The organism is Streptococcus sp. HMSC10E12, assembly GCF_001807855.1.
Classification (GTDB): Bacteria; Bacillota; Bacilli; order Lactobacillales; family Streptococcaceae; genus Streptococcus; species Streptococcus salivarius.
On sequence record NZ_KV791104.1, the window covers coordinates 6209 to 63690 of the forward strand.

At 39.2% G+C, this 57482-nt stretch carries 59 protein-coding genes and 1 pseudogene (1 of these 60 cut by a window edge); 39 read left to right on the forward strand and 21 right to left on the reverse strand.

Features of this window, described 5'->3' with window-relative positions:
- Nucleotides 1-139: 139 nt before the first annotated feature.
- From HMPREF3112_RS06815 to HMPREF3112_RS11755, 3 genes are read right to left on the reverse strand one after another with little or no spacing between them, the layout of a single operon-like run.
- Nucleotides 140-955, reverse strand: a complete 816-nt coding sequence (locus HMPREF3112_RS06815; RefSeq protein WP_003093491.1) for a TIGR03943 family putative permease subunit — start codon at nt 953-955, stop codon at nt 140-142.
- A complete protein-coding gene (locus tag HMPREF3112_RS06820) occupies nt 955-1857 on the reverse strand; it encodes a permease (RefSeq protein WP_048674380.1) in 903 nt (300 codons plus the stop codon). The genes HMPREF3112_RS06815 and HMPREF3112_RS06820 overlap by 1 nt, the downstream gene beginning before the upstream one ends.
- A 5-nt stretch (nt 1858-1862) precedes the next feature.
- On the reverse strand, nt 1863-1994 hold the full coding sequence (locus HMPREF3112_RS11755; RefSeq protein ID WP_002885949.1) for an SPJ_0845 family protein: 132 nt from the start codon (nt 1992-1994) through the stop codon (nt 1863-1865).
- A 277-nt stretch (nt 1995-2271) separates the two neighbouring features.
- Here HMPREF3112_RS11755 and HMPREF3112_RS06825 point away from each other — a divergent pair, with 277 nt between their 5' ends.
- The 7 genes from HMPREF3112_RS06825 to HMPREF3112_RS06855 all read left to right on the forward strand — a co-directional run bounded on the left by HMPREF3112_RS06825 (nt 2272) and on the right by HMPREF3112_RS06855 (nt 7979).
- A complete protein-coding gene (locus HMPREF3112_RS06825) occupies nt 2272-4404 on the forward strand; it encodes a Tex family protein (protein WP_048674381.1) in 2133 nt (710 codons plus the stop codon).
- Nucleotides 4391-4831, forward strand: coding sequence for a SprT family protein (locus HMPREF3112_RS06830; RefSeq protein ID WP_048674383.1), 441 nt, complete (start codon nt 4391-4393; stop codon nt 4829-4831). Before HMPREF3112_RS06825 ends, HMPREF3112_RS06830 begins: the two co-directional genes overlap by 14 nt.
- A gap of 65 nt (nt 4832-4896) precedes the next feature.
- Nucleotides 4897-5160: a PspC domain-containing protein gene (locus tag HMPREF3112_RS06835; protein ID WP_002885986.1), complete on the forward strand. Its 264-nt coding sequence runs from the start codon at nt 4897-4899 to the stop codon at nt 5158-5160.
- Nucleotides 5161-5282: 122 nt separating this feature from the next.
- Entirely contained in the window at nt 5283-6212 is a 930-nt protein-coding gene (gene hprK, locus HMPREF3112_RS06840; RefSeq protein ID WP_037603912.1) for an HPr(Ser) kinase/phosphatase, read from the forward strand.
- A complete protein-coding gene (gene lgt, locus HMPREF3112_RS06845) occupies nt 6212-7003 on the forward strand; it encodes a prolipoprotein diacylglyceryl transferase (protein ID WP_037603910.1) in 792 nt (263 codons plus the stop codon). The genes hprK and lgt overlap by 1 nt, the downstream gene beginning before the upstream one ends.
- 124 nt (nt 7004-7127) lie before the next feature.
- Nucleotides 7128-7526: a DUF948 domain-containing protein gene (locus HMPREF3112_RS06850; protein WP_002885965.1), complete on the forward strand. Its 399-nt coding sequence runs from the start codon at nt 7128-7130 to the stop codon at nt 7524-7526.
- A gap of 12 nt (nt 7527-7538) precedes the next feature.
- Nucleotides 7539-7979 (forward strand): YtxH domain-containing protein, encoded by a 441-nt coding sequence (locus HMPREF3112_RS06855; protein ID WP_070438829.1) that lies wholly within the window; start codon nt 7539-7541, stop codon nt 7977-7979.
- Between the two features lie 52 nt (nt 7980-8031).
- On the opposite strand, the gene HMPREF3112_RS06860 is transcribed toward HMPREF3112_RS06855, so the two are convergent.
- Nucleotides 8032-8328 (reverse strand): DUF3270 domain-containing protein, encoded by a 297-nt coding sequence (locus HMPREF3112_RS06860; protein WP_037603906.1) that lies wholly within the window; start codon nt 8326-8328, stop codon nt 8032-8034.
- Between the two features lie 238 nt (nt 8329-8566).
- On the opposite strand from HMPREF3112_RS06860, the gene HMPREF3112_RS06865 reads away from it, so the two are divergent.
- The 3 genes from HMPREF3112_RS06865 (at nt 8567) to HMPREF3112_RS11055 (ending at nt 11195) form a co-directional block, all read left to right on the forward strand.
- Nucleotides 8567-9496 carry a peptidase U32 family protein gene (locus HMPREF3112_RS06865; RefSeq protein WP_037603903.1) on the forward strand — a complete coding sequence of 310 codons (930 nt, stop codon included), beginning with the start codon at nt 8567-8569 and terminating at the stop codon, nt 9494-9496.
- Between the two features lie 95 nt (nt 9497-9591).
- Nucleotides 9592-10878: a peptidase U32 family protein gene (locus HMPREF3112_RS06870; protein ID WP_002885971.1), complete on the forward strand. Its 1287-nt coding sequence runs from the start codon at nt 9592-9594 to the stop codon at nt 10876-10878.
- Nucleotides 10878-11195 (forward strand): CHY zinc finger protein, encoded by a 318-nt coding sequence (locus HMPREF3112_RS11055; protein ID WP_083278157.1) that lies wholly within the window; start codon nt 10878-10880, stop codon nt 11193-11195. The genes HMPREF3112_RS06870 and HMPREF3112_RS11055 overlap by 1 nt, the downstream gene beginning before the upstream one ends.
- A gap of 45 nt (nt 11196-11240) precedes the next feature.
- Here the strand turns inward: HMPREF3112_RS11055 and HMPREF3112_RS06875 are convergent, their stop codons facing one another.
- Complete coding sequence (locus tag HMPREF3112_RS06875; RefSeq protein WP_070438836.1) at nt 11241-11780, reverse strand: biotin transporter BioY; 540 nt, start codon at nt 11778-11780, stop codon at nt 11241-11243.
- Between the two features lie 95 nt (nt 11781-11875).
- Nucleotides 11876-12160 (reverse strand): hypothetical protein, encoded by a 285-nt coding sequence (locus HMPREF3112_RS06880; RefSeq protein WP_004182773.1) that lies wholly within the window; start codon nt 12158-12160, stop codon nt 11876-11878.
- Between the two features lie 124 nt (nt 12161-12284).
- Between HMPREF3112_RS06880 and HMPREF3112_RS06885 the strand changes: the two genes are divergently transcribed.
- Nucleotides 12285-12497, forward strand: coding sequence for a YdbC family protein (locus HMPREF3112_RS06885; protein WP_002886106.1), 213 nt, complete (start codon nt 12285-12287; stop codon nt 12495-12497).
- 36 nt (nt 12498-12533) lie between these two features.
- Here HMPREF3112_RS06885 and HMPREF3112_RS06890 read toward each other — a convergent pair whose 3' ends face one another.
- Nucleotides 12534-13868: an Nramp family divalent metal transporter gene (locus tag HMPREF3112_RS06890; protein WP_070438838.1), complete on the reverse strand. Its 1335-nt coding sequence runs from the start codon at nt 13866-13868 to the stop codon at nt 12534-12536.
- Nucleotides 13869-14229: 361 nt separating this feature from the next.
- On the opposite strand from HMPREF3112_RS06890, the gene HMPREF3112_RS06895 reads away from it, so the two are divergent.
- Nucleotides 14230-15264 (forward strand): restriction endonuclease PLD domain-containing protein, encoded by a 1035-nt coding sequence (locus tag HMPREF3112_RS06895; RefSeq protein WP_070438841.1) that lies wholly within the window; start codon nt 14230-14232, stop codon nt 15262-15264.
- 62 nt (nt 15265-15326) lie between these two features.
- Here HMPREF3112_RS06895 and HMPREF3112_RS06900 read toward each other — a convergent pair whose 3' ends face one another.
- The 5 genes from HMPREF3112_RS06900 to lysS form a co-directional block, all read right to left on the reverse strand.
- Nucleotides 15327-16541: a DNA cytosine methyltransferase gene (locus HMPREF3112_RS06900; RefSeq protein ID WP_256262680.1), complete on the reverse strand. Its 1215-nt coding sequence runs from the start codon at nt 16539-16541 to the stop codon at nt 15327-15329.
- Entirely contained in the window at nt 16531-17625 is a 1095-nt protein-coding gene (locus HMPREF3112_RS06905) for a DNA cytosine methyltransferase (protein WP_070438847.1), read from the reverse strand. Before HMPREF3112_RS06905 ends, HMPREF3112_RS06900 begins: the two co-directional genes overlap by 11 nt.
- Nucleotides 17612-17836 (reverse strand): helix-turn-helix domain-containing protein, encoded by a 225-nt coding sequence (locus HMPREF3112_RS06910; protein WP_070438849.1) that lies wholly within the window; start codon nt 17834-17836, stop codon nt 17612-17614. Before HMPREF3112_RS06910 ends, HMPREF3112_RS06905 begins: the two co-directional genes overlap by 14 nt.
- A 277-nt stretch (nt 17837-18113) precedes the next feature.
- Complete coding sequence (locus HMPREF3112_RS06915; RefSeq protein WP_070438852.1) at nt 18114-18650, reverse strand: DUF7832 domain-containing protein; 537 nt, start codon at nt 18648-18650, stop codon at nt 18114-18116.
- Between the two features lie 52 nt (nt 18651-18702).
- Nucleotides 18703-20193 carry a lysine--tRNA ligase gene (gene lysS / locus HMPREF3112_RS06920; RefSeq protein WP_070438854.1) on the reverse strand — a complete coding sequence of 497 codons (1491 nt, stop codon included), beginning with the start codon at nt 20191-20193 and terminating at the stop codon, nt 18703-18705.
- Nucleotides 20194-20420: 227 nt separating this feature from the next.
- Between lysS and HMPREF3112_RS06925 the strand changes: the two genes are divergently transcribed.
- The 4 genes from HMPREF3112_RS06925 (at nt 20421) to HMPREF3112_RS06940 (ending at nt 23919) form a co-directional block, all read left to right on the forward strand.
- Complete coding sequence (locus HMPREF3112_RS06925) at nt 20421-21731, forward strand: LysM peptidoglycan-binding domain-containing protein (protein WP_070438856.1); 1311 nt, start codon at nt 20421-20423, stop codon at nt 21729-21731.
- Between the two features lie 13 nt (nt 21732-21744).
- The gene (locus HMPREF3112_RS06930; RefSeq protein WP_002885961.1) at nt 21745-22224 is read left to right on the forward strand and encodes a hypothetical protein; all 480 of its coding nucleotides are present in this window, start codon (nt 21745-21747) and stop codon (nt 22222-22224) included.
- Nucleotides 22225-22538: 314 nt separating this feature from the next.
- Nucleotides 22539-23441, forward strand: coding sequence for an HAD family hydrolase (locus tag HMPREF3112_RS06935; RefSeq protein WP_002890593.1), 903 nt, complete (start codon nt 22539-22541; stop codon nt 23439-23441).
- A 58-nt stretch (nt 23442-23499) separates the two neighbouring features.
- Nucleotides 23500-23919 (forward strand): hypothetical protein, encoded by a 420-nt coding sequence (locus tag HMPREF3112_RS06940; RefSeq protein ID WP_002885925.1) that lies wholly within the window; start codon nt 23500-23502, stop codon nt 23917-23919.
- Between the two features lie 99 nt (nt 23920-24018).
- Here the strand turns inward: HMPREF3112_RS06940 and HMPREF3112_RS06945 are convergent, their stop codons facing one another.
- From HMPREF3112_RS06945 to HMPREF3112_RS06960, 4 genes are all read right to left on the reverse strand, one after another.
- Nucleotides 24019-24657 carry a histidine phosphatase family protein gene (locus HMPREF3112_RS06945; protein ID WP_002886177.1) on the reverse strand — a complete coding sequence of 213 codons (639 nt, stop codon included), beginning with the start codon at nt 24655-24657 and terminating at the stop codon, nt 24019-24021.
- 2 nt (nt 24658-24659) lie between these two features.
- Nucleotides 24660-25133, reverse strand: a complete 474-nt coding sequence (locus tag HMPREF3112_RS06950) for an aminoacyl-tRNA deacylase (RefSeq protein WP_070438859.1) — start codon at nt 25131-25133, stop codon at nt 24660-24662.
- Nucleotides 25134-25244: 111 nt separating this feature from the next.
- Entirely contained in the window at nt 25245-26147 is a 903-nt protein-coding gene (locus tag HMPREF3112_RS06955; RefSeq protein WP_070438862.1) for a glycoside hydrolase family 25 protein, read from the reverse strand.
- Nucleotides 26148-26337: 190 nt separating this feature from the next.
- Complete coding sequence (locus HMPREF3112_RS06960; protein WP_070438865.1) at nt 26338-26727, reverse strand: sodium transporter; 390 nt, start codon at nt 26725-26727, stop codon at nt 26338-26340.
- 151 nt (nt 26728-26878) lie between these two features.
- Between HMPREF3112_RS06960 and HMPREF3112_RS06965 the strand changes: the two genes are divergently transcribed.
- On the forward strand, nt 26879-27721 hold the full coding sequence (locus HMPREF3112_RS06965; RefSeq protein ID WP_070438868.1) for a Cof-type HAD-IIB family hydrolase: 843 nt from the start codon (nt 26879-26881) through the stop codon (nt 27719-27721).
- A 37-nt stretch (nt 27722-27758) separates the two neighbouring features.
- On the opposite strand, the gene HMPREF3112_RS06970 is transcribed toward HMPREF3112_RS06965, so the two are convergent.
- Nucleotides 27759-28385, reverse strand: a complete 627-nt coding sequence (locus tag HMPREF3112_RS06970) for a Pr6Pr family membrane protein (protein ID WP_002890606.1) — start codon at nt 28383-28385, stop codon at nt 27759-27761.
- Between the two features lie 109 nt (nt 28386-28494).
- Between HMPREF3112_RS06970 and HMPREF3112_RS06975 the strand changes: the two genes are divergently transcribed.
- The 19 genes and pseudogenes from HMPREF3112_RS06975 (at nt 28495) to htpX (ending at nt 50695) form a co-directional block, all read left to right on the forward strand.
- The gene (locus HMPREF3112_RS06975; RefSeq protein WP_070438871.1) at nt 28495-29652 is read left to right on the forward strand and encodes an Mbeg1-like protein; all 1158 of its coding nucleotides are present in this window, start codon (nt 28495-28497) and stop codon (nt 29650-29652) included.
- A 31-nt stretch (nt 29653-29683) separates the two neighbouring features.
- Nucleotides 29684-30448: an SDR family NAD(P)-dependent oxidoreductase gene (locus HMPREF3112_RS06980; RefSeq protein WP_070438874.1), complete on the forward strand. Its 765-nt coding sequence runs from the start codon at nt 29684-29686 to the stop codon at nt 30446-30448.
- 236 nt (nt 30449-30684) lie between these two features.
- Nucleotides 30685-31038 (forward strand): type II toxin-antitoxin system RelE/ParE family toxin, encoded by a 354-nt coding sequence (locus HMPREF3112_RS06985; RefSeq protein WP_070438877.1) that lies wholly within the window; start codon nt 30685-30687, stop codon nt 31036-31038.
- A gap of 1 nt (nt 31039) precedes the next feature.
- On the forward strand, nt 31040-31342 hold the full coding sequence (locus HMPREF3112_RS06990) for a helix-turn-helix domain-containing protein (RefSeq protein WP_002887679.1): 303 nt from the start codon (nt 31040-31042) through the stop codon (nt 31340-31342).
- Nucleotides 31343-31505: 163 nt separating this feature from the next.
- Nucleotides 31506-34496, forward strand: coding sequence for a type I restriction endonuclease subunit R (locus tag HMPREF3112_RS06995; RefSeq protein ID WP_070438880.1), 2991 nt, complete (start codon nt 31506-31508; stop codon nt 34494-34496).
- A 66-nt stretch (nt 34497-34562) separates the two neighbouring features.
- Nucleotides 34563-34985, forward strand: coding sequence for a Pycsar system effector family protein (locus HMPREF3112_RS07000; RefSeq protein WP_070438883.1), 423 nt, complete (start codon nt 34563-34565; stop codon nt 34983-34985).
- Nucleotides 34986-34995: 10 nt separating this feature from the next.
- On the forward strand, nt 34996-35484 hold the full coding sequence (locus HMPREF3112_RS07005) for an ImmA/IrrE family metallo-endopeptidase (RefSeq protein ID WP_070438886.1): 489 nt from the start codon (nt 34996-34998) through the stop codon (nt 35482-35484).
- Entirely contained in the window at nt 35475-36821 is a 1347-nt protein-coding gene (locus HMPREF3112_RS07010) for a hypothetical protein (RefSeq protein ID WP_070438889.1), read from the forward strand. Before HMPREF3112_RS07005 ends, HMPREF3112_RS07010 begins: the two co-directional genes overlap by 10 nt.
- A gap of 60 nt (nt 36822-36881) precedes the next feature.
- Nucleotides 36882-38096 carry a restriction endonuclease subunit S gene (locus tag HMPREF3112_RS07015; RefSeq protein WP_070438893.1) on the forward strand — a complete coding sequence of 405 codons (1215 nt, stop codon included), beginning with the start codon at nt 36882-36884 and terminating at the stop codon, nt 38094-38096.
- A 14-nt stretch (nt 38097-38110) separates the two neighbouring features.
- The gene (locus tag HMPREF3112_RS07020; protein WP_070438896.1) at nt 38111-39979 is read left to right on the forward strand and encodes a P-loop NTPase fold protein; all 1869 of its coding nucleotides are present in this window, start codon (nt 38111-38113) and stop codon (nt 39977-39979) included.
- Between the two features lie 34 nt (nt 39980-40013).
- Nucleotides 40014-40766, forward strand: a complete 753-nt coding sequence (locus HMPREF3112_RS07025) for a hypothetical protein (protein WP_070438899.1) — start codon at nt 40014-40016, stop codon at nt 40764-40766.
- Nucleotides 40767-40808: 42 nt separating this feature from the next.
- Entirely contained in the window at nt 40809-42413 is a 1605-nt protein-coding gene (locus tag HMPREF3112_RS07030) for a type I restriction-modification system subunit M (RefSeq protein WP_070438902.1), read from the forward strand.
- 120 nt (nt 42414-42533) lie between these two features.
- Complete coding sequence (locus HMPREF3112_RS07035; protein WP_049528707.1) at nt 42534-42872, forward strand: type II toxin-antitoxin system RelE/ParE family toxin; 339 nt, start codon at nt 42534-42536, stop codon at nt 42870-42872.
- Complete coding sequence (locus tag HMPREF3112_RS07040; protein WP_070438905.1) at nt 42865-43950, forward strand: HigA family addiction module antitoxin; 1086 nt, start codon at nt 42865-42867, stop codon at nt 43948-43950. The genes HMPREF3112_RS07035 and HMPREF3112_RS07040 overlap by 8 nt, the downstream gene beginning before the upstream one ends.
- Nucleotides 43951-44035: 85 nt before the next feature.
- The gene (locus tag HMPREF3112_RS07045) at nt 44036-44971 is read left to right on the forward strand and encodes an Rpn family recombination-promoting nuclease/putative transposase (protein ID WP_070438908.1); all 936 of its coding nucleotides are present in this window, start codon (nt 44036-44038) and stop codon (nt 44969-44971) included.
- 532 nt (nt 44972-45503) lie between these two features.
- Complete coding sequence (locus HMPREF3112_RS07050) at nt 45504-48956, forward strand: YSIRK-type signal peptide-containing protein (protein WP_070439322.1); 3453 nt, start codon at nt 45504-45506, stop codon at nt 48954-48956.
- 36 nt (nt 48957-48992) lie between these two features.
- Nucleotides 48993-49085, forward strand: a pseudogene (locus HMPREF3112_RS11940) (deoxyribonuclease); the annotation flags it as partial.
- 148 nt (nt 49086-49233) lie between these two features.
- Entirely contained in the window at nt 49234-49794 is a 561-nt protein-coding gene (locus HMPREF3112_RS07055) for a LemA family protein (protein WP_070438911.1), read from the forward strand.
- 1 nt (nt 49795) lies between these two features.
- The gene (gene htpX / locus HMPREF3112_RS07060) at nt 49796-50695 is read left to right on the forward strand and encodes a zinc metalloprotease HtpX (RefSeq protein WP_048790736.1); all 900 of its coding nucleotides are present in this window, start codon (nt 49796-49798) and stop codon (nt 50693-50695) included.
- Between the two features lie 50 nt (nt 50696-50745).
- On the opposite strand, the gene HMPREF3112_RS07065 is transcribed toward htpX, so the two are convergent.
- From HMPREF3112_RS07065 to HMPREF3112_RS07080, 4 genes are all read right to left on the reverse strand, one after another.
- Nucleotides 50746-51393 carry a metal-dependent transcriptional regulator gene (locus tag HMPREF3112_RS07065; protein WP_048790737.1) on the reverse strand — a complete coding sequence of 216 codons (648 nt, stop codon included), beginning with the start codon at nt 51391-51393 and terminating at the stop codon, nt 50746-50748.
- Between the two features lie 79 nt (nt 51394-51472).
- Nucleotides 51473-52399: a metal ABC transporter substrate-binding protein gene (locus HMPREF3112_RS07070; RefSeq protein ID WP_048790738.1), complete on the reverse strand. Its 927-nt coding sequence runs from the start codon at nt 52397-52399 to the stop codon at nt 51473-51475.
- A gap of 19 nt (nt 52400-52418) precedes the next feature.
- A complete protein-coding gene (locus tag HMPREF3112_RS07075; RefSeq protein ID WP_021147014.1) occupies nt 52419-53258 on the reverse strand; it encodes a metal ABC transporter permease in 840 nt (279 codons plus the stop codon).
- Nucleotides 53248-53976, reverse strand: a complete 729-nt coding sequence (locus HMPREF3112_RS07080; protein ID WP_002890643.1) for a metal ABC transporter ATP-binding protein — start codon at nt 53974-53976, stop codon at nt 53248-53250. Before HMPREF3112_RS07080 ends, HMPREF3112_RS07075 begins: the two co-directional genes overlap by 11 nt.
- 289 nt (nt 53977-54265) lie before the next feature.
- Between HMPREF3112_RS07080 and HMPREF3112_RS07085 the strand changes: the two genes are divergently transcribed.
- The 3 genes from HMPREF3112_RS07085 to ppc all read left to right on the forward strand — a co-directional run.
- On the forward strand, nt 54266-54739 hold the full coding sequence (locus tag HMPREF3112_RS07085; protein WP_021147012.1) for a substrate-specific component CbrT of cobalamin ECF transporter: 474 nt from the start codon (nt 54266-54268) through the stop codon (nt 54737-54739).
- On the forward strand, nt 54736-55131 hold the full coding sequence (locus HMPREF3112_RS07090) for a DUF4430 domain-containing protein (RefSeq protein WP_070438914.1): 396 nt from the start codon (nt 54736-54738) through the stop codon (nt 55129-55131). Before HMPREF3112_RS07085 ends, HMPREF3112_RS07090 begins: the two co-directional genes overlap by 4 nt.
- Before the next feature lie 173 nt (nt 55132-55304).
- Nucleotides 55305-57482, forward strand: partial view of a phosphoenolpyruvate carboxylase gene (gene ppc, locus HMPREF3112_RS07095; RefSeq protein WP_070438916.1) — the 5' portion only. Its footprint extends 645 nt past the window's final position; 2178 of the gene's 2823 nt are visible here — the first part of the coding sequence; the start codon lies at nt 55305-55307; the stop codon falls past the right edge of the window.

Here is a 57482-nt window from a genome sequence, read left to right on the forward strand (position 1 = left end):
TTGTACTCTCAAGATTTAAGTAACTGTACAACAACTGCCGTTAACATGCTATCGAATTGATTGTTTTTGTACTCTCAAGATTTAAGTAACTGTACAGTTTGATTCAACTTAAAAAGCCAGTTCAACTGAACTTGGCTTTTTAAAATACGCGATAAACATAAGGGTTGTCAGGCTGACCAACCTCTTTGACCTCAGTCAAATTGAGGATAGGAAGGCTCTGTTTAAGATTTTGATAGTAATCCACAGTGATGGTACCAGTGACTTTTACCCAGGTATTGTCCTTAAAGGTTTGGTCACTTCCTGTCGTCGCCAGTCCGTAAACACCTGAATCGGCGATACAGTGGATAATACCGAAACGGAAGATGAACTGATAACCCTTGGTTTGTGGGTCATTGTAGACAAAACCGGTATAGGTGACCTTCTTGCCCACAAAATCGTTAGGATAGAGGTATATGAGCTCCATGACTTCCATGTAATTTTCCGTGGTAATCTGGATGGTCTCACGTCCCTTGTACTTAGCGAGCTCTCTGGTCATTTCCTTCTCATAAGCTGAGGAGGTGAAGTAGGAGCTGGTGTCTGGCTTCAAGTACTGAATAGTCGTTCCCTCTTGGTCGGCCTGATTAGGATCGCTCCCTGCCGCAAGTGGAAAATGGTAGCCCTTAGCTGACACGGTATTGGCATCCAAGGTTACTGTTGGCACCAAGAGCCCCGTGAGGACTGGAAAGGCCAAGAGAACGATGCTGGCTACCTTGGCTACTCGACCTGACAGATGCGAGTGGACCTTCATCTGCTTCATCCAAACGATGAGTTGAACCACAGCAAGGATAAAGGAAAGCACCATGGAAATGTAGGCCAAGTAGGAGTAGTGGATGTTAATGTACTGGTTGAGCTTGCCAGAAACTTGCAAGTACATGACGAGCTCAAAATACCCAGATAAGATGAGAAAACGTAACATTAAATCACCCCCAATAGCAGACAGTAAATGATTGTCACCAGACTTGCGGTTCCTACAAAGAGACCAACAAAGCGTGTCTTAAACTGGTGTTTCATCATAATCAAGTTCTTGATATCAACCATAGGACCAATGATGAGAAAGGCAACCGTTGGTGCCACTCCGAAACTAGAGAGCAGCGAAGCCCCGATAAAGGCATCGGCCTCTGAACAAAGGGAGAGGATGAAGGCCAAGAGCATCATGATCAGGATGGCTGTCACTGAATTATGACCGATGGTCGTGAGGATACGGGTCGGTAGGTAGGTCTGCATACTTGCTGCCACCAAGCTCCCGAAAATCAAGTAACGCCCAGTGTCAAAGAACTCGTCAACCGCATGAACCAGAGCTTGAAAGACTTTCTTACCAGCTGACAAACCACTATAGTCGTGAACATGACTAGCCTTACGATTGTCCTTGAGAATCTGGTCATCCACCACAAAGCCCAGTAAAATTCCCAAAATCATGGCAATCAAGAAAGCCCCAAGGAAACGTAAAATTACGTAGTACCAAGAGTTCCCAAAGGCTGTGTATGTCGCAAAGAGAACAACTGGATTAATGATAGGAGCAGTTGCCATGAAAGGAATAGCCGTGTAGCTAGGCACTTTTTTCTCTAAAAAGCGCGTGATAATTGGAACAATCCCACACTCACAAGAAGGGAAAATAAAACCAATCAGGGTTCCAAAGAGAATAGCCAGGACCTTGTTTTTAGGAAGGAAGTTTTGGACCTTTTCAGGAGTCACAAAGACCTCGATAAAGCCAGATAGGATACTTCCCAGTAAAACGAAGGGCAGGGCTTCGATAATAATCGATAGAAAAACTGCCAGAAGCTGCAAAACGCTATCTGGTAGTTGATGAAAAATAGCCATAAAAATTATTTCTTCTTATCTTCTTGAAGACGTTTGTCCTTCTTAGGATCAGTTCCCGCCTTTTCAAAATCAGGGATAGCCGCAAAAGATGCCATCATGCTTTCAAGTTCATTTGTTTTTTTCTGAATAACTGCCATAAAAAGCCTCCGAGTTAATTAAGATACTAAGGGCGTCATTTCTGACAGAAAAGAGGGCATCAGACGAAGAAGCTCTGCTTCTAGGAAGATGCATCTATTTTCCGAAAGAAATAGCCCGAGTTCAGTTACAAAAGATACTAAGGGCGTCATTTCCGAAAGAAATAGCCCCTAACAATAGGTTTACTTTTCTATTATACTACCTCTTGCTTAAAAATTCTCGCTTCAGCTACAAGGTTTTCTGCCCAAGCAAATCTCCTCTCGTGGTATAATAGAGCTTATGGAAAATCGTAATTTAGAGACATTGGCTCAGGAATTGGGCCTAAAAAAACAACAAGTTGAAACTGTTTTGGAATTGACCGCAGAAGGCAATACCATTCCCTTTATCGCCCGTTACCGTAAGGAAAAAACAGGCAATCTGGATGAAACGCAAATCAAGGCCATCATTGATATGGACAAGTCCTTGACTGCTCTTCAAGACCGTAAGGAAACAGTTCTTGCCAAGATTGAGGCTCAGGGCAAATTGACTGATCAACTCAAGGCAGCCATTGAAGCCGCTGAAAAACTGGCAGATGTGGAAGAGCTCTATCTTCCCTATAAGGAAAAACGCCGCACCAAGGCGACGGTTGCCCGTGAAGCAGGTCTATTCCCCTTGGCTCGTCTTATCTTGCAAAATAGTCCAAACCTCAAGGCTGAAGCTGAAAAGCTGACATCTGAAGCCTTTCCAACAGCTGACAAGGCTCTCGCAGGTGCTGTGGATATTTTGGTTGAGGCCTTTTCTGAGGACAATAGCTTGCGCTCTTGGACCTACAACGAGATCTGGAACAACAGTGATATCACCTCAACCCTCAAGGATCAATCACTGGATGAAAAAGAAACTTTCAAAATCTACTATGATTTTGAGGATAAGGTTTCTAAACTTCAAGGTTACCGTACCTTAGCCCTTAACCGTGGGGAAAAACTAGGCGTTATTAAAGTAGCCTTTAAACACAATCTTGAGAAAATGCACCGTTTCTACAGTGCCCGTTTCAAACAAAAAAATGACTATATTGAGGAAGTCATCAACCAATCTCTCAAGAAGAAAATCATTCCAGCTATGGAGCGACGTATCCGTAGCGAGTTGACTGAAGCGGCAGAAGATGGTGCAATTCAACTTTTCTCTCAAAACCTTCGAAGCCTTCTTTTAGTTTCACCACTTAAAGGTAAGATGGTACTCGGTTTTGACCCAGCCTTTCGTACAGGGGCTAAGTTGGCCGTAGTTGACCAAACTGGTAAGCTCATTACAACGCAAGTTATCTATCCAGTGGCTCCAGCCAGTCAGGCTAAGATTGCCCAAGCTAAGAAAGACTTGGCTGACCTCATTAAAAAGCATGCCATTGAGATTATCGCTATTGGTAATGGAACAGCCAGTCGTGAAAGTGAAGCTTTTGTGGCAGAAGTCCTCAAGGATTTTCCAGAGACTTCTTATGTTATTGTCAATGAAAGTGGTGCCTCTGTCTACTCTGCATCAGAGTTGGCTCGACATGAGTTCCCAGACTTGACGGTCGAAAAACGCTCTGCCATTTCCATTGCCCGTCGTCTTCAAGACCCATTGGCTGAGTTGGTTAAGATTGACCCTAAATCAATCGGAGTAGGCCAATACCAGCATGATGTTAGTCAGAAGAAACTCTCTGAAAATCTTGATTTCGTCGTCGATACCGTGGTTAACCAAGTTGGTGTTAATGTCAATACGGCAAGTAGTACCCTCTTGTCACACGTGTCAGGACTCAACAAGACTATCTCTGAAAATATCGTCGCCTACCGTGAGGAGAATGGTGAGATTGCATCACGTGCTGAAATCAAAAAAGTCCCACGTCTTGGTGCTAAAGCCTTCGAACAAGCTGCAGGTTTCCTTCGTATTCCAAATGCCAAGAATATCTTGGATAATACAGGGGTCCACCCAGAGTCTTACCCAGCGGTAAAAGCCCTCTTCAAGAAGTTGGCTATCACAGACTTGGACGACTCTGCCAAGGCAAAATTGAAGGCCCTTAATCTTAAAGAAACAGCAGAAGAGCTGGGACTTGGACAGGAAACCCTCAAAGATATCATTGCTGACCTTTTGAAACCAGGCCGTGACCTCCGTGATGATTTTGAAGCACCTGTGCTTCGCCAGGATGTTCTTGAACTCAAAGATTTGTCAGTAGGACAAAAACTTGAAGGAACGGTCCGTAACGTTGTGGACTTTGGTGCCTTTGTGGATATCGGTGTCCATGAGGATGGTCTTATCCACATCTCAGAGATGAGTAAGAGCTTCGTTAACCACCCAAGTCAGGTTGTCTCTGTTGGGGACTTGGTTACCGTGTGGGTATCAAAAGTTGACTTAGAGCATGAAAAACTTAATCTCTCCTTGGTGAATCCGCGTGAATCTAACTGATTATGTTAAGACTGTTTCTATAGAAGATTTTGGTTGGGAATTTAAGCATCAAGCCTTGTGGAACAAGCGTCTCCGAACCACTGGAGGTCGGTTCTTTCCCAAGGATGGTCATTTAGATTTTAACCCAAAACTCTATGAGGAACATGGTCTTGAAACCTTTCGAAAAATCGTCCGCCACGAACTCTGTCATTATCACCTCTATTTTCAGGGCAAGGGCTACAAGCATGCGGATAGAGATTTCAAGGACTTACTAGCTAAGGTCGATGGCCTTAGATACGCTCCAAAGATGCAAGGTCAAGAGGAGAACTACTACCTCTATCAATGCCAATCCTGTGGTCGTATTTACCGTCGCAAACGCCGTGTCAATACACGGAAATTTGGCTGCGGTTTGTGTCGAGGAAAGCTCATTTTTCTAAATCAGTCCTAGGGCTGATTTTTTTAGTTTAAAAAAATCATATAATTAAATCAAAGAAATGATGGGAGAAGAAGACCATGTCAAATCGTTTTTATAAGACACGAAAAAATAGACTCGTCGCCGGTGTTGTTGCAGGTTTGGCAGATAAGTTTGGCTGGGACCTAGCTCTAGCTCGTATCTTGGCTATTATTCTCATGGTTTCAACGCAGTTTGGAATTTTTCTATACTTGGTTTTAGCCTTTCTCCTTCCTTACAAAGAAGATATTTATCCCGAAATCAAACTCAAGGATGGACGCAAACGTAAAAACGCTGAACCTGTAGAAGACGAGTGGAACTGGTAAGTAACTGTTAATATGACCTGTGATTGGCCCTGGTGCTTGTCACAGGTCTTTTTTGTTTTGAGAACCGCATTGAAAACCTTTTTATGATACAATAAAACTAGTAAATAATCGGAGGAAATAACATGACAGTAACCGTTAAAATGTTGGTTGACAGGCTTAAACTCAAGGTTGTCTATGGGAATAAGGAGCTTTTGGCAAAACCGATAACAACTGCTGATATCTCTCGTCCTGGTTTAGAAATGACAGGTTATTTTGACTATTATTCACCGGAACGACTGCAGTTGGTTGGGATGAAGGAGTGGTCCTACCTTAAAACCATGACTGAAAATAACCGTTATTCTGTTTTTACTAATATGTTTAAAGAAGAAACTCCAGCTGTTATCGTGGCGCGTGGTCTTAATATTCCGGAAGAGATGCTTCGAGCTGCTAAGGAAAATGGCGTAGCAGTTCTTCAAGGACGAAACGGCACATCGTCACTTTCAGGGGACATGTCTTGGTATCTTAACTCACAATTAGCTGAACGAACTAGTGTCCATGGTGTTTTGGTAGATATCTACGGGATGGGTGTTCTTATCCAAGGAGACTCTGGAATCGGTAAGAGTGAGACAGCGCTCGAGTTGGTGAAACGTGGGCACCGTCTAGTCGCTGATGACCGTGTGGATATCTATGCTAAAGATGAGGAAACTCTCTGGGGAGAACCTGCAGAAATTCTTCGCCATCTTCTTGAAATCCGTGGGGTTGGTATCATTGACGTTATGAGTCTTTATGGAGCCAGTGCTGTCCGTAATTCATCTCAAGTTCAGTTGGCCATCTATCTAGAAAATTTTGAAGACGGTAAGGTCTTTGATCGTCTTGGAAATGGGAACGAAGAAGTTGAATTGCAAGGCGTTAAGATTCCACGTGTCCGCATTCCTGTTAAGACAGGCCGTAACGTATCAGTCGTTATCGAAGCTGCAGCAATGAACTACCGTGCTAAGCAAATGGGATTTGATGCAACCAAAACCTTTGAGGAACGTTTGACTAACCTCATTAGTAAGAATGGTGAAGACTAATGTTAGCTACTATTGACCCTATTGCTCTAAGACTTGGCCCCATTAGTATTCATTGGTATGCCATCTGTATCGTATCTGGTCTCTTACTTGCCGTTTACCTGGCTCAGCGTTGGGCTCCCGAAAAGGGAATCGACCCTGAAAACATCCTAGATTTTATTCTTCTTGCCTTTCCTATAGCCATTGTTGGTGCTAGGCTCTATTATGTGATTTTCCAGTGGGCTTACTACAGTCAAAATCCTTCTGAAATTTTTGCAATTTGGAATGGTGGGATTGCCATTTATGGTGGCTTGATTGCTGGAGCAGCTGTCCTCTATTGGTTTTCTAAACGTCATGCCATTGCTGTCTTGGATTTTCTAGATATCGCAGCACCGGGCGTAATGATTGCTCAAAGTATCGGTCGCTGGGGAAACTTTATTAACCAGGAGGCCTACGGAAGAGCAGTTAGTCATCTGAATTATGTTCCAGAATTTATTCGCCAGCAGATGTATATTGATGGTAGTTATCGTGTACCGACCTTTCTTTACGAAAGTCTCTGGAACTTGGTCGGATTTATCATTATCCTAGGACTAAGACGCTTTAATAAGAAACTGCGTCAAGGAGATGTGACCTCATTTTACCTTATCTGGTATGGTCTTGGACGTTTTGTCATTGAAGGCATGCGTACAGATAGCCTCATGTTTGCTGGCTTGCGTGTTTCTCAATGGGTCAGCATCGTCATTATCATCTTAGGTGCTACCTTGCTCTATTTACGAAAGCAACGCCCAGAGGCAGATTATAAAATGAAAAACTAGTCATATAGCTCAGACTTTGTTATAATATAATGAAAATTATCATAACAAAGGTCACTGGAAACTGGAGGTTCTACTTCAGTTTTCTTGTAGCGACCTTTTAAAAAGGTCAAAGGAGTCCTAAACTATGGCAGAAATTGCATTTCTTATTATCGCAATCGCACTTGCTGCGTTCCTGATTGCGTTGATCCCAACCCTACTTCGTACCCGTCATGTGGTTAAAGAAGTTGAAGAAACAGTTGCTGTGCTTCGTACAGATATTAATGTCACCCTTCATCAAACGAATGAAATCTTGGCTAAGGCAAATGTCTTGGTTGAAGATGTTAATGAAAAAGTTCAAACCATCGATCCTCTCTTTGTAGCAGTAGCTGAGCTTTCAGAAAGTGTCTCTGACTTGAATACTGAAGCCCGTTACCTCGGTGCTAAAGCAAGCGCTGCAGGAGCAAGTGTTGGTAAAGCAGGTTCAGCCTTTGCTATCGGTAAGGTTGCCTCAAAACTTTTTGGTAAAAAAGACAAGAAAAAATAAGGAGGTCTTTTCATGAGTAAATTTTTAAACACCCTAATCATTGGTGCAGCTTCTGGAGCTGCAGCAGCTTACTTCTTTACAACTGAAAAAGGTAAAGCTGTTAAAACACGTATTGATGAAGAAATCGCTTCATTCAAAGAAGATCCAAAAGCTTATCAAAATCTAGTGGTGGAAAAAGCCAGCGACTACAAAGATTTGGCAGTCGATACTTTCCAAGACTATAAAACAAAATTTGAAAATGGCGACATCACTGCAGATGATTTGACAAAAGCCGTTCAAGAAAAAACAGCTCAGGTTGCTGACTTCGCAAAAGAGAGCTTTGAGCTCATCAAAGAGAAAACTGCTCAAGTAACTCCTGAGCAAGCAGATGTTGAAGCAGAAACAAAAGCTATCGTTGATGATATCGTCATTGATATCAAAGATATCTCTGAAGAAGCAGCAGAAGCAAAATAAAAAGAAAGCCCATGAGGCTTTTTTTAGTACGAAAAAAACGTTGACCAAACAGTCAACGTTTTTGTGCTTTATAATACTCGATTAGGACATAAATGCCTATCTGACCAATGACGCTGATGGTAATTGCCCAGAAGAAAGCCCAGAAGGTAGCCACCTGTGCTACCAAGAAAAGGAAGGCAACTAGGACTGTTGAAACACAGAAGCTTGAGATACGTCCAAAGAAAATCATATCTTGTAGCTTAATACTATTACTATTTAAAGTTTGATAATCTTGGTAATTCGTCGTTTGAAGACGCTCAGTCTCGAAATCTTCGATGTGATCAAATTGACGGTGTAAGTTGTCAGCCATGTCTGCCTCCTTTCTATATAAAATATCTAAATCACTTTTTCGTGTAGGTTAAAATACTTAGTCAGTATTTCACTATTTAGAATCTCATTAATAATACCATAAAAAATTTATATTGCAAAGTTTTTTTTGATTTTTGTGAAAATTATAGTATTTAAAAACTAATTTAAAATATTGAGATACATAGTTTTGAACCTAAAAATTCTAAAAAAATCAAATCATTTGTGCTATAATGTGAGTTATGGAAAAAATTGTAATTACAGCGACTGCTGAGAGCTACGAGCAAGCACGTGAGCTCCTAGAACTTGGCGTAGATCGTATTTATATCGGCGAAAAAGCCTTTGGCCTTCGTTTGCCTAAGCCTTTTTCATTCGCAGAAATGCGAAAGATTGCAGAGCTGGTACATGAGTCAGGCAAGGAATTGACTGTTGCCGTTAATGCCCTCATGCACCAAGGTATGATGGATGCTCTTCCAGACTATCTTGATTTTCTTGAAGAAATCAAGGCAGATTATATCACGGTTGGTGATGCAGGAGTTTTCTACATCTGTAACCGTGACAAACGTCCCTTCAAAATGATTTATGATGCTTCAACTATGGTAACCTCTAGCCGTCAGATTAATTTCTGGGGCAAACAGGCAGGAGCATCTGAAGCGGTTTTGGCTCGTGAGATTCCATCTGCGGAACTATTCATCATGGCTGAAAATCTTCAGATTCCAGCTGAGGTTTTGGTTTATGGTGCAAGTATCATTCACCACTCAAAACGTCCACTTCTTCAAAACTATTACAACTTTATCAAAACGGATGAAGCTGTTACCAAAGAACGTGACCTCTTCCTTTCTGAGCCAGGAGATCCAGATTCTCACTACTCAGTTTATGAAGATATGCACGGGACACATATCTTTGCCAACAATGACTTGGATATGATGACTAAACTTTCAGAACTCGTTGAACATGGTTTTGACCACTGGAAGTTGGACGGCGTTTATTGCCCAGGTGAAAACTTTGTAAAAATCACTGAGTATTTTGTGAAGGCTCGTGACCTCATCGAGGCTGGCGAATTTTCACAAGACCAAGCCTTCCTCTTTGATGAGGCTATTCATAAATTACACCCAGCCAACCGTGGTTTGGACACAGGTTTCTACGACTATGAACCTGACCGTGTAAAATAAAAATACTTCCTCCTTCGTTTGAGAGTTTTCCATTTTCAGGGAACGAAGGAGTTGTTCAAAACTTAAAATCGACAATCTTGCAAATTGGAGAAATTATGACTACAACTAAAAAACGCCCAGAGGTACTTGTACCTGCTGGAACTTTGGAAAAATTGAAAGTCGCTGTAAATTACGGCGCAGATGCTGTTTTCGTTGGTGGACAAGCCTATGGTTTGCGTAGCCGTGCCGGAAACTTTACCATGGATGAGCTTCGAGAAGGTATCGAATATGCTCACGCTCGTGGTGTTGATGTGCACGTTGCTTCAAACATGGTTACCCATGAAGGAAATGAAAAAGGTGCTGGTGAGTGGTTCCGTGAATTGCGTGACATGGGACTCGATGCTGTTATCGTATCTGACCCAGCCTTGATTGAAATCTGTTCAACCTACGCACCAGGACTTAACATCCACTTGTCTACACAAGCATCTGCGACAAACGTTGAAACCTTCCATTTTTGGAAAGAGTATGGTTTGACCCGTGTCGTTTTGGCACGTGAGGTTACCATGGAAGAGTTGGCTGAAATCCGTAAGCGTACGGATCTTGAAATTGAGGCCTTTGTCCATGGCGCTATGTGTATCTCATACTCAGGTCGCTGTACCCTTTCTAACCACATGTCAGACCGTGATGCCAACCGTGGTGGTTGTTCACAGTCTTGTCGTTGGAAATATGACCTTTACGACATGCCATTCGGCCAAGAACGTAAGAGTATCAAAGGTGAAGTTCCTGAAGAATACTCTATGTCAGCCGTTGACATGTGTATGATTGAAAATATCCCTGACCTTATCGATAATGGCGTTGATAGCCTTAAAATCGAAGGTCGTATGAAATCTGTCCACTATGTCTCAACAGTTGCTAACTGTTACAAGGCTGCCTGTGATGCCTACATGGAAAGTGCAGAAGCTTTTTATGCTATCAAAGATGATTTGATTAACGAACTCTGGAAAGTTGCCCAACGCGAATTGGCAACAGGTTTCTACTACAAGACACCAACAGAAAACGAACAACTCTTTGGAGCTCGTCGTAAGATTCCACAATACAAATTCGTTGGTGAAGTAGTTGACTTTGATCCAGCAACTATGACAGCTACAATCCGTCAACGTAACGTTATCCTTGAAGGCGACCATGTTGAATTCTACGGACCAGGCTTCCGTCATTTCGAGTGTGATATCAAAGACCTTCACGATGCCAATGGTAACAAAATTGACCGTGCGCCGAACCCAATGGAACTTCTTACAATTACTGTGCCACAAGAAGTTAAACCTGGTGACATGATTCGTTCAACTAAAGAAGGTTTAATTAACCTCTACCAAAAAGACGGTTCAAGCAAAACTGTTCGTGCCTAATGACAAGTCAAATCAATGGGCTCCTGGTAGATGATCAGAGTAGATGTCAGCACTACCATTCCCCACTAGATATTGTTGCCCTAAAATGCTTCGAGTGCCAGAAGTATTATGCCTGTTATCAGTGCCATGATCGCTTGGAGAAACATAGCTTTCGAGCTTATCCTTGTCAATTGAAGCAGGACAAGGTCCTTATCTGTGGCGTTTGTAGGCATGAGATGACAATTGAGGAGTATCAAGAGGCAGTAGCCTGTCCCAATTGTCACAGTGCCTTCAACCCAGCTTGTTCAAAGCACTATGATATTTATTTTGAAAAATAAAAAGATTGAAGATTCTGTTCACACGAACAAAGTCTTCAATCTTTTTTAGTTAAAGTAGCTATGATTTTTAAGAGCTTTTAAGACTGGCTTAGTCACCAAAGCGACGATGAGACCTTTTAAGAGGTCAGGGATAATAAAGGGTGTCAAACCAACAGCCACAGCTGCAGACCATCCCATCTTTCCGAGAAAGTGCAGGCTGAGGATACCACCGACAAATACAAGTGCATCACCCAAAACAAAAGCCACAAAGATCTTCCAAATAGGAGTCTCAGCATGCGTCAGTTTTGAAGTGATAAAGGCGAAAAATGGATAAGCCAACAAATAGCCAGCTGAAGGACCAAAGAATGCTTGGAGCCCACCGCCTCCACCTGCAAAAACTGGAAGACCAATGGCACCTAGAATCAGGTAGAGGGTAGCAGCAAGTGTCGCCTCTCTTGGTTTAAGAATGGCAGCAACAAGTCCGACAGCAAAAGTTTGCAACGTAATGGGAACTGCTCCAATTGGAATGATGATTTGAGCTAGGGCAGCAATGATGGCAGCACCGAAAGCAGGGAGTATGAGTGACAATGTACGATTTTGCGTCATTTTTAGTTAACCTTTCCTAAATAAATAGTTAACTTATTATAGCAAGTGATTTTAAAATAGTCAACCTAATAATAAAACGAGGTTAACTGATAAACTTAACCTCGTTGTGATATGATTTTTAGACGTTTGATTTCTTTAAGTTCAATCATGCTGATAATCTTATCTTGCTCGATAAAGATGGCTTGTCGCTCCCTGTCATAACGGTTGATGTAGCCCTTATAGGTCTTCTGATTGGATGTCAGCATGACCATTTGGTTATGATCGATAGCATGATAGATATCATTGATAAGCTGATTCTGCATTAGGTGGACAGGCTTGCTGTGACCTGTTTCCACAAACTGATGAAGCTGATGCTTTACGGCTTCTAAAAAGTTTATCATGGTCATTTCCCTCGTTTCTTGATAAAATAATTATAGCATGAAAGGTGAATTTTTGTGGATAACTTCATTCTAAAACAGACAATTTTCACAGAAAAAAACGAATAAAGCTAGTGGAGGTAAGCAAATGGCAGAATTTTCATTTGAAATTGAAGAAAAACTCTTGGTCTTGTCTGAAAATGACAAGGGTTGGACTAAAGAACTCAATCGTGTGAGCTTTAATGGCGCACCGGCTAAATATGACATCCGTACATGGAGTCCAGACCATACCAAGATGGGCAAGGGGATTACCCTCAGCAACGAAGAATTCCAAGTTCTCGTTGACGCCTTCAAAAACTAAAACAAGGTCAGCATGGCGCTGGCCTTATTTTTTTGTTTAAAACGTATCAAAGATAAGTTTGAGATTGAGAATGGTTAGGACAATAGCGATGGCATAACCAAGGAAGGTATTCCACTTGGCATTGACGTGTTTTCCCATGAGTGATTTCTTAGAAGTGTAGTAAATCAAAGGGAAGATAGAGAATGGCAAGGCAATTGAGAGGAATACTTGTGAATAAACCAAGAGTTGATCCAGTATCTTTTCTTGATCGCCATAGAGAATGGCTACAATGATAACAGGTAGCAAGGCGAAGAGACGTGTGAACAAACGAATTACCCACTGTGGTAACCTCATGTGGAGGAAGCCTTCCATGACAATTTGACCAGTTAGGGTACCAGTAATGGTAGAGTTTTGACCACTAGCCAAGAGTGCCAAGGCAAAGAGAGTTGAAAGTGTTGAACTAGCAACCGCACCAGCAATCTTAGAGTCCTGAAGGGCATTGTACATTTGTGAGAAAGCTGAAATATCAGAAGCGTGGCCAAAGAAGAGAGCTGCACCCAAAATCAAGAGGAGGGAGTTAACCACAAAGGCCAAAGTCAACTGAATGTTGGAGTCCCAGGTCATGAAACGGACAGCCTTTGTCACATCTTTACCATCAGAATAGTCAACCTTACGAGTCTGTGACAAGGATGAGTGCAAGTAGAGGTTATGTGGCATAACGGTTGCACCCACAATCCCAAGTGCCAAAGTCAACTGGTTGGTGTGCCCAGCAGCATGTGGCTCAAAGAGCGCTGGCGTAGGGAGATAACCCTCGAGGATTCCCGTAATACTAGGCTCAGACAAGGCTACCAGGTAGACAAAGATAACCAAGATGGTCAAAATCAAGGTTGAAACAATAGCCTCGATTTTCTTGAATCCCAGTTTCATGATGAGTAGGAGTAGGAAGACATCTAGGACTGTCACCAGAATGGCAACCATAATTGGAATACCAAAGAGCAGGTTAAGTGCGATGGCAGAACCAAGCACCTCAGCCAAATCTGTCGCCATTAAGGCAAGCTCCAGAATCACCCAAAGCGTGTATCGCAACCATTTGGGCGAGTGGTAGGCCGTCGCTTGAGCCAGGTCCATTTGAGTCACAATACCTAACTTTCCAGCCATTTGTTGCAACTGCATAGCGATTAAAGATGAAATTAAGATGACAAAAAGAAGACTATACTTGTAGGTCGCCCCACCGACGACACTGGTAATCCAGTTCCCTGGATCCATGTAACCCACGGCCACGAGAGCCCCAGGTCCCAAGAAAGCCTTAAGATTTTGCCAAAAGCGAGTATTATTTGGTGTATCTATGGATTGGTTAACCTCAGAAAGGGAAACCTTTTTTGAAGATGTCATAAACACCTCTTTCTAAGTCATTCTGCCTAAAAGTTGCATTATTTCTAGACAGACCGACAATTTTATTATAACACTATGAGGATGATTTGCAAGGTGAGGAGTACTGTGTTGTAATAAGAAATTGAGGTATTGAGATATAAAGTTGCTTACATATTATAATAATTTTTGATATCTGAAACTTTTAAGCGAAAAAATAAATACTTGATCATAGGAAGAGACTGTGTTCTATATCGAAATTATAGAATGATGATTCATCAAATACTTGGGGATTTAAGAATATAGATATAAATGATATGAAATTATTTATTAATCTAGTCCATAAAAAGTTATGATATAATTTTGTAATAGGAAGGTGATAACAATGTTATATATAAGTGGACTAGAAGATGTTATCTTCTCAAAACATGAAATTTTAGCAGATGAACCTGACGAATTGATTATCATAAGTGGTTTTCTTGGTCCAGCACCGGTTCAACGACTGAGTGAATTTGATAATATTAAAATTACAGTCATTGGTGGGATGTACCGATCGGGGATAGATGCAAGATTATGGGATTCCTTAGAAAAAATTGATGAAAAAAATAGTAATCTAAAATTACTATTTACTACTACGGAAATACACTCTAAAATTTATATCTGGAAAAGGAAGGGCAAAATATTAGCAGCTTTGATTGGTTCAGCAAATTTTTCATCGAATGGTTTACGAACTGATTATAGAGAATCTTTAGCAGATGCTACAAGAGATACTTTTTCACCGCTTGAGGAATACTATAAATTTATTTTCGATAATTCTGTTGAAAAACCTCATTTACGAAAAGATCAGGAAATACTAGATTTTCAAGTGACGGATACTAAAATAGACGAAGTTGCAAAGAGTAATTTACGTTATTCAATAGAGATTCCTTTATATGATACAAAAACTAATGAAGTCCCACCGAAAAGTGGATTAAATTGGGGACTTAGTGCTGGTCATGTTGCTTTAGGGGATGCATATATACGGATTCCTAAAGAAATAATAAAAGAGAATAATCAATTATTTAAACCATTTGATCCTGATTTTATGACGCCTGAGGGAAAAAGAAAGAGAAATTCCGATCCAATTGAGTTAATTTGGGATGACGGTGTTATAATGGAAGCCTCTTTAGAGGGAGTTCAGTTCTATAACAATGAGAAATATCCTAAACAATTGGCTTCTTATTCTTCAAAAAAAGTATTTGTTGACGGGGAGAAAATTTCCAAAAAAAGTATTTTAGGTCGATATCTGAGAAATCGTTTAGGAATAGGTATTAATGAGTTGATAACAATGGAAACATTATCTACATATGGAAGAAATACGATTTCATTATCGTTAATTGGAGATGGTGTCTATTATGCAGAATTTTCGGTTGAAAAGTAGCAACTTAAGAATCATTTTAATCTTGAAAAGGCAAACAAAAAATAAATTGTTTGCCTTTTATTCTATTCGTTTTCTTTTATATATTTAAATAAATCAGGTAATAATTCTCCTAATTTTTTTGCAAAGAGAGGGGGTACTGCATTACCAATCATTTCAAAATTAGCTAATTGTGATTCATTGAACTCGAAATCGTCATCGAAAGTTTGCAATCTAGCAGCCTCTCTTACTGTAATACTACGCATCTGTTTTGGATCTGGATGAATATGTCGTAGCCCATCTTTTTTTAGGTGAGCGGGAATTGTATTACTAGGTTCATCCCACCGTAGCACATGATACTTATGAACATTTGAGTTTTTTCCGGTTACTTCATAGTACAATTTTTTTAAGGAATCAGCAGAAGTGTATTTATTGGTTCCATTTTCAATATCAGATGCTAGTAAATTAAAAATTTTTTGATCTCTTATACTATGGAAACGTGAAGTATGCCCATTAATATTACTTGAATTATCGTATGCTTGTCTTCCTATTGCTTGTTTAAGTGGGTAGATAGGAGGCAAATCAGAAATAGCATCTCTAACAGTTTTTTGTTCTGAAAATTTGGAAGGAATTAGAACCTTATAAAAGTAATTAAGAATATTTTGGTAATTAGTAGAAGGTGAATCTCTTCTTACGCCAACTATAATAACACGTTTTCTTTTTTGTGGAACTCCAAATTTAGTTAGGTCTAATAAAGCATATTTCCTAAGATCATTTATGATTTCATATCCAATATCATCGAATCCTTTTCGTATAAGTTCCGTAATTTTTTCGCCAGTGGGGATAGCACTTAGCATTCCTTCTACGTTCTCAAAGAGGACTATTTTGGGCTTATAGTAATCTACTAGTCGGATATAAGATTCAAACAAGAAGTTTCTATAATCATCTTTCATTCCATTTTTGTCTCTAATTCTGCCAGCTAATGAGTAAGCTTGACAAGGGGGACCGCCAGAAATCATATCAACTGAATGTTCATTAATAATTTTATTTAGGCCTTTTGAACTTCCAAAATCTGAATCGTTAGACCACCCATGGATGAGTTCTTCAGTACGCTGAATATCAAAATTTAAAACTCGCTCAGATGCGTCGGTAATATTATATTTACTTTCTAAACGGTTTCTAAGTGTTCTTACTTGAGGTTTTAGCCATTCAACAGAAGCTAATAAATGGATATTTCCTGATTGTTCTAGACCATCTGCTAATCCTCCTGCTCCGGCAAATAATTCGATATTATTTATCATCTTCTTTTCCTTCATTAAGATGTTTAGCCATTTTTTCTCCTATTACTTGCGCTAATAATGGTGGAACAGCATTCCCAACCTGCTTATTTTGCTGCGTTTTTGTCCCTAAAAATTCAAAGTAATCTGGAAAAGATTGTAGTCGAGCATTTTCTCTAACTGTTGGTACGCGATTCCATTTATAATGAAAATGATTCCGATGACCGGTGTCAATCGTTTTAGATGGTTTTTTACTGTGATAACGGGTCCAAGCTTCGTTAAATTTTCTAGATTCTCCAACTCCTTCAGGTAAGTCCTTATGATTTCCTCCTTCTGGTACTTGACTAATAACCCACTTTACTTCGTCTGTATGATTAGTTCCAATATGGTTGTGAATTCGATGAGATCCTATTCTCATCATCTTTTGATAATCACTTTTAGCTTCATTTGTATATGGTATGTTTTCTTCACCTAGATCATCAATAAGAGGAGGGAGATCTGAAATGGCATCGGCAGTACCAATGTAAGTTTCAGGTGTTAGTTTAGGTGTAGGGAAAGTAAAGTAGTCGTAACCTAGGTCTTTTCGAAAGCCTACAAAGAACATCCTCTTTCTCATTTGTGGAACACCATAATCAGCTGCTAACAATGGTTTATCAGTTACACTGACGTTGTAGCCTAGGTCTTCAAATGTATTAATAATTTGTTCTTTTACTTTTCCTTTATAAAGAGTTGCCATTCCAGGAACATTCTCAATTAAAAATGCTTTTGGTTGAAAATGCTTTACAGTGTCTACTACAGCAACATAAAGTTTATTTCTAGAGTCATTAATGTCTCTAGAGCCTGTTAGACTAAATCCTTGACATGGAGGGCCAGCGATTACAACATCAACAGTATTTCCTTTTAATAATTTCTCTATCTGCTTGATTGAAGCCTCTTCATCAAAAAGATCTGCTTTTAGAGCAATAGAATCCTTGAGATTATGGGCATAAGTTTTTAAGGCAGCATCATCAAAATCGACTCCCATTAAGACCTTATATCCAGCTTGCTTAAATCCTTGACTAAGTCCACCAGCACCACAAAAAAGGTCTATTACATTAATATTTTCCATTATTACCTCCTGTTAATTTAATTATATCTTTTATATCACAATTCAGGGCAACACATAGTTTAAGTATAGTCTCAGTAGTGACACATTCATTATTACGAAGTTTTGTAAATGTACTTGAACCTAAACCAGTTAGTATTTGTAACTCTTTTTGTGTCATTTTTGAAGAGGTTAATTGTTCCCACAAAGGTGAGAAAGATATTTTTTGCTCCATATTCTTCCTTTCGATTTAGGTATTATACCACAAAACAACCGTTTACGGTTGTTTTGTGAATTAATAGTTAATCATTTATGATATATCTTATTTATCTATTCGTATTTTTAAATTATAAAATTGTGATAATCAAAAAAATAGTAGTTATTTGATTCATGGATAACCTTTATAAAAAACAAGAATACTACACAATTTACTGACTTAAAAAAGTTATGTAGAAAAAAATTTTTACTTAGATTGTAGTTTAAATTAGAATATTTTTTTCTATTTATACTAATTATTCTTTGTAACTAGTAAACATCTCGTCAATGTCATCTTCAACCAAGTGATAGATTTTCCAATCAAATTCAGTTCTAGCAACATCATCAACCAAGACTGTATAACAGAAATCCATATAATCTTCATAAAAATCAGAGATGAAGGGGAGGAGTGTGTCACTAATATCAGATGAATAGAGTTTTTCATCAAGATGTTTAAAGAGATAGTCTGTACCCGTAATCGTTTCATTCTTGAGTTTTTGTGCATCCTCAAGGTTAAATCCATCGCTTTTAGGATTCAGAAAATCATGTTTTGCTAGCCAGGCGACGAAGATACTGAGATGAAAAGCAGCTCTTTTACTAATCTCTAGCATATCTGATTTGCTTAGTTTTTCTGACGGGATATTATTTTCTTCACAATAGAATACAAGTGCATGATCGAAAAAATAATCTGCGCGGTCTATGGGAAAGTCTAATTGACTTTCTTCGATCTTTGTCTCAGGCTGTTCAACTACAGTTGATTTTTTCTTAAAAAGGGACTTCAGTTTTCTAAACACGTTTATACCTCATATAAAAATATCCCATTATTCAAATAATGGGATATGATTATTATTTCATCGTTGGGAACAACAAGACATCACGGATGGTTGTTGTGTCAGTAAGAAGCATGCAGAGACGATCGATACCGATTCCGAGTCCACCTGTTGGTGGCATACCGTATTCAAGGGCTTCAACGTAGTCGTAGTCGATGCCTGTTGCTTCGTCATCACCGAGTTCTTTAGCAGCAGCTTGTGCTTCGAAACGTGACATTTGATCGATTGGGTCGTTCAATTCGGTGAAGGCATTACCGTACTCTTTAGTCATGATGAAGAGCTCGAAACGGTCAGTGAAGCGTGGGTCTTCTGGGTTTTTCTTAGCCAATGGAGACACAGCAACTGGGTGACCGTAAACGAATGTTGGTTGAATCAATGTTTCTTCAACGAATTCTTCGAAGAAGGCGTTGATGATGTGACCAACTTCAGTGTAGTGTTTTTCAACTGGAACATTCTTTTCAGCAGCGATAGCTTTGGCTTCATCCAAAGTCATGTCTTGCCAGAAGTCAACGCCAGTGATTTCCTTGATAGCGTCAACCATGTGGATGCGTTTGAATGGTTCGTTAATCTTGATTTCAGTTCCTTGATAGTTGATAGGTCCGTCACCTTTAACAGCTTTAGCAGCGTGTTGGATGATACCTTCAGTCAAGTTCATGATATCGTGGAAGTCAGCGTAAGCTTGGTAAACTTCGATAGATGTGAACTCAGGGTTGTGAGTGGCATCCATACCTTCGTTACGGAAGATACGTCCGATTTCGTAAACGCGTTCCATACCACCAACGATGAGACGTTTGAGGTGGAGCTCAGTCGCGATACGAAGCACCATGTCGATGTTTTGAGCATTGTGGTGAGTGATGAAAGGTTTAGCAGCAGCACCACCAGCTTCATTGTGAAGAACAGGTGTTTCTACTTCAAGGAAACCTTGAGCATCGAGGTAGCGACGGATTTCAGAAATGATTTTTGAACGTGTGACAAAGCGGTCAAAGCTTTCACGGTTAGAAATCAAATCGAGGTAACGTTTACGGTAGATTGTTTCAACGTCTGAAAGTCCGTGGAATTTCTCAGGCAATGGACGAAGGGCTTTAGACAAGTGTGTGATATGAGTAGCTTTAATAGAAAGTTCTCCCATATCTGTACGCATAACTTCACCTTCGATACCGAGGAAGTCACCAAGGTCAGCTTTCTTGAAGATTTCGTAGTTTTCTTCACCGACAGCATCTTTACGCACGTAGATTTGGATTTGACCATCGCGGTCTTGGATGTGGGCGAAGCCAACTTTACCTTTTCCACGTTTAGTCATCAAACGACCTGCGATAGTAGCAGTTTCGTTGATTTCGTGCAATTCTTCTTTTGTTTTGTCAGCGTATTTTTCTTTTAATTGACCAGATGTAGCTGTGCGTTCGAATCGCTTACCAAAAGGATCGATTCCTTGTTCAGCCAAAGCCGCCATTTTTTCACGACGGAAAATCTGTTGATCGTTCAATTCTTCCATGTGTTGATTTGACATGTTAGTCCTCCATAAAATAGTCGTAATTATTGTATCATAAATCACCTTCTAAAGATAGGACAAATGATTAAATGTCAGATAAATAAAGCTAGGATTTGTCTATTTTTAGGACAAATTGTAAACTAGCATTAACCTTTGATTAGAAAGTTATAGAATTTATTGACAAATATAATAAAAAGGGTGTACAATAGCAAAGTAAGTTTCGTATGATATAAGGAGGAAATACGATGAAAAAGAAAAATTATGTTAGTAAAGCCGTGATGCTTGGCGCTTTACTAGCACCTATTGGGATGCCTACGGTATCTGTGTTAGCAGATAGCTTTTATCAAAATCAAACGAGTGCTCACGCTGCTGATATTACAAACTGGATTGCCAGCACACCTGAACAAATTACAAATAATTTGACAACTCAGAACATCAATCCACAGCAGTTGGATGGCCAACAGTACGTGATTCAATGGGGAGATACCTTATGGGGAATCTCTCAAGCAACTGGAATTTCTATTGAAAAATTAGCCTACGATAACAATATTCAGAATATTGACCTTATCTTCGCAGGTGATGTCCTCATCTTGAAACGTGATGGTGATGTCCCAGCAGGTTACCATGTGACTGGTAATGGTTACCGTTGTGCACATTCTAAGATTGTTATCAACAACTACTACGGTGATAACAACCGAGTGATTATCAATAACAGCACTTTTGTCTCTGATGACCATTCTAAGAATACAGTGATTTACGCTCCAGATAATTCTGACAATAGCGTTTCATTCTCAAATAATACAACTAACAATAATAACGATAAAGACAAAGATACTAAAGATTCTAAAGATGGCAAGGACTCATCTTCATCATCATCTGAATCTAAAGATGCTTCATCAAGTTCAACAAGTGGATCATCATCATCTTCTGCATCAAGCTCAACAGCAAGCAGTAGTGAAAGCAAAGCAAGTACAGAAAGTTCTAAGGAAAAAGAATTGACTGATGATGCTTTCCAAGACAAGGTTCAAAGTGAATTCAAACAAGTATATCAACAAAACCACTCAGGTAGTCCTGCATGGACTTTCTTCTTACATGCAGATGATAAGACTGGTGTAAATGCTACAGCTAAGAAGGACACTGAAAGCACAGCTCTCTACCTTCAAGGTGAAACGCCAAAGGCTAAAGATATTGTTGATGGACCTAAAGATGGTGCCAAAACTGAAGCAAATGCCAAGGCTCTTGCTGAAAAGATTTATGACGCTCTTAACAGGGATAGTAAGATCTCAGATCTTATCAAGGCAAAATATGCTCAAATTCAGGTAAGTTATAAGGGTGATAAGTGGGCTTTCAACGTTGATGTTTACAAAGAAAAAGAAAGTTCATCATCAAGCACTGAAAAATCATCAGAATCTAAGGCGTCATCAAGTGATGATTCTCAAACAGAAACACGCATGAGTTCAAGCTCACCAAGCGTTGAACGCTCTTCATCAAGTTCTTCAAGCCACACTGAAACAGACTCAGAGGCAACTTTCTCTGACCTAACTGGTGACGAATAGAGAGGGGCAAGACATGTCAAAGAGAAATATCATTATTAGTGTTGTTCTTGCTTGTCTCTTGGTTACAGGAGCTGGATTTGGTGCTTTCTATTACTGGGGAACACACCATTTGGATAGTGTTGTACCTGGTAAGGTTTACCAATATTCAAGTACTCTAAACGGTGAGGTCAATAATCGTGTCATGTATGTAGCCTTCCAAGAAGGTGGGAACAAGGCGCTTGTGAGTCAGGATCGTACGACAGTGGTTAATGCTGCTAAGAGTCAGACTGATTTTGACAAGGCCTATAATGACCAAACAGCTAAGTGGGAATACAGTGTGACAAAAACAACATTGACTCTTGGTAAAAAAGAGGACGATCAATTGTCACAATGGCAGTACAACAAGGTCTTTGCTTATGGTGACCACTTCACATCAAAAGATTTCTACTACCAGATTGCCAAAGGTGGTCAGGGTGAAGTCAAACAAAAAATGACCTTCAAAGAAATTAAATAAGTGTCTGAATATGACAAGATGCATTAGGTTTGGGACAAATTGTTCCAAACCTTTTTCTATCTTCAAAACACGAATAATCTTTTCTTAAGTGGGGTCGAAAATTGAAATAAGAGGGCAAAAACGGTATAATAAGACTGTTTGGGCAATTGCATTCTGATAAAAAACAGACGAGTAAGATTGCCCTAAGACAGTTGACTTAAAGCTTACTTTTACCGGGCTTAGACCTAGAAGCTGACTAATATCATATTAGTCGCTAGTTAATCAGACGTGTCTAAGACTTTGGTCAAGAGAATGATATAAGAAAGAACGGACAGATGATTACTTCTATTGTTTTTGACGTTGACGATACTATTTACGACCAACAAGCACCTTATCGTATTGCCATGGAAAAATGTTTCCCTGACTTTGATATGAGTCACATGAATCAAGCCTACATTCGTTTCCGCCACTATTCTGATGTTGGTTTTCCACGTGTAATGGCAGGTGAGTGGACAACCGAGTATTTCCGTTTTTGGCGCTGTAAAGAGACCCTTTTGGAGTTTGGCTACCGTGAAATTGATGAAGAAACGGGTAACCATTTCCAAGAGGTTTACGAGCATGAGTTGGAAAACATCACCATGCTTGATGAAATGCGCATGACCCTTGATTTCCTCAAGGAAAAAAATGTGCCTATGGGGATTATTACCAATGGACCAACAGAGCACCAACTTAAAAAGGTTAAGAAGTTGGGACTTTATGATTACGTTGATCCTAAGCGTGTCATCGTCAGTCAGGCGACAGGTTTCCAAAAGCCTGAGAAGGAAATCTTCAACCTCGCAGCTGAGCAATTTGACATGAATCCATCGACGACGCTCTACGTTGGAGATTCTTATGACAATGATGTCATGGGTGCCTTCAATGGTGGCTGGCATTCTATGTGGTTTAACCACCGTGGACGTAGCCTCAAACCAGGTACCAAGCCAGTCTTCGACTTGGAAATCGACAGTTTTGAGCAACTCTTTGGAGCGGTGAAAGTCCTTTTCGACCTTCCAAATAACAAATATATCTTTGATATCAATGATAATGAAAATCCAGTCCTTCAACTAGGTATCAATAATGGTCTTATGATGGCGGCTGAACGTCTTCTTGAGAGCAATATGAGTATTGATAAAGTGGTTATCCTTCTTCGTTTGAATGCGAACCAGGAAAAAATCCTTCGTATGAAATATGGAAGATAAGTAGAGCGGCCTCGTGTGGCCGTTTTATTGTCTAGAACGTGAGATAAGGAGTTTGAAAATGGTAGAAATCAACAACTTAAAACATGATATTGAAGCACTAAGTGCTGAACGTGATGCATTGAGAAAAGAGGTAGAAGCACTCGAAGCTAAACGTGACGATCTCTTTGAAGGTGTTAGAGACGCCGAGCAGATGAAGGGCGTTGCTTGGGATTCCTATTATGCATTAGTGGACCACCTTAATACTGAAGAAAAGCAACGAGAGTTTGCTAACAACTATTGGGAACATGTTCATAGAACTGTCAAAATAGATATGGAATTTGTTTTGAGTCGTGGTCTTCGTTTTAAGCGTTTACTTTCTGAGGGACAGTATGATCTTGTCTTACAGGAACTAGACGTTTTCGAAAAGGAATTAGATGATTTGGCTCGAGGATTTGGTGTTGAATTAGACCGTTTGCCAGAGGAACCGAGTTGGAAATAATGGAAGTGAAGCTCTTAAAGTAATAACTTTAAGAGCTTTTTGAGTGCTAAAAAGCGACCCTTGTTCAGAATCGCTTGTCTTATGAAGTCAGTCGATGATTTAGCTAATCTTGTTTTGTTCATCCATATAAGATGTATCATTCCAACATTTGAGAGCGAAGTGCTCGAAATCATTGGTTTCGAGAATAGTGACAGAAGCATTGTCCAGACCGCCTGCCTTACGAAGAAGACCGGGTTCAAAACCAAGGAGGGTACGGATAGAAGCCGTTAGGTTAGCTCCGTGACCGACGATGAGGACATTTTTAGCATCACTATCTTTAAGTGTTTTGACAAATTCGGCCACACGTTTGGTTGTCTGGTAGACAGACTCAGCTTGGAAGTCATTAGCACGGAAGTTGGCAAGGTTATGACGGAAGGCATCCATTTCTTTTGGATAGATGGCTTGAACGAGTGAAATTTTTTGTCCTTCCAGTTTACCAAGCTGCCATTCACGCAAAGCTTTAGTATAGGTAACTTTAGCTTTAGGTTTTTGAGACTCCATGATGAGCTCTGTAGTTTTTTTAGCACGTGGTAGGTCACTTGAGAAGATCAAGTCAAAATGAGTGTCACTGAGGTAGTGACCTAGCTCACGTACTTGTTCAATTGATTCTTTAAGCAAAGGCGAGTCTCCCTTGGCGCCTTGAAGTCGGCCTTCCAAGTTCCACTCAGTTTTACCGTGACGTACAAAATACAGTTTCATGATTACTCCTTAATATCAGCAAATTCAGCATTAACAAAATCAGCAAGTTCTTGACTATTGATACGGATAGAGCGCCCAATTTCTCCCGCTGAGACAATAAGGAAACCAGCTTCTTGGGCAGACTGATCGATGTAAATAGGGAAATTGTGTTTTTGGCGAATTCCCACTGGGTTGTTGGCTCCGTGAACATAGCCAGTCGTTTTTTGGAGATCCTTTTGTGGAATCATTTGAACCTTCTTGTTCCCTGAAATTTTAGCTAATTTCTTTTCAGATAGATGCTCAGTGATGGGAACGATACCGATGACTGGTCCTGTCTTATCCCCTTTGAGAGCAAGGGTTTTATAAATACTCTCACGTGCCACACCTTCTGGAAGTTCACCTTCTAATCCATTGAAGTTTAAACTGTCATGGTCAATTTTAGCTTTATCAAGAATTTGGTCAATCAAGGTCTTCTTGACTTTGCTTTTCTTTGCCATTGTCATATCTCCTTTAACCTTATGCATTTCTACATCCATTATAACACAATCGTCTTAACACGCCTAAGCCAATTTTGATAAGAAAAAAACCAGTGTTCTAAGCACCGGTTTCTATTGACTACTAGATGAACTTGTCGAAGTAGTCTTCTTATTTTTAGTTGGTTTTTGCTTGATCTTACCAAAGAGTTTTTCAAAGGTTTTACGTTTGTTTTTCTCAGGATTGATTTGGTTAAGATCTAGTATATTGTCGAAACCAGGTAGGCTTCCTTGTGACGTATACTGGTGAAGGTCATAGTCGATTTCAGTATTTGGTAAAGCCTCATAATAACCAGAATCGGTACCATAGGCTGGAATCCAAACAGCGTCGAAGTTTTTAGTTGAAACTTCTTGCTCAAGCATGAAATAAGCACCAATATAGAGACCAACTTTTTCAGCTCCAAGACGTTTGAGCTCAGCAAGAAAGGCTTGGACACCTTCTTCCATGTTAGACATGGTTTCCTCTTCAACGTCAATCCAGTAATAGGTAGGTTTATATGGAGAAGCATTTTTGTAGAAAATACGAGCTTCTTCCTTCATCTCCTTTACAGAAGTACCTTGAGCGTAAGAGTAAACGGCAACTGGAACGTCACGTTTTTTGAGTTCTTTGATATGTGTTTTAAAAGATTTGTCGATCCCATTTGAACTTGCGGCATTACTATCCTTACTAATCTGTGATCCACCAAAGACGCGGACGATAGCACCAGAAATATGATTTGACAAGACATCGTAATCGATATCCTGAGGTAGTTGCCACCCCGAAAGGTCGATAATGGGATTGAGTATCAGCTCCTCGTCGGAACTGCTAGATGTACTACTGGTTGTTGTTTTTGGTGTAGTAGCAGAAGGAATAGCAGATTTCACGTTTTGAAGATGCGCCTGCTGTTTGGACGTATTGTGAATATTTGCAATAACTAATGCTAATCCTAAAAGAGCTAGAACCACGTAAACAACGATCGGTTTTATTCTTTTTCTCATTACTCCCATTCTACCTTAAATAGCGCAAAAATGCAAAATAGAGTGTTTATAAATTCTGTGAAAGATATTAAAGTGACTGATTTCCAAAAAGCCTTTGTAGTGCTGACTTAGGCACGTTTTATGAATAGGGGTGTTTTGAGCTAGTCTTGAATTAAGTGAATTTTTCATTTATTAAAGCAAGAAATTTAGCTTAAAAGTCAGTTTCTTCCTTGAAACTAGCGCCACTAGTGGCATCAGACCAGGCGACAAGAGCTTGAGCAGAGTTATCCAGATAGGTCTTGAGAGGTTGCTTCAAATCATAAATAGTCTCCCAAAATCCTAGGACCTTTCCTTCGTTGTCGATAGCAGCTTGGTAGGTCTGGATGAGGACTTGATCAAAACTGTCTGTTGGAATCTGATAACTTCTTTCTTTGGTAGGAGATGCTAGAACTTCAGACATGACCCAATCGGGCAGATTTTCAGGCTCACGGGGGAAGAAACTACCGTCAGCGCCACCGTTGTCGTAGAGAAACTTTCCTTGGGCATCATAGGCTGCTAATTTATAGGGCAGGTGATTCAGTAGTGTTTTTAAATCATTCATACCTTCATCATAGCTTCTTTCAGGAGAAATGGCAATGCTTTGGATTGGAGACAATATTATCGTAGGATAGTATCAGTTTGTCTGAGGAAAGTAGTATCACTTGGAGCAGTATCAGGGTATAATAAGGTAAAAGAAGACTCGAGGTGAGAACATGTCAAAACTTATTTTTCTAGATGTTGATGGGACGTTGGTGGATTATCATAACCGCATTCCAGAGTCAGCAATCAAGGCTATTCGTCAGGCACGTGAAAATGGACATCTGGTCTATGTTTGTACCGGACGTAGCAAGGCAGAAATGCAACCTGAATTATGGGAAATTGGCTTGGATGGTATGATTGGTGGCAATGGCTCTTATGTGGAGCATCATGGCCAAGTCCTCATGCATCAGCTGATTTCCAAGGAAGATACAGCAAAGATTGTGGATTGGCTGACAGAGCGACATCTTGCCTTTTATCTGGAGAGTAATAATGGCCTCTTTGCCAGTCCTGATTTTCGGGAGAGGGCGCGTGAGACGCTAAAGACTTACGCTATTCAAAAGGGGCAATCTGCAGAGTCTGTTGAGGGTAAGGAACCAGAAGATTTCATTCATGGCCTCCAGTATGGTGGGGAACTCTACCGTGACGACCTAAATAAGGTCAGTTTCGTTTTGGAGTCTTATCAGGATCACTTGGATTCCAAAGAAGCTTTTCCACAGCTCGAAGCTCATACTTGGGGAGGTCGAGGTGAGACAGACTTGTTTGGTGATTTGGGTGTTAAGGATATTAACAAGGCTCATGCCATTGATGTCCTTTTGGAGCATTTGGGGGCTAAGCGTTCGGATACCATTGCTTTTGGTGATGCCAAGATTGATATCCCTATGTTGGATTACTGTGAGATTGGTGTTGCCATGGGAAATGGAGGACCAGAAATATTGGCTATGGCAGACCTAGTTACAGACGATGTTGAAGCTGATGGCCTCTATAAGGCATTTGATAAATTAGGCTTGTTGCAATAGAAAAAACTGAGTTCCATTTGGTAGCTCAGTTTGTGTTTTATGCCGGTTTACGACCGATAAATTTTTTCAAGAGATATAAGAGATAGCCAACAGCGATATACCCAGCACTGATGACCAGGACGTTTACCAAGACCTTGTTCCAACCAAATTTATTAACATTGATAAAGAAGTAGGCGAAGGGGCTATCTTTGGCACCTGGAATAGGGAGTTTTAGAACCAAGCCATTTAAAAGGGCAAAGGCAAAGTAAGACAGAGGGACCACGGACCAGTAAATTGGCTCACGTAGACGGTAGGCTTTCTTAGCATCGAAAATGAGGGTATCAAGCACCAATCCCCAAGGCACAATATAGTGGACCAAGAAGTTACGGAGGGTCCAGAATTTCTCAGGTTCTGTAATAGGTGCCAAGAGGATATGATAGATGACTCCAGTGATGAGGATGGCCATAGTTACACCACCCTTGTAACGCAAGAGTTTGGTGTTAGTCGTCGCATCCCCTTTTTTGAAGTCATAGATGATAAAGAAAATCAAACTAGAGAAGACGAGGATATTGGACAAAACAGTGTAATAGAGCAACATACCCCAACCATCATCATGGATTTGGATAGAGACTCCTACCAAACCACAGAGAGCTAGTAAGATACGGTAAAATCGTGAAATAGTCATAAGCTTCCTTTTCCTAATAAATAATCTCTCTTATCATATCACATTTTTCACTAACAATTTATTGAAAATTCTAGTAAAATCAAGGTAAGAAAGACTTTAAGGAGTAATGATGTCCAATTTAATCGATTATCTTGATAAGGTTAAGGATTTGCCTTTCGACCAAGAGCCTCTAAATATCTTGGATAAGGTTTGCATCAATGAGATTGGCTACCTGACTTATGAAAAATGGTTCTCAGCAAGTGATTTGAAGGAAACCATCAATTTACATGACTATGCTGAAGGGAAGGACTTAAATCCAGACTATACCTTCATGGTGACTAAGGAACGGGTAGATTTGGCTGAAACCATGGTCAGGTCGAGACGTTTCACTGGACTTAATCTAAGTGACTACTGTAGTGTCTTGGACAAGGAAGTGGAAAAACAGTTTGCGGCTATGATTTTCAGTCTGCCTGAATTGGACTACCAGCAGATTGTCTTTCGTGGGACAGATGATAGCGTCATTGGTTGGAAGGAGGATTTTCAGCTGACCTACAGTCGGGAAATTCCAGCCCATCGCTCAGCCATGGCCTTTCTGGAGAAGCACTTGCCAAACCTCAGTGGCCATATCGCTGTTTCTGGACATTCCAAGGGTGGCAATCTTGCCCTCTATTCGGCTGTTCAGAGTTCGACTGTCCTGCGTGAGCAAATAGCAGAGCTTTTGCTTCTGGATTCTCCGGGCTTGATGAAGTCTCTCTTGGAGAAGCCTTCTTACCAAGAGTTAAAACCCAAGATGACGGTTATCAGACCTCAAGAATCTGTTGTGGGAGTCATGCTCTACTGGGACAAGGTCGCAAAGCTCGTAGCAGCAGATGGCATAGGCATCGCTCAACACAATGTCTTGCTTTGGCAGGTTGACCTGGAAACAAATGATTTTGTTTATGTGGACCAGCCGACAGACTTGAGTCAACGCTTAAAAGAAACCTTCCAAGAATGGATTGAGACCTTGCCAAATCAAGAACTCAAGCAGGTTTGTGACTTGTTCTTTGATACCATACTTGATTCTGGAATTGAAAGTCTGGATGATATTGGTATCAAAACCCTTCCTAAGCTAGGCCAGATGTTACAAGAATTTGGCAATCTCTCGGACCAACAAAAGAAAGTTCTGCAGGACGGTTTCAACCAGTTGCTCTGGATATTTTGGAAGTCAGGGAACAGAAAAACAAGCTTGCCCAAACTAGAACTTCCTGATTTTATCAAGAAGTTGAGTGAATTAACCAACAACGATTAGGGGCAGCGGAATCATAGAAGTGGAGAATTTTATGTCTAAAAACGTATTGATTACAGGAGCAACATCAGGAATTGGGGAAGCAACGGCGCGTGCCTTTGCCAAAGAGGGAGAAAATCTCATCCTAACAGGTCGTCGTGTAGAGCGTCTTCAAGCTCTAAAAGAAGAGCTCCAAGCAACCTATCCAAATCAAAAAGTTTGGACCTTTGCCCTGGATGTCACAGATATGGCCATGGTCAAGGATGTTTGCCAAGCCATTCTCAAAAGCGTGGGTCAAGTCCACGTCTTGGTTAACAATGCAGGTCTGGCACTAGGTCTAACAGCCTACCAAGACTATGAGGAGTGGGACATGCTGACCATGCTCGATACCAATGTCAAGGGCTTGATGATGGTGACACGTCAGATTTTGCCAAGCATGGTTGCTGCCAATGAAGGCCATATCATCAATATGGGATCTACGGCGGGCATCTATGCCTACGCAGGTGCTGCCGTTTACTCAGCCACCAAGGCCGCAGTGAAAACTTTCAGCGATGGCTTGCGTATCGATACCATTGCCACAGATATCAAAGTGACGACCATTCAACCTGGTATCGTTGAGACCGACTTTTCACAAGTTCGCTTTCATGGTGACAAGGACAAGGCGGCGAAAGTCTATCAAGGTTTGGAAGCCTTGCAAGCCCAAGATATTGCGGATGTAGTTCTCTACGTCACCAAGCAACCTCGACGCGTCCAAATTTCAGACATAACCATCATGGCTAACCAACAAGCTACAGGGTTTACCATTTATAGGGAGGAATAAAAAGTCTCCGATAAACCTTTTCCAGATGGAAAGGGCTACAAAATTTGGTCGCTTACTCGTATTTTTGCCATGTCTAGATCATAAATAATATACATTCTGAGCCACTATAGGTGGCTTTTTATCATTTTTCCTAACCTTTTACGAATATAAATTTAAATAGTGATATTTTAAAATAATAACTTATAAGTATTTACATTTAAGTACTTATAAGTTATAATAAAGGAAGAGAGATTTGTATGTATCCTATTCATTTTTATAAAGATAGAAATGGACATGAACCTGTTAGAGAGTATATTGAAACATTATCTATGAATTCAAGTAAAGATTCTAGAATTAAATTACATAAAATTCAAGACTACCTGACTATGTTAAAAAATAGAGGAACCATGATTGGTGAACCATTCATTAAACATTTAGAAGGAGATATTTGGGAACTAAGACCCTTAAGAGATAGAATTTTATTTGCAGCATGGCTAGATGATGGTTTTATTTTGCTTCATCATTTTGTGAAAAAGACACAAAAGACTCCAAGACGTGAGCTGATGAAGGCTCAAAAAGTTTTAGATGATATTAGAAAGCGAGGATTGTAAGATGACCCTAGAAAAGAATCCAGCAATTGGAAGTAGTTGGGATGATTTACAGAAAACTATTTTCACTAAAGAGGAAATTGCGGCGAGTGAACTCCGTGTTGCACTGATGCTTGAGATTATTGATGCTCGTAAAAAACAAGGTATCTCCCAAAAGAAACTTGAAGAGCTAAGTGGTGTCAAACAACCTGTTATCGCACGTATGGAGACAGGAAAAACTGCACCTCAGTTAGATACGGTTCTTAAAATACTGGCAAGTCTAGGAAAGACATTGGCAGTGGTTCCGCTTGATTCACATGTGAAGTAAGTTTAGGAAAGATAACGTACTTTCATAACAATTATCATTTGCTATTCTAAAAAGATTAACACGGACTTCCCGTGTTTTTTTGTTTGAATTTTCCCAAAACTATGAAAGAACCCGTGAAAATGCTATAATGTAAGGGATTACGACAATATTGAAAGGATAAGTCATGCCACCTGTTACTCCAGAACTTGAGATAGAACGTCAATTAATTGAGCAATTAACTTCTGGTGAGAGCCAGTGGACCTATCGCCCAGATTTAAAAAACGAAGGTCAATTATGGGACAACTTTTTTGAGAAGTTAGCGCAAAATAACGTTGCCCTACTCGCTGACCATCCCTTGACTGAGCAGGAGAAGCGCCAAATCAAGAACCAGCTTAACTTCATTAACTATTATGAAGCTGCTAAGTGGTTGGCGGGTGAAAATGGTATTGCTAAAGTCGAGGTACAGCGTGAAGATGCTAGCCTTGGGACTATCAGACTTTCTGTTATCTGGCGTGACAATATCGCTGCTGGAAAATCCAGTTACGAAGTGGTCAATCAGGTGGAACGTGACAAGGCTTATCCACAAGATCAGGACCGCCGTTTAGATACGACGCTGATGATTAATGGCCTTCCTCTTATCCATATCGAGCTCAAGAGTCCTCGTGTGGCTTTTTTGGATGCCTTTCATCAAATCAAAAAATATGACCGTGAAGGTAAGTTACGTGGTATCTATTCTGCCCTTCAGATGTTTGTTGTGACTAATAAGGTTGACACACGTTATATCGCAGCTGCACGAGAAGATAAGCTCAATAAACAATTCTTGACATCTTGGGTGGATAAAGATAATAAACCCATGACCAGTCTCATGGACTTTGCCCATGAGGTCCTGTCTATTCCACGTGCCCATCAGATGGTGATGCAGTACTCCGTTATTGATGATAGTAAGAAAGCCCTCATCCTCTTACGTCCCTATCAAATCCATGCCATCGAGTCTGTCCAGGATGCCTCTCGCCGTCAGGAATCAGGATATATCTGGCATACCACAGGTTCTGGTAAGACCCTAACGTCCTACAAGGTGGCTCGCAACCTCTTGCAGATTCCAGCTATTCAGAAGACGATTTTCGTCGTGGACCGCAGGGATCTTGACCAGCAGACGACGTCATCCTTCCTTTCCTACGCCGCTAATGATGTCATCGATATTGACGAAACGGACAATACCCATGATTTGGTTAAGCGTTTGGCAGGAAATGATAAGCGTGTGATTGTGACGACTATCCAGAAAATCACAACCATGATGCGCAAGTTCCAAGAAGGTAAATATCAAAAGGATTCGGAAAAAATCAAGGACCTTCGTGTGGCTTTCGTTGTGGATGAATGTCACCGTGCGGTCACGCCTCAGACTCAAAAAGACATCAAGGGCTTTTTCCACAATTCGCTCTGGTATGGCTTTACAGGCACACCGATTTTCAAGGAAAATAAACGCAAGCAATTAGGTGATTTGGCACAAACCACCCACCAACAATATGGCGAACGCCTCCATGAGTATACGGTCAAAGAAGCCATCCATGACGGGGCAGTTCTGGGATTCAAGGTGGACTATCGAAATACCATTATTTCGCCAATTCCTGAAGAAGACCTTCCTGACTCTGTCTATGAAGATAAAGAGCACATGCTAGAAGTTTTGGATGCTATCTTAAACAAAAGTTATCAACAGTTGGGCTTTCCAAATGGTGTGGGTAAGACCTACGAGGCTATCTTAACCGTTAAGTCTATTCCACAGGCTCAGGCCTATTACAATTTGCTCAAGAGTATCAAGGCCGGACAGGAACGTGTCAAGGTGTCAGAGCGGGTTAAGCGCGTGTTACCTGATTTTCCAAAGGTGACGGTCACTTACTCCGTGTCGGAAAATGAAGAAGAATCTATCGGCTACCAAGAGCACATGAAGCAGGTCATGGACGACTACAATCAAGAGTATGGCACCCATTTTAATATGGCTGATTTGCGTGGCTTTAACACGGATATCAATAATCGTTTGGCTAGAAAGTTAGACAAATACATTCCTCGTAAAGAGCAGTTGGATTTGGTCATCGTTGTAGACCGTCTTTTGACCGGTTTTGATGCCCCATGTCTATCCACTCTCTTCATCGACCGTAAGCCCATGCGTCCACAGGATTTGATTCAAGCCTTTAGCCGCACCAACCGCATCTTTGACAGTAAAAAGCGTTATGGTCATATCATCACCTTCCAAAGACCAGAGGCCTTTAAAGAGGCTGTGGATAACGCCCTTAGACTCTACTCAAACGGTGGTGAAAATGACGTCACAGCCCCAGACTGGGCAGAAGAAAAAGCTAACTTTATCCAAGCCTGGATAGATTTTCAAGTGAAAGTGGAAGATGTGGAAAACTATGTCATCATGATTGAGCAGGCCACTAGCCCACAACTCCGTCGTATTGCCAAGGCTTACCAAACCTTTGACAAGTATCTGGCATCTATCCGTGTCTATAGCGAATACGATGAAGCGGCTATCTACGCGGAGACAGGACTATCAGATGAAAAGCTCGAAACCTATCTCGGAATCTATCAAAATATCCTAGCAGAGCTTAAAAGCCGAGCTGAAGACGATAGTGATGATAATCTCTTTGACATCCACTACGAACTGGAATCCGTCCAAGTCGACGAGATTAACTATGCTTACATCCTGACCTTGATTCAAAGTATGATTCAGCAGGAAGAGGATAGTCCACAGACCCTTAGTGACAAGGATATCGAAACTGTTGATAACTATATCCAGAGCCTGGAAAGGACAAATCCTAAACTAGCCGAAATCATCCGTAATCTGTGGAAAGAAGTCCAAGCCAATCCTAAAGATTACCAAGGACAATCTATCACTGGTGTCTTGGACAGCATGATTGAAGCCATCATCGACGACCATCTTAAACGATTTGCCAGAGAATGGTATGTCGGACTCGATGAACTTCGTTACTATGTCCAACACTATCGTAAGGGTGCTAAGAAGCAATCTGGAGAAAGCCAGCTCACCAAGAGCCAGTGTTACAAAGACTACAAAGCAGAAACAGCTGATGCCCTCAACCCGCTCAGCTACAAAAAACACATCAAAGAAGCCTACACCAAACTCATCGAAGAGGTGATTGAACCACTGAGAGTGGGGAGGTAGTCTGAATTAAATATTTTCAAATTTAACAATTTTAAATAAAAAATGATATAATAGGGGTTAATAGATTTGAAAAAAGAACAATTTGAATTTTTGTATAAAGATGTTTGTGATTGGTTGAAATTTATCGAGACAAAAATCACTGTATTATTGACTTTTGAAACAGGGTTATTTTATTTTGTTTTAAAAGAGTTTGTTAGTAGTAGAAAGAATTGTTTATATTATTTAGGTATTTTTGGAACTGTAATTTCGTTAGCCTTCCTTATATATACTTTAATTCCAAGAATTAATAAATCTAATACTAACCCATTTTACTTTATGAACTGGGCAGATAAAAACTTTAATCCGACTAATAAGATTGATATTTCGAAATGTTATGAAAATCAAATAAGAGATTTAGCAATTGTTGCGAAACGAAAATCTGATATGATGACTAAATCTATTGTCATATTTATTTTATCAATAATTGTTACTATAATTAGTATTTTATAGAGGGGAAATTATGGAACGTGATAAAATAGAGGCAATTGTAAGTAATTTACAACATAGCCTAGAATTAGAAGTACCAATTGATTTTAATAAATTTGATAATATTTTATCTGATTTAACAATTCAATATAATTGTAAAGATTTAGATGTCGACGGTCGAATCTCTAAAGATGAAATTGGAAATTATGTAGTTCAATTAAAAAATGATGGACAGAGTCCGCGTGATAGATTTACTCTAGCTCATGAATTGGGACATCTTTTTTTAGGACATGTTGACCAGTATGAAACTTTATATCGTAGAGGGGCTAACGAACTTGAGTATGCTGCAAATGAGTTTGCAGCAGATTTGTTGATGCCGAAAGATATCTTTAATACAAAGGTGGATGAATATACAAATTCTGACAATATTTGTAATATTACGGAAGTTAGTAATTTCTTTGGGGTATCGGAGTCGGCAGTATTAACTCGAGGCAGATTTTTAGGGCGTTTTCCATGGAAATAAAAACACAAGATTTAATTAATGATTCAATTGATACTGGAGAAACAGAGTCTTTCGTATACCTTTTTTGTTCATTTGATATCGTAGAGTCAACTTATTTGAAATCTATTAATCCACAATGGGCAAAGCTTTTCAATCAGTTTTATGACAGTAGTGTAAGGGATCTAGAGAAGCAAGGATTTGAGTTTTGGAAGTATGTAGGTGATGAAGTTCTTTTTTATAAAAAGTTAGAAAATAAGGATTTGAAAGATTTTCATTTAATTCCAAACAATGTATTTAATTCAATGAGTGCAATCCAGAACGAACTACATAAAGAATATCCGAATACAAAAATGTTTTTAGCATTAAAAGGTACAATATGGATTTCAAAAGTTAATGAACCTAATCTGCAAGATTTAAATAATAGTTCTTTTGTCAACGATAATATTGTGATAAAAAAAATGCCTAAACTATCGTATTCAGATTTACCTCAAATATTTATTGATTTTTTAGGACCCGAAATTGATTTAGGTTTTAGAATAAGTAAATATTCAATGAAAAATCAACTCATTGTAAGTGCTGAATTTGTTCAATTACACATTGAAATTGGTAGAATTTTGGATAAACATTCTGCTGTGCTTAATGAGGATAATTACAGGTTGTTAACACAAACTAAGTTAAAAGGAATTTGGCATAAAAGAGAGTATCCGATTATACTTTATAGACCATCTTGGGATGGAAAAGTTTTTGAGTATGATGAAAAAGAATATAAAGAGGAAAATTTGGATGAAGATGTATTTGAATATTTAAAGTATGTGTTTTCTAGTATTGGAAAAATAGATGAGATTAAAGATTATTATCAAATAATAGAAAGTACAGAAATTAAAATTGAAACACAACAGAAGATAGAATCTCCAGTTGATATACACTTAGCCGCAATTTTCTTTAATGATAGTAAAGTTCTTTTAATGAAGCGTGGTTTACATAAATCGTCTCCCAATAAATGGGATTTTGGGTGTACGAATCTAAAAATGAATCAAAGAGTTGAAGATGCCTTAAAAGACTATTATAATTTTCAAAACGCAGAAATAGAAATTATACTTAATGACAAGACAAATAAACCTATACCAGTAGCACTTTATGAATACGAAAAAACACAAGGAAAAGTTATAAATGGATTACTTTTTGTAGGGAAAATTATTCCAAATGAAGAATTTGAAGATAATTTCAATGGTTATGAAAAAACTGAATTCTTTGATATGGATGAATTATTTACACAAGGAGGAATCGAACTATTTCCAGATAGTGAACCTAATATAAAGCGAGCATATGAGATATTGAACGATGAAATTAAAAAGTGATTTAGTTATTAAATCACTTTTTAACTGTTTCAATTATTCGTGAAAAAAAGTGAGAATGATATGAATAAGAAACCTAAAGTTATGTTTTCTAATTTCAAAAACAATTGGAAAATTTTTTCATTTTCTAATCTAGCTAACGTGTTTCAAAGTGGTGGAACTCCTAGTACAAAAGTAATTAATTATTGGAATGGTAAAATTCCATGGCTTCAATCATCTGATATTCAAAAAGATATACTATTTGGTGTTAAACCACAAAAATTTATTTCAGAGGAGGGATTACAAAATTCATCAGCGAAATTAATTTCTAAAAATTCTATTGCTATTGTTACCAGAGTTGGTGTTGGTAAATTAGCTATCATGGAACAAGATTATGCAACAAGCCAAGATTTTTTGTCTCTCTCAGATTTTAATGGAGATACTCAATTCATAGTCTATAGTATCTATAGAATGCTCCAGAAAGAAAGTACACAACTACAAGGAACTTCAATTAAAGGAATTACCAAAGAAGATTTGTTATCGAAGAAAATAAGTCTTCCAGAGATTGACGAACAATCCGCCATCGGCTCCCTTTTCCGCACTCTCGACGACCTTCTATCTAGCTACAAGGACAATCTCGCCAACTACCAATCTCTCAAGGCGACCATGCTCTCAAAGATGTTTCCTAAAGCTGGACAGACTGTTCCTGAAATTCGTTTGGATGGATTTAAGAGTGAGTGGGAGCTTCTTGAAATTAATGATTTAGCTGATGACTTTCAAAGTGGTGGAACTCCAAAAACAAATGTTCAGGAATATTGGAATGGGGATATTCCTTGGATTCAATCATCTGACTTAGAGACAAATTGTCTATTTGAAATTAAAGTTCAAAAAAGTATTTCTGAGAAGGGTTTAAAAAATTCATCAGCTAAAATAATACCAAAGGATTCAATTGCGGTTGTTACGAGAGTTGGAGTTGGGAAGTTAGTAGTGATGCGCCATGAATACGCAACGAGTCAGGATTTTTTATCACTCTCAAATCTTAAATCAAATATAGAATTCACAGCATATTTACTTTATAGATTACTTCAAAAGGAGGTTACTCAACTTCAAGGGACATCAATAAAGGGTATCACTAAAGTGGAATTACTATCGAAAAAAGTACTTATCCCTTCTCTTCTTGAACAACAAGCCATCGGCACATACTTCACCAACCTCGATAACCTCATCTCTGCTCACCAAGAAAAAATTTCACAGCTCGAAACATTCAAAAAGAAACTCTTGCAAGATATGTTCATCTAAGGAGAAAGTGAAATATGGAGCATGAATTCGTTAAGTTAGAGCACATTGATACTTCAGTTGCGGCGAAAAATTTTGCTGAATTACTTTATGATAATAAAACATATTTTTTAAATGGTAGTTGGGGATCTGGTAAGTCGGAATTTTTAAAAGAAGTGAAGAGAAGTTCCCAAAATAAACTTATTACTATTGATTTTTGGAGATTATCTGATACTCGTTCAACCATCGAGATTGCATTTTCAAAATTACATCCTCTTTTATACTGGACTATAAGACTAGGTATTATACTTCTAGTGTCTGTATCCATACTGATGACAAATGTTGTTGATATTGGGTTGAGTAATTATTTTGGTGGCTCAAAACCTTTGATTTTGAAACTAGGTGGTGTAGTAGCATTAATAGTTGCTGTATGGCAAGTCTTTAAGAAAAAATCGGATGAATTTTATTGTTTCTTATTAAGTAAATTACCAAAATTTTCTAAAGTCCTGATTATTGATGACTTTGATAGAATGTCCGAAAAACAACAGGAAGAAAGTTATAAACTTTTCAGTTTAATAAATGGAAAGTTACCTATTATTTTTGTTGGTGATATTACAAAGGTTCATAAAAATGATGATAATTATTTATCAAAAATAATTGATAGACAAGTTGAACTGCCGTTTGATTTGCATCCTTCTAAAATATGGAATAACTATTTTAGTGTTCTAGAAGATAAATTTAATATAGGGCTTTCTAATGATTTTAAAAAAAGAATAAGTTCTGATCAGAAGAATCTACGAGATAGAGAACACTTTAATGATTATGTCAATCAAGAATTCTTTACAAGAGGAAAGTTGGACCATGTTCAGGTTGAACAGCAATTACTAGTGATTTATGCTTATTTATTTTATCCAGATTTATATATGAATCTGCTTAAAGGTGAACCAATTAAGGTGAAGAAATCAGAAGAGTCAGATTTTCAGGACATAATAAGTATAGGTCATACGCTAAAAGAACAATTATCTGAAATTCAGAGTTCAGATAATTCAGATTATCCATTAAGTTTCAAAAAGAATAAGTTAGAATATTTATTATATGAGCAAACAAGTAACCGAACAAAAATTGAGTTAGATCTACTGTTTACTAGTAACTCAGAGGAATTAATATCAGAGATTATTGAGTCAGATCAATCGTCTGATTTTTACCAATATTTATCGAGTCAATTCCGAACATTTTCTGAAATAATGAAAGAACAACTTTTAACTGTAGTAATAAAAGAATCAATGAAATTTATAAATAGCCCTTCAATGAATTTTATTGTTCAAGAAAGTTTGAATGAGGTTATACCTTTATATGAAAGGAATTCACCTCTGACTGAAGATGTTATTATTAGGATTATAAAGATGTGGGAGCCTATCCTTAGAAATGAAAAGTTGGATCAGTCTGAAATCATATATTTTCTCAATAAACACGACTTGCTTAGTTTTCACGAACTAGGACTATATTATTCTGATTTAAGAATAGATACTGAGACTTTTTCAAACTTACGTAGAAAGGACTTTTTTCTGTTAACCTACTTAAGTAGTAAGGGTTTGTTTGAAAAGTTTAAGTATTGGGATAATACTATTTGGGACGCTATAGAATTATTTGATGACAGAGAATTCCTATCATTTTGGATTTTTCAATCAATTATTACGAATGAACTAGGCTATGAAGGATTTGATATTATTTCTGAGGACAAGAGGTATACTATTTGGATTGGTAGATATTTGTTTGAATCCCCTCATAAGCATACTGATTATAAGGAGTCTGTCATTTCTAAAATTAAACCGAGACTTGAAAAGATGAAGATGGAAGGTTTCACATTTAATAAGATGGAAGACACAAGATTTAAGGTTGAGACTTAAGATTTAATGCAGAATATTTTAAAAGGAGACCAACATGGTATCAGTAACTCAACGTGTTAAACAGATTAAGCAGCCTCGTGGTGGTTATTTGCCTGTTAAGGCTTTTACGGTGACGACACTTGAAGATGGTCAGCTTCTTAATCCTGAGGAGTCTATTGTGGCTAGTTTGGTTGGAACTGCTGTAGACTATCTTAGTCGTTTCATGGATGGGACAGCTGTAGAGGAGGCTTTTGAGATTTCCTTGCTTGGTGCTAGAGCCATGAGGATGGAGGCTAAGGCTTTTGTTCTTCTAGATGATGTTAAGGGGCTTGACGATTTGTCGATTACTAGGGCTTGTCAGTTGGCAGGTTTTGATAGTGCCTTTCGTGCTGGTCCTCTGGCTTATCGTCCAGTGGAGAGTATTGTCCCAGATCAGGCTACTATTGCTAATATTCGTATCATGGTTGAGCGTAGTTTGAGCTTTTTCAAGGCCTTTGGTCCTGTGACTGCGGATGGTTTTACCATGGAAGGGGCTTATACGGCTACCATAACGACTGGTGATGGGGATTTCCTGACTAAAGATACCCTTTGGGACTTTAAAGTCAGCACCAACAAGCCCAATAAGGACCATACCTTGCAGTTGCTGATTTACTATCTTATGGGTAGGCGTTCGATTCATCCAGAGTTTCAAACCATTGAAAAACTAGGCATTTTCAACCCACGTCAAAATACGATTTACCAACTTCCCATTTCTGATATTTCAGATGAGGTCATCAAGGAAGTGGAAACAGTCGTGATTGGCTATTAGAACTAATAGGATAACATTCAAAAATACAAAGAAAGAAACATTATGTCAGAAACAACACAAACCTCTCAGTCGCTTTATCAAGCCCTGTGGAACTCAGCAGATGTGCTCCGCTCTAAGATGGATGCTAACGACTACAAGTCTTATCTCTTGGGCATGGTCTTTTACAAGTATTTGTCGGACAAGATGCTCTTTTTCGTGGCAGAGACCATGGAGGAGGAGACAGAAAGCTTGGAAGAGGCACTAGCAGTCTATCGTAAATACTACGAGGATGAGGAGACTCACGAGGACCTCTTGGCAGTTATTACTGATGAGATGAGCTATGCCATTCATCCTGACTTGACCTTTACGGCACTGGTAGAGCGAGTGAATGATGGAAGCTTCCAGCTAGAGGACCTGGCTCAGGGTTTCCGTGATATTGAGCAGAGTGACGAGCTTTATGAAAATCTTTTTGAAGACATTGACCTCTACTCTAAGAAACTTGGGGCGACTCCTCAAAAGCAAAATCAAACGGTTGCGGCTGTGATGAAAGAGTTGGCTGTCTTAGATGTGGCAGGTCATGCTGGTGATATGTTGGGGGATGCTTACGAGTACTTGATTGGTCAGTTTGCGACGGATTCAGGTAAGAAGGCTGGTGAGTTCTATACACCGCAACCTGTTGCCAAGCTCATGACTCAGATTGCCTTTTTAGGACGTGAGGACAAGCAAGGCTTTACCCTTTACGATGCGACTATGGGGTCAGGCTCACTCTTGCTTAACGCCAAACGCTATTCACGTCAACCACAGACAGTGGTTTACTTTGGTCAAGAGTTGAATACCTCAACATATAACCTGGCACGCATGAACATGATTTTGCATGGTGTGCCGATTGAAAATCAGTTTTTACACAACGCTGATACATTGGACGAGGATTGGCCAACTCAAGAGCCAACTAACTTTGACGGTGTTCTTATGAACCCACCTTATTCAGCCAAGTGGTCAGCCAGCTCAGGTTTCATGGATGATCCTCGATTCTCACCATTTGGGAAACTAGCACCTAAGTCTAAGGCTGATTTTGCCTTCCTCCTGCATGGATACTATCACTTGAAACAAGACAATGGTGTTATGGCCATCGTCCTACCTCATGGGGTACTCTTCCGTGGTAATGCTGAAGGGACTATCCGTAAAGCTTTATTGGAAGAGGGTGCTATTGATACGGTTATCGGTCTGCCTGCTAATATCTTCTTTAACACCAGTATTCCAACGACTGTTATTATTCTCAAAAAGAACCGCACCAATCGTGATGTTTACTTTATCGATGCCTCTAAGGAGTTTGATAAGGGGAAAAATCAGAACATCATGACGGATGCCCATATTGAGAAGATTCTCGATGCCTATAAGAGCCGTGAGGATATGGACAAGTTCGCCCATCTGGCTAGTTTTGAAGAGATTGTGGAAAATGACTACAACCTTAATATTCCTCGTTATGTAGATACCTTTGAGGAAGAAGAAGTGGAGCCCTTGACCGAGATTGTGGCTAAGATTAATCAGACTAATGCGACGATTGAAAGTCAGACAGCCTCCCTTCTCGACATGCTTGGCCAGCTTCATGGAACGACACCAGAAGCAGACGAAGAACTCAAGGCTTTTGTGGAAGCATTTAAGGGGTAACTTATTAGTTAAATGATAAAAGAAGGATCAGTCAAATGAAGTTTTGACTGGTCTTTTTTCTATGAATTTGATAATATTAAATTACTAAAAAGGTAATTTAAATCGACCAGAAAGGAATTTATGAAGCTTATCTATACAAATAAAACTGTTGAGAAACAGTGCACTGAGCTGAGGCGAGCGAAAAAGGATTTTTCGGATAAGGTTGCATTAAAGTTACACCAGTTGATTAACCTTTTGGAAGTATCGGATTCTTTGGCTAGTGTGACAGCTTTTCCTAAGTATCATTTTCACCAATTAAAGGGAAAGAGAAATGGACAGTTTGCTTTAGATATAGATGGTCGAAGGAGTTCCTATCGTTTGATTGTAGGATTTCGTGAGGAAGATTTTGAGAAGGTGTTTTCTAGTCCGGTAGAAATCGAAATCTTGAAAATAGAGGAGGTTAGCAATCATTATGAGTAAAAAAGTGGTTGAGTACAAAGACCTGGTTGCTTTTCACCCAGGTCAGTATGTTGAAGACTTAATTGAGGACTATAACGTAACTCAGAAAGAATTTGCGGAGCGTTTGGGAGTCTCTGCCAAGACTGTCAGCAAGTTAGTTAATGCTGAGGAGTCTATTAGTAAGGAGACCGCTCATAAGTTAGCCAAGTTAAGTGGTGTTTCTATGCAGACTTGGCTTAACCTTCAAAACATTTATGATGTGAAATTGGCTGAAATTGTAGAACAAAGAGAGCTTGATCAAGGCCGCGAGAAGGAAATATGCGAGATGATTGACTTCAAGTATTTTAAGCAAAAAGGCTATGTTCCAGAGAAGCGCTATGGTATTGGTGAAAAGATTACAGAGCTTCGGAAGATTCTGGAAGTATCGAGTTTAGAATATCTCGTGACTTTTAACCATTTAGTGAGTTATCGTAATACACGTGACTTTACCGAAAAGAGTATTGTTAATTCTAATATTATGTTAGAGTTAGCATCTAAAAAAGCTCGTAATAAAACGACCACGAAGCTTAATCGTAGAAAGTTAGAGAGAAGCTTGCCAACATTGAGGGAACTGACGAGACAAGATCCAAAGGATTTTGCTCAAGAGTTGACCGATATCTTGCTAGAGTGTGGGGTTGTCCTAGTGGGCCTTCCTGCTTTAGCAAATGCCAATTTAAATGGTGCAACAAAGAAATTTGGAAACGGTAGTGTCTTGTTGTTATTAACAGATCGTAATAAAGCATCAGATATTTTTTGGTTTTCACTTTTCCATGAGATTGGTCATATTCTTCAGAATGACTTTTGGTCTGATGATGGAGATAGTGACTCTTATCGACGTTCTGAGGAACAAGCAGACCAGTTTGCAAAAGATTTACTAATTGCCCCTCAAGACTACCAAAGATTCATAGATGAGGCTTGCTTTGATAAACAATCGATTAAGAAATTTGCTGATGAAATTGGTATTCATCCTAGCATTGTTTTAGGTCGACTGCAGAATGATGAGTATTTGGGTTATGATCAATTTAGAGACTTGAAAGTGAACTATTATTTGGTTTCTTAATGGCTTTTATAGGTACTATCTAAAAACTTTCCCGAATAATAGAAGTAGAGGGGCCAACCCTCTATTTTTTCTTAAGGAGAGGTAAATGGAAAAAAGACACAAGCATGTCTCACCGACCTTGGATATCATGGCCAAGAAGATTTTCAGTCTGCCTGAGGTGACGGTTGCTTTCATTCGAGATATTTTGAATTTGGATGTTGTGGATGCTCAGATTTTGGAGGGGACACAGCTTCATAAAAAGGACTTTGACGAGGATGAGCTCTTTTCAACCTCGGTGGATGTTCGAGCTAAGTTGAATGATGGAACTGAGGTCATTATTGAGATTCAGGTGCGTAAGCAGCATTATTTTCTCAATCGTTTTCATTATTATTTGGCTAACCAGCTGGTGGAAAATGTGCAACAATTACGCCAACAAGGACAGACGCATAAGATGTACGAGCAGATGGAGCCAGTCTATGGCATAGCTATCTTGGAAAAGACCTTGTTGCCTGATGAGGAGTCCCCGATTAATACATATTGGATGGCCAATAGTCGGACGGGCAAGCCTTTGAATTCTTACTATAAGGACGGAAAACGTCAGAACCTTCTTCAGATTGCCTTTTTAGAGTTGGATAAGTATAATAAAGATAAACATATTACGGATGAAGGGCGGCAGTGGCTAGAGTTTTTTGGAAATCTCCCATTTTCTAAGGAACCTAGTCAAGCGGTCACGCATGCCGATTCATTACTGGATTCATCCAGCTGGACACAGGAGGAAAAGGCGATGATTGATGAACGCATACGTATTCAAGAAAATTATGACATGACTATGGAAACAGCTATCGATGAAGCACGTGAAGAAGGCTTGGAACAAGGGTTAGAGCAAGGACTAGAGCGTGGACTTAAACAAGGGTTAGAACGAGGTCGTTATGAGGGACAACTAGAACTGATTCGTAAGATGCTGTCAAAAGGTCTGTCGTTAGAAGTAGTATCGGATGTGACTGGTTTATCGGTTGAAGAATTAGAGACATTGTTATCGTAAGAATCAGTTAGGAATAAACATTTATTTGAAAAGTCAGAGGCAGTTTTTGTCTCTTTTTTTATTTTTGGGTATTTAACATTTGTAATACTTAAACATTCGGAAAATAATACTTTGAATCGTAAAATTAAAAAAGACTGTCAAACGTTTGATATAAATCTGAGAAAACAGATTTAATACAATTTGATTGTTTTAGCCGATAAATCTTGCTAAATAAGCCTTTATGGAAGTTTAGAGTTTTCTCTTTCTTACACGTGAAAGAAATTACCTTTTTGTGCGACATTTTTAGACTATAATTTAGAAATGAATAACTGAACTTTCTAATATGACATTTTTGTTAAGGCCTTGTTAAAATGGATTACTTAGCCTTTTATTTTGTGTTCTCATGACTTATAATTTGTTTTGGTTTGTTTTGGATTAAAGAAACAACAGCATCATTAAGTACATCAAATATTTAAGAGTCTCTGTTTTTAGTTCGAGAATAGCTTAAAACTAAAATGGAGAGATTGTGAAAAAAAGTATCGGGAGAATTAACTTGTTTAGAGAAAGTAAAACAAAACCAAAGTACAGCATCCGAAAATATTCCATTGGGGCAGCATCAGCTTTGATTGGGTTCATGGCTCTTGCCAATGGGCAAGGGGCTCAGGCCGATGAGGCACAATCGATTAGTGATTTGACTGATGCCTCAAATCAGGCACAGACACCTCAAACAGCTTCAACGGCACAATTGGCGACTTCCGAACCAGCATCAGTTGAGACTGTGCAAGCGTCACAGCCTGCCAACATTGCTCCAGTTCAGCCTCAGGTAACAACTGTTCAAGCAGCTGAACAGACTCCGACCATTGATCAATTGGTTGAGGCAAACAACCCTCAAACTCAAGAAACTTCAGCAAATGTCTTAACCAATGCGAGTGAGAACCAAGGTCAAGGTAAGGAGTACAGCACTGATGGTTACGGTGCAAAGATGCCTTATACGACTCATGAGGCAGAGAATGCAAGTGTTGAAAATGGTGCTACAATCCAACAGTCAACGGACATGGAATCTACGGCTGTGGAAGCGACTAACCAAACTTATGTTGAGCTTCTTAAAAAGGATGCGGCAGTTACTTTCAATGTCACTGAGCCAGCCAATGCTTTGAATGTCCGTTATACAATACCTGATGGTGCATCAGGTCAGTTGGATGTGCAGGTCAATGGTTCAAGCGTTGGTAATCTTGATTTGTCATCTCACTCAGCATGGCAGTACCTTAAAGGGGACCATGAGTATGATCAAGCCATTGATGGTTCCAGTGCACGTTTTCGTTTTGATGAGACACGTCTCCTCCTCAAGGATATTCAATTGAAATCTGGTGATAAGATTTCTCTAGTTAAGAAGAAAGATGACAATGTCCCTTACGGTATTGACTTTATTGAGCTAGAGCAGGCTCCAGCGCCTGTTGCTCAAGGTGAAAATAGTATCAGTATCGTGGATAAGGGTGCCTCTGCCAATGATGATAGTGACGACACAGCTGCCTTACTTGCGGCTGTAGAAGAAGCTAAAGCCAGCGGAAAATCTGTCTATATTCCAGAAGGACGTTTCAATTTTGATAAACAGGTTAATATCGAAGCTGATAATCTAAAAATCTCAGGTGCCGGTGTTTGGCATACACAACTACACTTTACAAGTGACAAACGCTATGGTGGTGGTATTGTCTTCGGTCATAATAGTAATGGCATTGAGTTGAGCAATCTTTACATGGATTCCAACTTGACGTCTCGTTATAACGAGGATGCACAGTACAAAGCTATTTCGGGAACACTTGGTAAGGATTCGAAAATTCACGACATTTGGGTTCAGCATTTTGAAGTCGGTATGTGGATTGGAGACTACGACCAGACGGGAAATATGAAGTATACGGATGGTCTTGTCGTTGAAAATGCTCGTATCCGTAATAACTTGGCTGATGGTATTAACTTTGCCCAAGGAACCAAGAATTCAACAGTTAAAAACTCTAATATCCGTGGGAATGGTGATGATGGTTTAGCTATCTGGTCAAGTATTTCAGATGGTACAAATGCCGCAGCTGAGGAAAATAATAAATTCCTCAACAATACCATTGAATCAGGCTGGCGTGCGGCTGGTATCGGTATTTTTGGTGGTAAGGGGCATGAAATTTCAGGAAACCTCATCAAGGACGTCTTTGCTGGAGCAGGTATCCGTGTAAACACTGTCTTTGCAGGTCACAATTTTGACCTCAATGATTCTGGAATTAAGATTCATGACAATACCATTCTACGTTCAGGGACAACTAATGACCTCTATAACCTCCATCGTGGTGCCATTGATTTCCAACAAGTTCGTGGAACAATCAAGAATGTCGATGTCTACGATAATAAGCTATTGAATACCTTGGCTGATCCAGTGATTACCAAAAACTTTGAGATGGGTGACAATGGTAATGGAGAAATCCGTTTATCTAATAATACGATTGACAATAAGGCGACGATTGTTGGGGCTGTCTCAGTAGTTTCTCCAACAAAACCTGTCAATAATCCAGTCTCAGAGACTTCAGTTTCCGAATCGCCAAAGAGTGAGGTAAGTTCATCAGCACCAGTTTCAGAAACACCAAAGAGTGAGGAAACCTCAAGCGCCCCAGTTTCCGAAGCATCAAACAGTGAAGTTATTTCCGAAACTTCAGCATCAGAAACACCGAAAAGTGAAGCAAGTTCAAGCACTCCAGTTTCAGAACCATCAAACAGTGAAGTAGCTTCCGAGACTTCAGTTTCAGAAACACCAAAGAGTGAAGCAGGTTCAAGCACCCCAGTTTCAGAAGCATCAAACAGTGAAGTGGTATCCGAGACATCAGCATCAGAAACACCAAAGAGTGAGGAAAGTTCAAGCACTCCAGTTTCTGAAGTATCAACTAGTGAAGTAGTTTCTGAGACATCAGCATCAGAAACACCAAAGAGTGAGGCCGGCTCAAGCACTCCAGTTTCTGAAGCATCAACTAGTGAAGTGATCTCAGAGACTTCAGTTTCAGGAACACCAAAGAGTGCGGAAAGTTCATCAGCCCCAGTTTCCGAAGTATCTAACAGTGAATTGGTTTCTGAAAATTCAGCATCAGAAACACCAAAGAGTGAGGAAAGTTCATCAGCCCCAGTTTCCGAGACTTCTAACAGTGAAGTAATCTCAGAGTCTTCAGTTTCAGAAACACCAAAGAGTGAGGTAGGTTCAAGCACTCCAGTTTCCGAAGCATCAACTAGTGAAGTAGTTTCTGAGACTTCAACATCAGAAACACCAAAGAGTGAGGCAAGCTCAACTGCTCCAGCCTCTGAGTCACCAAAGAATGAGGAAACTTCGGTAGCTTCATCTACTAGTCAGGTTGACGTAGCAATTACTTCTGACAGCCCAGAGAAATCTCCAACTTCAGAAAGTACACAAAAGGATCCGATTAGCGAGGTTTCTTCAGAAGTTATTGAAAAAGGTTCAACAAGTCAGGTCGATGTCAAACTTTCTGAAGCTCCAACAACAGCACGTACATCTGAAGTTGTCAGCATCTCGCCAAATAGTCAAGTCGCTTATAACAATGACCTAAAAATCTCTGTAACAAGCAGTCAGCTCGCCTCAGAAGCTATTCGCTTTAATTCTCTTTTGAATGAGAAGTCTGTGGATGTGATTGCAAGTAAAGTCATGGCGGTTATGGCCTATGAAACATTAGCTTCAGAAGTGGCATCACTTACAAGCTCTGAAGGTGTTGCCAAAGAGATTAGCAGTGATTTGTCAGAATTGGCGGAAAGCAAGAAGGATGACACACCTAAGAATGTCGCTCGTATTGATAAAGCAACTGAGGCAAAACAGGTGGCCAAGAGTTCTGAAAGCCAAGCTAGCACTTCAAAAGAAAAAGGTAAGTCTAATACGACAACGGTCTTCCTACTTGTCGGAGTTGCTGCAGCACTAAGTATATCTACAGTTTATCTTACAAAACAAGGTAAAAAAGCAGGTAAGTAATAGGTAAGAAGCATCCATTAAAATGGGTGTTTTTTATCTATGCCAAAAAATACCAACAAAGCAAATGTCGTTACAATGACAGAAGCAGATGCCCTAGCCCAAGGTAAACGACACACGTCTAAAGAGTAATACAAAAGCTGGACATCTTGTCCAGTTTTTTTGTAAAACGACTCAGATTTTACCACTTTTATCTGAAAATTTGATATACTGAGACTATCAAAATATTTGTAAGAGAAGTCGTACTGACTCTTTTTAAGCATAAGAAAGGAAACTAAATATGATTTGGATTATTATTGCCATTATTGTTGTTCTTGTGATTTTTATTATTGCAAGTTATAACGGCTTGGTTAAAAGCCGTATGCAAACCAAGGAGGCATGGAGTCAAATTGATGTTCAATTGAAACGTCGTAATGACCTTCTTCCTAACTTGATTGAAACAGTTAAAGGTTACGCTAAATATGAAGGTTCAACGCTTGAAAAAGTAGCAGAACTTCGTAATCAAGTAGCAGCTGCGACTTCTCCTGCAGAAGCTATGCGTGCCAGTGATGAATTGACTCGTCAGGTTTCTGGAATCTTTGCCGTAGCTGAAAGTTACCCTGATCTTAAGGCTAGTGCCAACTTCAGCCAGCTTCAAGAAGAGTTGACGAACACTGAAAATAAAATTGCCTATTCGCGCCAACTCTATAACAGTGTGACAAGTAACTACAATGTGAAATTGGAAACTTTCCCAAGCAATGTTATTGCTAAAATGTTTAGCTTTAAGGCTGCTGAATTCCTTGAAACACCAGAAGAAGAAAAAGCTGTTCCTAAGGTTGATTTCAGTGGACTAGGTAACTAATATGTTATTTGATCAGATTGCTCGAAATAAGAGAAAGACTTGGCTTTTGCTCCTGGTCTTTTTCCTCTTGTTGGGTCTTGTTGGTTACGGTGTCGGCTATCTTTGGTTAGGTTCAGGCTTCGGTGGTCTGATTCTTGCTCTAGTTATCGGTTTTATCTATGCTGTTACCATGATTTTCCAATCAACCAATGTCGTTATGGCTATGAATGGTGCACGAGAGGTTGATGAACAAACCGCTCCGAACCTTTATCATGTGGTCGAGGACATGGCTATGGTGGCTCAAATCCCAATGCCACGTGTCTTTATTGTCAATGATCCTTCAATGAATGCTTTTGCAACGGGATCTAGCCCTAAAAATGCTGCTGTAGCTGCTACAACAGGTCTTCTTGCGGTTATGAATCGTGAGGAACTTGAAGGAGTTATTGGACATGAAGTGAGTCATATTCGCAACTACGATATCCGAATCTCTACCATAGCAGTTGCCTTAGCATCTGCCATTACCATGCTAGCTGGGATGGCTCGTAATATGATGTTCTGGGGTGGAGGCCGTCGTAGAAATGATGATGACCGTAATGGAAGCAGCGGTTTGGAAATTATTCTTCTCATTATTTCCTTGATTGCCATTATTCTTGCGCCTTTGGCAGCTACCTTGGTTCAGTTGGCTATTTCACGCCAGCGTGAATTTTTAGCTGATGCTTCTAGCGTCGAATTGACACGTAACCCACAAGGTATGATTAATGCTCTGCTTAAACTTGATAATAGTGCGCCAATGCAACATCATGTGGATGATGCTAGCGCAGCCCTCTTTATCAATGACCCTAAAAAAGAATCTGGTTTGCAGAAGCTCTTTTATACCCACCCCCCAATTTCAGAACGGGTGGAACGCTTGAAACAAATGTAAAAAAAGTGAGGCTGATGACACTTCTAAGTGTGTTCATCAGCCTCGCTTTTTTAGTTTGATTCAATATAAAGGTTGCTAGCAACAGTTTCTGGAATTTGAATTTCTTTTCCATCAATATTCAGGCGGTATAGTAGTGTAAAAGGGTCAAAGCCTTCAAAGGTAAAAGGTGTTCCAATTTTAAGACCGACAGTCTTCAAATAATGGAGTAGATCAATTTGATCTTGAACTCGACGAAGGACATAGTCTCCAGGAGCAAGGTCTTGTGTAAAAGTCTGGTTGTAGATTTCCTCTATGAGCTGACCTGATTTAGGAATCTGCCCACCGTGTGGACAGGTTTTGGGGTAATTGAGTAGGCGGTCAAGGGCATTGATAAAGTGATCAGAGACAGTATGCTCTAAAATTTCTGCCTCTTGATGAATTTGATCACAAGTGTATTGCAAGTGGTCCACCAAAAAGGCTTCGATGAGGCGATGTTTCCGATAGAGTTCAGCAACGTTGATTGTACCTGTTTCCGTTAGGAGGTAGCCCTTGGCTTTATCTTTGATGATAAGGCCTTCTGAAATCAATTTCTTAATCATTTCTGTCACAGCAGGTGGAGACACCTGCATGCGGTTCGCAATTTCCTTATTACTAATTTTGCCTTCTTCAGTACCAATCTCATAGATACATTTGAGGTAGTCTTCTTTATTAGGTGTCATTTCTCTTCCTTTGAAAATAGTCTCATCTTAGTATAACAGATTTATCAGAAGAATACAGAATGTTTCTTAGATAAGATTTTTACTGATTCAAGCCTTGGGTGATTTTATCCAGATTATATTTCATCATGTTGTAGTAGCTGTCACCGTTTTGCCCTTTTTCAGCAATAGAATCTGTAAAGATCTTTGCATAGATAGGAATATTGGTATCCTTAGATACTGTTTTCATAGGGCGTTCATCGACACTAGATTCGACAAAGAGAGCTGGTACCTTTGTTTGACGTAGTTTTTCCACGAGTGTTTTGATTTGGTCTGGTGTGCCTTCTTCTTCTGTATTGATTTCCCAGATGTAGGCAGATGGTACGCCATAGGCTTTTGAGAAGTATTTGAAGCATCCTTCACTAGTGACAATCAGTTTTTTCTCATCGGGAATCTTGTTAAATGTTTCTTTAGCTTCTTGGTCCAGTTTACTAAGTTTGTCAGTATAGGATTTTAGATTCTTTTCGTAGTAGGTCTTGTTTTTAGGGTCCTTAGCAATCAGTTGCTTGGCAATATTTTGAGCATAAATAATCCCATTTTCCAGATTAAGCCAAGCGTGGGGATCCTCTTTACCTTTTTCTGACTGACCTTCAAGATAAATCACCTCAACACCATCACTAACTGCAAAATAATCTTTATTTTCTGTCTTATGAGCATTCTTGACTAACTTAGTAAACCAAGCATTTCCACCAGTTTCTAAATTGATACCGTTGTAAAAAATCAAGTCAGCTTGCGATGTCTTCTTTACATCATCAGGAAGGGGTTCGTATTCGTGAGGATCCTTACCAACGGGGACAATACTGTGGAGAGTGATTTTATCTCCGGCAATATTTTTGGTGATATCAGCAATAATGGAATTGGTCGTAACGACTCGTAATTTATCCTTGTTACTGCCTTGTTTATTGGTACAAGCTGTTAGAGTAACTACCGCTAAAAGTAGTAGTACTATTGTTGATAGTATTTTTTTCATATTATTTTCATCCTATTTTTTATTGTTTAGAAGTTTTATTCATGCCACTTTGTTTTGGGGCGATGAAAAAGCTGATGAGAAAGAGTAGAGCAGACGTTAATACAATGCTCGAACCAGCTGCAATATTAAAACTATAGCCGATAAAAAGACCTAGAACAGATGCCAGAGCCCCCAATCCTGATGAGAGAAGAATCATTGTTTTTAGGCTATGAACATAAAGGTAGGCAGTGGCAGCCGGTGTAATTAAAAGTGCCACAATAAGAATAGTGCCAACACTCTGCATGGCAGTTACAGAAACCAAAGTTAGAATAACCATAAGTAAGTAGTGGTAGAAGGTGACCTTAACTCCCATAGACTTGGCCAAAATTGGATCAAAGGATGTTAGGAGTAGAGGGCGAAAGAAGATTGTAATAGTTGCTAGTACGAGAAGTGAAACGATAATCGTTATCCACATATCCATGTCTTGTACAGCTAGAATATTCCCGAAGAGAATATGAAAGAGATCTGTGGAACTATTAGCAACACCGATGAGAATAATACCGAGAGCTAGAAAGCTCGAAAAGGTAATCCCAATTGCCGTGTCACTCTTAATAATGGAATTGCTTTTGATATAGGTAATCATTGTAGAAGCTAAAAGTCCAAAGATGATGGCTCCTATGAAAAAGTTAATACCCAAGATAAAGGAAGTAGCTACGCCGGGTAAAACCGCATGTGAAATCGCATCACCCATAAGCGACATGCCTCTTAGAATAATAAAACAACCAACAGCCCCTCCGACAATTCCAATAACTAAAGCCGTTATAAGAGCATTTTGTAAGTAGTGGAAATTTAGCAAACCATCAATAAATTCAGAAATCATTTACATCTCCTTTATAAAATAAACTGTTACCGTAGGTTTTACGGAGATTATCCTCATTAAAAACAAGATTAGTAGGCCCACTAGCAATCAGTTTACGATTTAGGAGGATAACTTGGTCAAAATAATGAGGAACTTTGCTCAAATCATGGTGGACAATAAGAATAAGCTTACCTTTGTCCCTAAGTTCTCTCAAGGTGTTCATGATAATATCTTCGCTAACAGAGTCAATCCCTACAAAGGGTTCATCTAATAAAATAATATCAGCCTCTTGTACAAGACAACGAGCGATTAGAACACGTTGAAATTGCCCTCCTGATAATTGGCTTATTTGTCGATGGGCCAAATCATTTAGACCAAGTAGTGTTAAAGCATCTGTGACCTTAGACCAATCACTCTTAGATAGACGTTTAAAGAACTTGGTTTTGGGATAGAGTCCTAGAGAGATGCACTCTCTGACAGTAATCGGAAAGTTAAAATCAATATCAGCCTTCTGTGCAACATAGGAAATACGATTCAATTGCTGACGAATAGGTTGTTTATTGAAAAGGATTTTTCCAGAGTGAGGAATAATACCAATTAATGCTTTAATTAGAGTTGATTTACCAGCACCATTTGGTCCAATAATCCCAGTAATACTAGGTCCCTCCAAGTTTAAGGTGATATTATCCAGAGCTAATGTCTGTTGGTAAGACACATTAATATTTTCAATTTGAATCATTAGCTACCTCCTTGAGTTTAATATACTTTAAAATAAAAAATAAGTCAAGTTAACTTTTATAATTAATCAAACTTAATTATTTACTGTTGTAAAGATGACAGAGGATAGTGAATGAGAGTACACTTTTTATATCAAATATTCAGCCTGCTCAAACCGTTTGATATTTGGGAGAGGCAACAAGGGACATTATTTTCTTCAATTTGTACGATCTTACTCTGTATTTCAAGAAATCTTTAGTTTTTATTTTTAAAAACTAGTCATATTTCCTTATTTCTGGCATAATAGATGTATGAAACTAACGATTCAACGAATGGCTCGAATAGCCATTCTGTCAGCTCTGGCAGTAGGATTGCGGTCAGCATTTATAGGATTGCCAAATATTCAGCCTATTACAGCTATGTTTTTTGTGGCTGTTCTTTACTTGGGTTTGGTAGATGGTCTGTTGATTATGGCTTTAACCATGTCCATCTCAGGATTCATCTTTGGTTTTGGTCCTTGGGTCTTTAATCAGATTCTGGCCTTCGGCGTCTTGATGGCTCTTTGGAGTTTGATTGCACCTAGGTTGTCACTTGTTTGGCAGATTGCTTTGGTAACTCTCTTGTCCTTTCTCTATGGGGTTCTCATGGATTATAGCTATGGCCTCCTATTTAGAAGTGGGATTACCTTTGTTATTTCTGGTCTGCTTTACGACACCTATCATGCAGTATCGACGCTTCTATTCTATCCATTCATCCAGTCTATTTTTAGGAGGTTTTTGAAATGAAAAAATTATTGACCTATATTTTTCTTGCCGTATCACTTGTTACTTTAGCAGCCTGTGGAAAAAATGAGGCAGCTAAACTTACTAGCAGCACAAATAATCATCAGTCTAAGGTTCAAGGTCAAGTGACTTTGATTTTGAAAACAGATAAGGAAAGTAAGAAAAAATCAGTAGAAATCCAAAAAGGTGATACAGTACTTGATGTCTTGGAAGAAGTATATCCTGTTCAAGAAAACGATGGCTTCATCACTGAGATCGATGGTATTTCTCAAGATAAAGATAAGGGAATCTATTGGATGTTTGATGTCAATGGTAAACTTGGTGAAAAAGCAGCCAACCAACTTAAGGTTGAAGATGGCGATGAAATCAAATTCTATCAAGAAAAGTATAATTAAGATTCTGAACTCTGTTTCAGAGTCTTTTTTATAAAGTTCGGAAATAGCCTTGAAAATTTGTTTGAAAAAGTCGGAAAATTGCAAAATAACTGACGATTTAAAGGAAAATAGTTTACTTTTGTTTTAAAAGTGATATGATAAAAGGGTACTACATAAAGTAAGGAGAATACGGTTTGGCTTTTAACAAATTGGAAAGCAGTAACAACCAGGAAATCATCTCTGAAGAAGTTGGTATCTTGAAAGAATTGTTGGATGATGCAACACGAGGCATGGCTGGAGAGCAAGGTCTCACAACTATCCAACATTTGGTTGAACTTTATGATGAAGGTGACTATGTGGCCCTTACACAAGCCATTTCAGAAATGACGAATGACGATATGGTCGTTGCATCACGTTATTTCTCTTTGTTACCTCTCTTGATTAATATCTCTGAGGACGTGGATTTGGCTTATGAAGTCAACCACAAGAACAATATTGATGAATCTTATCTAGGTAAGTTGTCTGAAACCTTTGATGTTGTCGCTGAAAGTGATAATGCACGTGACATTCTTGAACATGTCAATGTCGTGCCAGTTTTGACAGCTCACCCAACTCAGGTTCAACGTAAAACTATGCTTGAATTGACTAACCACATTCACGAACTTCTCCGTAAGCATCGTGATGTTAAGGCTGGTCTTATTAACAAGGATAAATGGTATGCAGATTTGCGTCGTTATGTAGAAATTATGATGCAAACAGATATCATTCGTGAGAAAAAACTTAAGGTTAAAAATGAAATCACTAACGTTATGGAGTATTACAACTCCTCATTGATTAAGGCGATTACAAACTTATCGCATGAATTCAAACGTTTAGCGGTTGAAAAAGGTATTGAACTTGACAATCCAACACCTATTACTATGGGTATGTGGATTGGTGGTGACCGTGACGGGAACCCATTTGTAACAGCAGAAACTCTTAAACTTTCTGCAACAGTACAAAGTGAAGTTATCCTCAACTACTATATCGAAAAAGTTGATAATCTTTACCGTTCATTCTCCCTTTCATCACGCTTGACTAAGGTTTCAGATACAGTAGCAGAGATGGCGAAACATTCTCCAGATACATCTGTTTATCGTGAAAATGAACCTTACCGTCGTGCTTTCAGTTACATCCAGTCTAAGTTGATTCAAACACTTCTTTTCTTTAAAGAAGGAAACTTCAGCAAGGAAAGAGTTGCTAAACGCCTTTCTGAAAATGTTCGTCTGGGTTCGGCTTCAACAGGTGAAGTAGTAGCTGATTACGTGCAACAACGTCTCAGCCAAAGTCTTCAAGCTGTCTCACAACAAACAACAGAATTCTACGAAACAGCAGATGCCTTCCATGACGATCTTTTGGCGATCAAAAATTCACTTCTTGAAAACGACGATGCTGTCTTGATTTCAGGTGATTTCGAAGAGCTTCTTCAAGCTGTAGAAGTCTTTGGTTTCTATCTTGCTACAATCGATATGCGTCAAGATTCTAGTGTTCATGAAGCATGTGTAGCAGAGTTGCTTAAATCTGCAAATATTGTTGATAACTATAGTGAATTGACTGAGGTTGAAAAGGTTGCTGTTCTTCTTAAAGAATTGCAAGAAGATCCTCGTACCTTGTCATCAACTAATGTGCCTAAGTCTGAAACACTTGAAAAAGAATTGGCAATCTTCCGCACTGCTCGTCTCTTGAAAGACTATATCGGTGAAGATGTCATCAAACAACATATCATTTCTCACACTGAGAGCGTTTCTGATATGTTTGAGTTGGCTATCCTTCTTAAAGAAGTTGGCTTGGTTGATACAGAACGTGCGCGTGTCCAAATTGTTCCACTTTTTGAAACTATCGAAGACTTGGAAAACTCTAATGATATCATGAAACAATATCTTGGTTATGATATCGTTAAACGTTGGATCAAGAATAGCAATAATTACCAAGAAATCATGTTGGGTTACTCAGACTCTAACAAAGATGGTGGTTACTTATCTTCAGGTTGGACGCTTTACAAAGCTCAAAACGAATTGACTAAGATTGGTGAAGAGCGTGGTATTAAGATTACCTTCTTCCATGGCCGTGGTGGTACTGTTGGTCGTGGTGGTGGCCCATCATACGATGCTATTACGTCTCAACCATTTGGTACTATTAAGGACCGTATCCGTTTGACTGAACAAGGGGAAGTTATCGGTAATAAATATGGTAATAAGGATGCTGCCTACTACAATCTTGAAATGCTTGTTTCAGCTGCCCTTGACCGTATGGTAACACGTCAAATTGCGGACCCAGATGAATTGGTTGATTTCCGTGAAATTATGGACGGTATTGTTAATGATTCTAATGTT

Excerpts from the sequence above, each read along its gene's own strand:
- HMPREF3112_RS06815 (WP_003093491.1), bottom strand. The coding sequence starts at position 955 with ATGTTACGTTTTCTCATCTTATCTGGGTATTTTGAGCTCGTCATGTAC.
- HMPREF3112_RS06820 (WP_048674380.1), bottom strand. The coding sequence starts at position 1,857 with ATGGCTATTTTTCATCAACTACCAGATAGCGTTTTGCAGCTTCTGGCA.
- HMPREF3112_RS11755 (WP_002885949.1), bottom strand. The coding sequence starts at position 1,994 with ATGGCAGTTATTCAGAAAAAAACAAATGAACTTGAAAGCATGATGGCA.
- HMPREF3112_RS06825 (WP_048674381.1), top strand. The coding sequence starts at position 2,272 with ATGGAAAATCGTAATTTAGAGACATTGGCTCAGGAATTGGGCCTAAAA.
- HMPREF3112_RS06835 (WP_002885986.1), top strand. The coding sequence starts at position 4,897 with ATGTCAAATCGTTTTTATAAGACACGAAAAAATAGACTCGTCGCCGGT.
- hprK (WP_037603912.1), top strand. The coding sequence starts at position 5,283 with ATGACAGTAACCGTTAAAATGTTGGTTGACAGGCTTAAACTCAAGGTT.
- lgt (WP_037603910.1), top strand. The coding sequence starts at position 6,212 with ATGTTAGCTACTATTGACCCTATTGCTCTAAGACTTGGCCCCATTAGT.
- HMPREF3112_RS06850 (WP_002885965.1), top strand. The coding sequence starts at position 7,128 with ATGGCAGAAATTGCATTTCTTATTATCGCAATCGCACTTGCTGCGTTC.
- HMPREF3112_RS06855 (WP_070438829.1), top strand. The coding sequence starts at position 7,539 with ATGAGTAAATTTTTAAACACCCTAATCATTGGTGCAGCTTCTGGAGCT.
- HMPREF3112_RS06860 (WP_037603906.1), bottom strand. The coding sequence starts at position 8,328 with ATGGCTGACAACTTACACCGTCAATTTGATCACATCGAAGATTTCGAG.
- HMPREF3112_RS06865 (WP_037603903.1), top strand. The coding sequence starts at position 8,567 with ATGGAAAAAATTGTAATTACAGCGACTGCTGAGAGCTACGAGCAAGCA.
- HMPREF3112_RS06870 (WP_002885971.1), top strand. The coding sequence starts at position 9,592 with ATGACTACAACTAAAAAACGCCCAGAGGTACTTGTACCTGCTGGAACT.
- HMPREF3112_RS11055 (WP_083278157.1), top strand. The coding sequence starts at position 10,878 with ATGACAAGTCAAATCAATGGGCTCCTGGTAGATGATCAGAGTAGATGT.
- HMPREF3112_RS06875 (WP_070438836.1), bottom strand. The coding sequence starts at position 11,780 with ATGACGCAAAATCGTACATTGTCACTCATACTCCCTGCTTTCGGTGCT.
- HMPREF3112_RS06880 (WP_004182773.1), bottom strand. The coding sequence starts at position 12,160 with ATGATAAACTTTTTAGAAGCCGTAAAGCATCAGCTTCATCAGTTTGTG.
- HMPREF3112_RS06885 (WP_002886106.1), top strand. The coding sequence starts at position 12,285 with ATGGCAGAATTTTCATTTGAAATTGAAGAAAAACTCTTGGTCTTGTCT.
- HMPREF3112_RS06890 (WP_070438838.1), bottom strand. The coding sequence starts at position 13,868 with ATGACATCTTCAAAAAAGGTTTCCCTTTCTGAGGTTAACCAATCCATA.
- HMPREF3112_RS06895 (WP_070438841.1), top strand. The coding sequence starts at position 14,230 with ATGTTATATATAAGTGGACTAGAAGATGTTATCTTCTCAAAACATGAA.
- HMPREF3112_RS06900 (WP_256262680.1), bottom strand. The coding sequence starts at position 16,541 with ATGATAAATAATATCGAATTATTTGCCGGAGCAGGAGGATTAGCAGAT.
- HMPREF3112_RS06905 (WP_070438847.1), bottom strand. The coding sequence starts at position 17,625 with ATGGAAAATATTAATGTAATAGACCTTTTTTGTGGTGCTGGTGGACTT.
- HMPREF3112_RS06910 (WP_070438849.1), bottom strand. The coding sequence starts at position 17,836 with ATGGAGCAAAAAATATCTTTCTCACCTTTGTGGGAACAATTAACCTCT.
- lysS (WP_070438854.1), bottom strand. The coding sequence starts at position 20,193 with ATGTCAAATCAACACATGGAAGAATTGAACGATCAACAGATTTTCCGT.
- HMPREF3112_RS06925 (WP_070438856.1), top strand. The coding sequence starts at position 20,421 with ATGAAAAAGAAAAATTATGTTAGTAAAGCCGTGATGCTTGGCGCTTTA.
- HMPREF3112_RS06930 (WP_002885961.1), top strand. The coding sequence starts at position 21,745 with ATGTCAAAGAGAAATATCATTATTAGTGTTGTTCTTGCTTGTCTCTTG.
- HMPREF3112_RS06935 (WP_002890593.1), top strand. The coding sequence starts at position 22,539 with ATGATTACTTCTATTGTTTTTGACGTTGACGATACTATTTACGACCAA.
- HMPREF3112_RS06940 (WP_002885925.1), top strand. The coding sequence starts at position 23,500 with ATGGTAGAAATCAACAACTTAAAACATGATATTGAAGCACTAAGTGCT.
- HMPREF3112_RS06945 (WP_002886177.1), bottom strand. The coding sequence starts at position 24,657 with ATGAAACTGTATTTTGTACGTCACGGTAAAACTGAGTGGAACTTGGAA.
- HMPREF3112_RS06950 (WP_070438859.1), bottom strand. The coding sequence starts at position 25,133 with ATGGCAAAGAAAAGCAAAGTCAAGAAGACCTTGATTGACCAAATTCTT.
- HMPREF3112_RS06955 (WP_070438862.1), bottom strand. The coding sequence starts at position 26,147 with ATGAGAAAAAGAATAAAACCGATCGTTGTTTACGTGGTTCTAGCTCTT.
- HMPREF3112_RS06960 (WP_070438865.1), bottom strand. The coding sequence starts at position 26,727 with ATGAATGATTTAAAAACACTACTGAATCACCTGCCCTATAAATTAGCA.
- HMPREF3112_RS06965 (WP_070438868.1), top strand. The coding sequence starts at position 26,879 with ATGTCAAAACTTATTTTTCTAGATGTTGATGGGACGTTGGTGGATTAT.
- HMPREF3112_RS06970 (WP_002890606.1), bottom strand. The coding sequence starts at position 28,385 with ATGACTATTTCACGATTTTACCGTATCTTACTAGCTCTCTGTGGTTTG.
- HMPREF3112_RS06975 (WP_070438871.1), top strand. The coding sequence starts at position 28,495 with ATGTCCAATTTAATCGATTATCTTGATAAGGTTAAGGATTTGCCTTTC.
- HMPREF3112_RS06980 (WP_070438874.1), top strand. The coding sequence starts at position 29,684 with ATGTCTAAAAACGTATTGATTACAGGAGCAACATCAGGAATTGGGGAA.
- HMPREF3112_RS06985 (WP_070438877.1), top strand. The coding sequence starts at position 30,685 with ATGTATCCTATTCATTTTTATAAAGATAGAAATGGACATGAACCTGTT.
- HMPREF3112_RS06990 (WP_002887679.1), top strand. The coding sequence starts at position 31,040 with ATGACCCTAGAAAAGAATCCAGCAATTGGAAGTAGTTGGGATGATTTA.
- HMPREF3112_RS06995 (WP_070438880.1), top strand. The coding sequence starts at position 31,506 with ATGCCACCTGTTACTCCAGAACTTGAGATAGAACGTCAATTAATTGAG.
- HMPREF3112_RS07005 (WP_070438886.1), top strand. The coding sequence starts at position 34,996 with ATGGAACGTGATAAAATAGAGGCAATTGTAAGTAATTTACAACATAGC.
- HMPREF3112_RS07010 (WP_070438889.1), top strand. The coding sequence starts at position 35,475 with ATGGAAATAAAAACACAAGATTTAATTAATGATTCAATTGATACTGGA.
- HMPREF3112_RS07015 (WP_070438893.1), top strand. The coding sequence starts at position 36,882 with ATGAATAAGAAACCTAAAGTTATGTTTTCTAATTTCAAAAACAATTGG.
- HMPREF3112_RS07020 (WP_070438896.1), top strand. The coding sequence starts at position 38,111 with ATGGAGCATGAATTCGTTAAGTTAGAGCACATTGATACTTCAGTTGCG.
- HMPREF3112_RS07025 (WP_070438899.1), top strand. The coding sequence starts at position 40,014 with ATGGTATCAGTAACTCAACGTGTTAAACAGATTAAGCAGCCTCGTGGT.
- HMPREF3112_RS07030 (WP_070438902.1), top strand. The coding sequence starts at position 40,809 with ATGTCAGAAACAACACAAACCTCTCAGTCGCTTTATCAAGCCCTGTGG.
- HMPREF3112_RS07035 (WP_049528707.1), top strand. The coding sequence starts at position 42,534 with ATGAAGCTTATCTATACAAATAAAACTGTTGAGAAACAGTGCACTGAG.
- HMPREF3112_RS07040 (WP_070438905.1), top strand. The coding sequence starts at position 42,865 with ATGAGTAAAAAAGTGGTTGAGTACAAAGACCTGGTTGCTTTTCACCCA.
- HMPREF3112_RS07045 (WP_070438908.1), top strand. The coding sequence starts at position 44,036 with ATGGAAAAAAGACACAAGCATGTCTCACCGACCTTGGATATCATGGCC.
- HMPREF3112_RS07055 (WP_070438911.1), top strand. The coding sequence starts at position 49,234 with ATGATTTGGATTATTATTGCCATTATTGTTGTTCTTGTGATTTTTATT.
- htpX (WP_048790736.1), top strand. The coding sequence starts at position 49,796 with ATGTTATTTGATCAGATTGCTCGAAATAAGAGAAAGACTTGGCTTTTG.
- HMPREF3112_RS07065 (WP_048790737.1), bottom strand. The coding sequence starts at position 51,393 with ATGACACCTAATAAAGAAGACTACCTCAAATGTATCTATGAGATTGGT.
- HMPREF3112_RS07070 (WP_048790738.1), bottom strand. The coding sequence starts at position 52,399 with ATGAAAAAAATACTATCAACAATAGTACTACTACTTTTAGCGGTAGTT.
- HMPREF3112_RS07075 (WP_021147014.1), bottom strand. The coding sequence starts at position 53,258 with ATGATTTCTGAATTTATTGATGGTTTGCTAAATTTCCACTACTTACAA.
- HMPREF3112_RS07080 (WP_002890643.1), bottom strand. The coding sequence starts at position 53,976 with ATGATTCAAATTGAAAATATTAATGTGTCTTACCAACAGACATTAGCT.
- HMPREF3112_RS07085 (WP_021147012.1), top strand. The coding sequence starts at position 54,266 with ATGAAACTAACGATTCAACGAATGGCTCGAATAGCCATTCTGTCAGCT.
- HMPREF3112_RS07090 (WP_070438914.1), top strand. The coding sequence starts at position 54,736 with ATGAAAAAATTATTGACCTATATTTTTCTTGCCGTATCACTTGTTACT.